Raw genomic sequence first — 42,726 nt, 5'->3', positions numbered from 1 at the left:
GGCGGCGGCCGCCCGCCCGCCCCCCCCCGCCGCCGCCCCCCCCCCCCCACCCCCCCCCCACCCCCCCCCCCCCCCCCCCCCCCCCCCCCCCCCCCCCCCCCCCCCCCCCCCCGGCCGCCCCCCCCCCCCAGGCCTTCGCGGGCCTCGTTCAGGCACGACAGCGGGCCCCGCAGGGACGACACCTCGGGCAGGACGGCGTCCGCCGGCAGCCGGACGCCGTCCAGCACCAGCTCGGAGGTAATCGAGGCCCGCAGCGACAGCTTCTTGCGGATCTCGGGCGCGCTGAACCCCGGCGTGCCGGCCGGGACGAGGAAGCCGCGGACGCCCTCGTCGGTGCGGGCCCACACCACGGCCACGTCCGCGATCGAGCCGTTGGTGATCCACATCTTGCGGCCGTCGAGGATCCAGTCGCCGCCGTCGCGGCGCGCGCGGGTGCGCATCGCGCCCGGGTCGGAGCCCGCGTCCGGCTCGGTCAGGCCGAAGCAGCCGACGGTCTCCCCCGTCGCCATCCCCGGCAGCCACCGCCGCTTCTGCTCCTCCGAGCCCCAGCGCCAGATCGCGAACATCGCGAGCGACCCCTGGACGGACACCATGCTGCGCACCCCGCTGTCGCCCGCCTCCAGCTCCATGCAGGCCAGGCCGTAGGCGGTCGCGCTGGTGCCCGCGCAGCCGTACCCCTCCAGGTGCATGCCGAGGACGCCCAGCGCCCCCAGCTCGCGCGGCAGTCCGCGCGGGATGGACGCCTCCTCGAACCAGTCGCCGGCGTGCGGGACGACCCGGTCCTCGACGAAGCCGCGGACGGTGTCGCGGATGTCGCGCTCCTCGTCCGACAGCAGGCCGTCGATGTCCAGGAAGTCCAGGGGGCGGAGCTCCACCGCCCGGTCGGACGCGCTGGTCATGGCCGTCACATCCCCTCGCGACGCAGAATCTTCGAAAATCGAAGAACCGATGGTCGCACAGATCCGGGCGCCCCGCCAAAAGAGCCCGCCGCCCGGACGCGGGCGGCGGGCACACGCGGGCTCCTACTTGCGGCGCGCCACGTCGTAGGCGGCGCAGCCGATCAGTTCGAGGGACACCTGGAGCCGCTCCAGGCTGATGTTGTCGGCGATCGTGTCCTCGGGGGTGTGGTAGATCGGCTCCAGCTGGCTCGGCGCCTCGCCGCCGCGCCAGCTGAAGTTGCCCGCCGGGATGCCGCGCTCGTGGAACGCCTCGTGGTCGCTGGAGCCGCGCGCGGTCGGCCCCTCGGTCTGGCCCGCGTACCCGAGGCGGCGCGCGGCGGCGTTCACCGCGGCCGTGGTGGTGTTGTCGGCGCCGTCCACCGACAGCAGCCAGTACGTGCCCGCCGGCGGATGGCTGGTGGCGACCATGTCGTTCTGGAAGCAGCCGGTGATCCGCCCGGCCTCCGCCTCGTCGAGCTCCTTCACGTAGTGCCGGGCGCCGACCAGGCCGCTCTCCTCCGCGCCCCACAGGCAGATCCGCACGGCCTGCTGGGTGGGCAGCCGCTTCAGGACGCGCGCCAGCTCCAGGCACAGCGCGGTGCCGCTGCCGTCGTCGTTGGCGCCGGGCGAGCCGGGGACGCTGTCGTAGTGCGCGCTGACGATGACGGCCTTGCCCCGGGGGTTGGGCAGCGTGGCCCGTCGCTCCGCCAGGACGTTGTACGAGGTGAGCCCGGCGTGATGGGCGACCTCGAACGACAGGCTCCGGGCACCGGCCCGGATCCGCTCGCCGTGGTACCCGGCCAGCCCCAGCACGGGGATCGCGACCGGCTCCTTGAGGTTCGGGACGAAGGCGCTGGGCTTGCGCTCCGGGTAGGTGGTCGAGCGCGCGTTGACGATGAGCACCGCCGCGGCGCCCGCGTCCGCCGCCGCCTTGGCCTGCCCGGTCTCCTGGCCGGTGACGCGGTCGAACAGCACGAGCTTGCCGCGCACGTCCCCGGTGACCTCGGTGGCCGGGCCGACGTCCACCACCGTCCCGGCGGCGGGGGCGACGGCGCCCTGCGGGGAGGCGCTGCACTGCCAGAGCCGCTCGCCCTCGGCGCGGATCTCCGCCAGGTACTTGTCGGCGACCGGGAAGGGCTGCAGCTCGACCGCGTACCCCAGGTCGCGCAGCTGCCCGGCGATGTAGTGGGCGGCGCGGTGCTCGGAGCGGGTGCCGGCGATGCGCCAGCCGATCTCGTCGCTGAGCACCCGCAGGTGCCGCAGCGCCCGGCGCGCGTCGACGCGGGCGACCACGGCTCGGTCGCCGGCGGTGAGGGAGGGCGGCCGGGCGGCACCGGGCCGCTGCCGGGTCGCGGCGGCGGCGGTGCCGGGCAGCAGGCCGACCGTCGCGAACCCGGTGAGGGCGGCGGCTCCGGCCAGCAGATCACGGCGTTTGACCTCGGACATGTGGCGTCTCCTCAGGGAGCTCGGGCGCCGCCCCCGCCCGGTCCGGATCGCGAACCGGACAGACGCGGCACGACAAGGACCTTTCACCCCCGTTCGGGCGAACCTACGAAAAAGCCTCTCCGTTAACAAGAATGGCGAGATAACCCGCAACCGGAACGTGATCAGCCACCGTGCGGCCGATCACCCTGTCACCATTCCCCGGAACGGCCAAGTGATCACGTCGCCGAAAAAGAGATCCCGGCCCCATGCCTCGGCACCGCACCCCGGCACCGTCGCCCGCGAAGACGCCGCGCGGCCGAATTCCAACCCGTCGGGCACACCGGCATCGACCGGCCGGAGGGGCCGGTGCGCGCCGGTGCGCCGCCCGTTCGCGGGCGGTCGTCAGTGCGCCGCCTCGTACTGGGCGATGACGGTGGCGGGGATGCGCCCGCGCTCGTTGATCTCGATGCCCTGCTCCTTCGCCCACTGCCGGATCTCGGCGCCGCGCTCCCGGGCCTGGCCTGCGCGCGCCGGAGCGGCGCCCCGGGTGCCCTTGAGCCGGCGGCCGCTCTCCATGTAGCTGTGCAGCGTGCTGCGGAGCTTGCGGGCGTTGTCCTCGCTGAGGTCGATCTCGTACGTCCTGCCGTCGATGGCGAACGACACCGTCTCGGCGGCCTCGCCGCCGTCGAGGTCGTCCGTCATGATGATGCGAACCTTCTGTGCCACGTGCGTTCCCCGTCTTGTCGTGTTATTCGGTGCCCCCGACCGTAGCCGATTCGGGCCCTCGGCGATCCGCCGGGGAAAGGCGCGCGCCGCCCGGCCCGGACGCGGTCACAGGTAGCCGAACAGGCGGCCCGCCACGCGGCGCATCTGGATCTCCTCGGAGCCCTCGGTGATGCGGTAGCGGCGGTGGTGGCGGTAGATGTGCTCGAACGGCTCGTGGCGCGTGTAGCCGATGCCGCCGTGCACCTGCATCGCGCGGTCCGCCGCCTCGCAGACCAGCCGGTTGCCCCGGTAGTTGCACATCGACACCAGGTGCCCGATGGTCACCGCGGGCTCGCCGGCGGCGTGCACCTCGTCCAGCCGCTGGGCGGTCTTGTGGATCAGGGTCCGCACCATCTCGGCCTCCGTGTGCAGCTCCACGAGCGGCCACTGGATGGCCTGGCGGGACGCGAGGGGCCGGCCGAAGGTGGTGCGCTCGCGCGCGTAGGCGACGGAGCGGTCGATGCAGAACTGGGCCGCGCCCACGCCGCTGGCGGCCTGGCGGATGCGGTTCTCGTGGACGAACGTCTGCGCGACCGCGAGCCCCTGCCCCTCCTCGCCGAGGATGGACGCCGCGGGCACGCGGACGTCGTCCAGCGTCACCTCGGCGTGGTCGGTGGGCATGTTGAGCGTCCACCAGTAGTAGGGGACGTCGAAGCCGGGGGCGTCGAGCGGCACGATGAAGGCGGTGATGCCCTCGGCCTGCCCGGGTTCGCCGGACGTGCGGGCGAAGACGACGTCGTGGGTCGTCGACGCGCCGAGCGTGTTGAACCGCTTGGTGCCGTTGATGACCCAGTCGCCGCCGTCGCGGACGGCGCGCGTCGACATCCAGGTGGCGTCGCTGCCGTGCTCGGGTTCGGTGAGCGCGAACGCCAGGCCGTTCTCGCCCCGGACGGACGGCTCCACGAACTGCTCCCGCTGCTCGGGCGTCCCGAACCGGTGCAGCAGTTCGACGAAGACGAGGTTGCCGACGACGGAGTGCTCGGTCTGCAGGTCGTTGTGGAGGCCCAGCCCGCGGTGCGCCAGATGCTCGCGGATCACCGCCATCTCCAGGTTGCTGCCCCCGTGCCCGCCCAGTTCGGCCGGGAGGCTGTACCGGTAGAAGCCGGCGGCGTCGGCGCGCCGCTTCGCCTCGGCGAGGAGCTCCTCCCACTCGGGGCGGGCGACGCCGCCGCGCTCGAAGTCGGTCCGGGCCCACTCCCTGCGGTGGTCGAAGAAGCGGCGGTTGTCGTCCGCCTCCTCCAGCGGGACGATCTCGCGCTCGATGAAGGCGTCCAGGGCGTCCAGCAGGTCGCGGGTCTGCTCGGGGATCTCGAAGTCCATGCGGGTCTCCTGTCTCACGCACGTCCGAGGAGGATGTCACGGGCGATCGCGGCCAGCTCCCGCGGCCGCCGTTCGAGCGCCTCCAGCGGCTCGGCGGGGGCGTCCATCGCGCCGCCGCGGTACCGGTCGTGGACGCCGTGGCCGATGCAGCCGAGCCGCCACAGCGCGAACGCCTCGAAGAACGGCAGGTCCGACACGTCGCGGCCGGTCGTCTCGGCGTAGCACCGCGCCAGGGCGTCGCGGTCGAGGAAGCCGGGGAGCCGGGACGGGCCCCAGCCGACCGTGTCGCCGGTGTGCCACCAGGCGGTGAGCCAGCCGAGGTCGGCCAGGACGTCGCCGGTGGTGCACAGCTCCCAGTCGAGGACGGCGGCGACCGTCCCGTCCGGGCGGACGATCATGTTGCCGGGGCGGAAGTCGCCGTGCGCGACGCCCGTCCAGCGCTGCGGGGGCGTCCGGGCCGCCAGCAGGCCGCGCACCTCGGCGAGGTCGCGGGCGGCGGGGTCGTCGCCGCCGGTGCGGGCGGCGACCCGTTCCACCTGCGCCGTCCACCGGCGGAGCTGGCGGGGCACGTAGGGCTCCGCACCCGGACGGACGGTGAGGCCCGCGTCCGCCGGGGCCACCTCGTGGATCGCCGCGAGGACCTCAGCGCACTGCCGCGAGAACCGGTCCCGGGCTTCGGGCGGCAGCCCGGCGGCGGCCGCGTCGGAGTCGAGGACGGTCCCGTCGACGAAGTCCATGACGTAGAAGGGGGCGCCGGTGACGGCCGGGTCCGCGCAGAGCCCGCGGGTGCGCGGCACCGGCACGGCGCTGCGGCCGAGCGCGGTGACGATGCGCCACTCCCGCTCCATGTCGTGGGCCGTCGGCAGGAGGTCGCCCGTCGGGGGCCTGCGCAGCGCGAACGCGCGCCCGTCCGGGGCGTCCACCCGGTAGGTGAGGTTGGAGCGGCCGCCCGCGATCAGCGTGAACGCGAGCGGGCCGGGGACGCCGAGCGCCTCGCCGAACCATCCGGTGAGCGCGCCGGCGTCGATCCCGGGCAGTGCGCCGGTGCCCACGGATCAGACGCCGCGGCTCGGCGCCGGGTCGGCGGCGAGGCCGGCGGCCCGCAGCGCCGCCCGCTTGGCGGCCTCGACGTCGTAGTGCTTGCGGGTGACGATGCGCTGCGCGTACAGGCCGCCGCCCGCCTGGACGTTGGTGACCTGCCGCCATCCGCCGTAGGAGTCGGCGGTCAGGTCGCGGATCGCGTGGAAGAGCCGGGTGCGGTACTCGCCGTCCACGTCCGACCGGGTCGACATGTACTTGCGCGCCAGCGGCCCCACCTCGGGGTTCTGCAGGTCCGCGATGGACGGCGCGGTGACGACCGCGGCGCCGGCGATGTCGTGCAGGTGCCGCACCATGGCGGTGTACTCGGTGGCCCCGGTGTACTTGCCCGCGTTGGTGTACAGCTCGTTGGGGAAGACGGCGCCGAACTCGCCCGCCTCCGCGTGGGTCAGCGCGGCCTCCAGGCAGGCCCGCACCACGGTCGCGTGGATGATCATCTCGGCGATCTTCTCGCGGACGTGCCCGACCCGCTGCAGGCCGTTCGCCTCGGCGATCAGCTGCGCGAACCCGACCAGCACGTCGGCGCCGTCCGCCATGGACGTGAGGCCGCCGAGCCGCTCCCACAGCCCGAGGGAGTGGGCGAAGACGGCCGCGCTCGCCACCTCGCCGTCGAGGAACACGCGCTCGTGGGGGACGAACACGTCGTCGAAGATGACGAAGCCCTCCGGGAAGTGCTCCCCGCCCGACATCGGGAACGACCGCGCGTCGGCGTGCCGGGGCGCGTACGTCGTGTTGATGATCTTCACTCCGGGGGCGTTGACGGGGATCACCGCCGCGAACGCGTAGTCCTCCTCGCCCGGCTTCATCGCCTTGGTCGGGATCGTCATCAGCTCGTGGCCGAACGACGCCGCGGTGATGTGCAGCTTGGCGCCGCGGATGACGACGCCGTCGGGCGAGCGGCCGACCACGCGGACGTAGGCGTCCGGGTCGTCCTGCCGGGCCGGCGGGAGCGAGCGGTCGCCCTTGGCGTCGGTGATGCACTGCGTGACGCGGATGTCGCGGGCCTGCGCGTCGTCCACGTAGGCGCGGATGCGTTCGACGTACTGCGGGCTGCTCCGCGCCAGCCGTCCCGCCGCCGTCGTCAGCGTCATCAGCGAGGTGTAGTTGACGTGCGCCATCATGCCCGCGCTGTGGACGAGCCCGACCTTCTCGCGCAGCTGGTCCACGGTGGCCGGGATGCCGCTGAGGGGGCTGACGCCGTCCACGGCCTTGAGCGCCAGCCAGTCGTAGCCGTCCGCGATGTTCCGCACGACGGTGCCGAGGATCGGGTGGCCGGGGAGGTCGGTGACCTTCGCTCCCTCGAAGTAGGTGCTGCGGCCGTCGTCGAGACTGGCCTTGTACTGGTCGCCGGTGAGCATGCTCGGGCCGTTCCTCTCGTTCTGGTCGCGGGTCAGGTGGCGGTCTGGGCGCGGCCCCGGTCGACGATCGCCTCGCGGCGCTCCTCGACGGACGCGGGGGTGAAGCCGCGGGCCAGCCAGTCGCGGGACGTCCGGCCCTCGATGCCGTAGCCGTCCGCGATCTCGGCCAGTTCGATGCGCCGGTAGGAGTCGAGCAGGGTCCGCACGGCGTCGCGGTCGTTGCCGGCGATCGTCCGGGCGACGCGGTGCGCCGCGGGGAGGAGGTCTCCGTGCGCGACTACCTCCGTGACGAGGCCGGCGCGGAGGGCCTCGGCGGCGGGGACGAAGTCGCCGGTCAGGCTCATGCGGCGGGCCATCTGCCGGCCGACGAGCCGGGGCAGCAGCACCGACAGCCCCCAGCCCGGCAGCACGCCGACGCGGGCGTGGGTGTCGGCGAACCGGGCCCGTTCGGAGGCGATGAGGATGTCGCAGTTCAGCGCCAGCTCCAGGCCGCCGGTGACCGCGACGCCGTTGACGGCGCCGATCACCGGCTTCGACGGCACCGGCCACGGGTACGGGGACGGCTCCTCGTCGTCCTCCTGGCCGAGCTGGAGGTTCTCCCCCGAACTGCCGAGCTCCTTGAGGTCCAGGCCCGCGCAGAAGGCGGGGTCGGACCCGGTGAGGACGACGGCGTGCACCTCGTCGTCGTCCTCAAGGGCTCGCATGGTGTCGCGCAGCGCGGTGATGAGCGCCGCGCTGAGGGCGTTGCGCGCCTCGGGCCGGTTGAGCGTCACCGTGGCGACGCCGTCGGCGCGGTCGAGGAGGAGGATCTCGCTCATCAGCGCCCCTGCCACACCGGGGGACGCTTCTCCGCGAAGGCGGTGGCGCCCTCGCGCGCGTCGGCGGACCCCGCCACGGGCCGGGCGATCCTGTCCTGCTCGATCCAGGACTCCTCCTCGCCCCAGCCGGCCGACTCGACGATGATCCGCTTGCTGGCGGCGAGCGCGAGCGGGCCGTTCGCGGCGACCTCCCGGGCCAGCCCGAGGGCCGCGCCGAGCGCCTCGCCGTCGTCCACGAGCCGGTTGACCAGGCCCAGCTCGCTCATCCGCGCCGCGCTCATGTGGTCGCCGAGCAGCGCCAGCTCCATCGCCACGTGGTAGGGGACGCGGCGCGGCAGGCGCAGGAGCCCGCCCCCGGCCGCGACGAGGCTCCGCTTCACCTCGGGGATGCCGAACGTCGCGCCGCGGGCGGCGACGACGAGGTCGCAGGCCAGCACGATCTCGAAGCCGCCCGCGAGCGCGTAGCCCTCGACGGCGGCGATGAGCGGCTTGCGCGGCGGCCGCTGGACGAGCCCGGCGAAGCCGCGCCCCGCCACCACGGGGTGCTCGCCCCGGACGAACGCCTTGAGGTCCATCCCCGCGCAGAAGGTGCCGCCGGCGCCGGTGATGACGCCGGCCTGGAGCGCCGGGTCGGAGTCGAGCCGGTCGGCGGCCCCGGCGACGGCGCGCGCGACGTTCTCGTTGACGGCGTTGCGGGCGCCGGGGCGGTCGATGGTGATGACGAGGACGCCGCCGTCGGCCTCCACGCGCACCTCGGCGGCGGGCTGTGCTTCGGTGGTCATGGTGCTCCCTGGTCGTGGACGGGTCAGGACGCGGCGTCGAGGACGGACGCGGCCAGCCGCTCGGCCGCGGCGGCGCGGCCGCCGAGCAGTGTGGCGTCGCCGACGGCGCGCTTGTAGTAGAGGTGCGCGGAGTGCTCCCAGGTGAAGCCGATGCCGCCGTGCACCTGGACGGTGTTCTTGACCACCGCCTGATAGTCGGCGGCCGTCCGCACGGTGGCCAGGTCGACGGCGATCCGCGGGTCGTCGAGGCCCGGGTCGTCCAGCGTCCAGGCCGCGTGGTAGGCCGCCGACCGGGACTGCTCCACCGCGACGTGCATGTCCGCGCACCGGTGCTTGACGGCCTGGAAGGACCCGATCGGCCGCCCGAACTGGAGCCGGGTGGACGCGTACTCGACGCTCATCGCCAGCAGCCGGGCGCTGGCGCCGACGGCCTCGGCCGCGAGGACGACCGCGCCGACGTCGCGGGCCGCCGCGACGGCGTCGAGCGCCGGCGCCCCGGCGTCCCCGAGGGGGCGTGCGGGCGTCCCGTCGAACCGCACCCGGCCGAGGCGGCGCGTCTGGTCGAGCGTGGTCAGCGGCTCCACGGACAGCCCCCGCGCTCCCGCGTCGACGAGGAACAGCGCCGGGTCGCCGTCTGCCTCGGCCACGACCACGAAGAGGTCGGCAGCGACGGCGTCGAGGACGTGCGAGACGGTGCCGCTGAGTACGGGGGCTTCCCGTCCACCGGTGGCGGTGATGCCGGTCCAGGCGGGTGCCCAGGCGCCCCGCGCGTCGGTGGCCACCAGGCTCGCGACGGTCTCGCCGGAGACGATCCCGGAGACGAGGCCGGGCGCCTCCGGGTCGCCCGAGCGCGCCAGCGCGGTCGCGGCGAGCGCGACGCAGCCGAGCAGCGGCACCCCGGCGAGGACGCGGCCCAGCTCCTCGGCGACGATGGCGAGCGCGACCGTCCCGCCGCCGTCACCGCCCGCCTCGACGGGCAGGGCGAGCCCCAGCACGCCGAGGTCGCGGCCCAGGACCCGCCACGCCTCGCGGTCGAACCCCGCAGCCGTCTGCAGCTGCGCGCGGACGGCTTCATCGGTCCAGGTGCGCTCCGCCATGGACCGGGTCAGGTCGCGCAGCGCCCGCTGCTCCTCGGTGAACGCGAACTCCATCACAGCTCCCTCCCGCCCGGCGCGGTGCCCGCCGCCTCAGCCACGGGGCACCTCCCGCCACGGCTTGCCGGTGTCGGCGCGCAGGTCGCCGGGGAGGCCCAGCAGCCGCTCGCCGATGACGTTGCGCAGCACCTCGGACGTGCCGCCCTCGATGGTGTTGGCGCGCGAGCGCAGGAACTTGCGCGCGAGGTCCTCCCCGTCCGTCCCGTCCCGCTGCTCGCCGGACGGGGCCGCGTCATAGCCGCTGTAGAGCGCAGCCTCGGGCCCGAGCATGTCCATGCAGAACTCGTAGACGTCCTGGTTCAGCTCGGCTCCGGTGAGCTTCCCGATCGAACCCTCCGCGCCGGCGGGCCGGTCCCCCTGCTCCACCCGCTGCCGGTCGCCGGTCAGCCGCGCGGCGTCCGCGCGGGCGAACAGCTCCAGCAGCCGGGCGCGCAGGACGGGGGTCCGCAGGTCCGCCCGCTCCCGCCACAGCCGCACCGCCGAGCCGATCGAGCCGGTGCCGCGGATGCTGGAGCCGCCGCCGATCGCGTTGCGCTCGTTCATCAGGGTCGTCATGGCGACGCGCCAGCCCTCGCCGACCTCGCCGAGCCGGTGGGAGTCGGGGATGCGGGCGTCGCGCAGGTGGACCTCGTTGAACTCGGCCTCCCCGGTCATCTGCCGCAGCGGCCGGACCTCGACGCCCGGGTCCTCCATGTCCAGGACGAAGTACGTCAGCCCCCGGTGCTTGGGCCGGCCGGGGTCCGTCCGGGCGAGCAGCAGCGCCCACTTGGCCTTGTGGGCGTTGCTGGTCCACACCTTCTGCCCGTTGACGACCCATTCGCCGCCGTCCCGGACGGCCCGGGTCGCGAGCCCCGCGAGGTCGGAGCCCGCGCCGGGCTCGGAGAACAGCTGGCACCAGATCTCGTCGCAGACGTAGAGCGGGCGGAGGAGGCGCTCCTTCAGCTCCCAGCTCGCGTGGGCCATCACCGTCGGGCCCGCCATGCCGTAGCCCATGGGGTTGAGGTCGAACGGCACCGGTCCGCCGGCGCTCTGCAGGACGGCGTCCACCGCCGCCTGGAGGCCCGGCTCCACGCCGAGCCCTCCGAGCCCCTCGGGGAACTGGACCCACGCGAGGCCCGCGTCGAAGCAGGCTTCGAGGAACTCCCGCCGCGGGGTGGAGCCGGGCGGGGTGCGGTCGAGCACGGCCCGCGCGGCGTCGAGGACGCGCCGGCGTTCGGGCGAGTCCTCGTCGGCCCGCGCGTCGCCGGGGGCGGTGGTGGTCATTCCGGCCTCCTCGGGCGGTCAGCGGTCATGGAACAGGGGCGGGCGGCGGGCCAGGAAGGCGGCGGCCGCCTCGCCGTGGTCCGCGGTGAAGGAGGTCAGGATCTGGGTCCGGTTCTCCAGGTCGATGCCGGCCTGGAGGCTGCCGATCTCCAGCTGGCTCCACATGACCTCCTTGGTCATGCGGACCCCCATCGGGCTGTTGGCGCAGATGGCGCGGGCGGTCTCCAGCGCCGAGCCGAGCAGGTCCCCGTCCGGGACGACCCGGGTCACCAGCCCGATGCGGTCGGCCTCCGGGGCGTCGATGAGACGGCCGGTGAGCATCAGCTCGAACGCGCGGGACGCCCCGATCAGCCGCGGCAGCATCCAGCTCACGCCGATGTCGCATCCCGACAGACCGATCCGCACGAACGCGACGTTGAAGCGGGCCGACTCCCCGGCGATGCGGACGTCCGAGGCGAGCGCGAGCGCCAGCCCGCCGCCCGCCGCGGGCCCGTTGACGGCCGCGATCACGGGCTGCGGCATCGCCCGCAGCTTCGGCACCAGCGCCGCGATGTGCCGCTGGAGCCGGAGCCTCTGCTGGGGCGAGTCCGGCCGCTCGCGGGTGTTCTGGGTCGCGAGGTCGTAGGCGGTGAGGTCGAGGCCCGCGCAGAACCCGCGGCCCGCCCCGGTGAGGACGAGGACCCTGGTCGCGGGGTCGGCGGCGACCTCGTCGAGCGTCCGGTGGAGGTCGTCCAGCAGTTCCGCCGAGAGCGCGTTGAGCCGCTCGGGACGGGACAGGGTGAGCAGGGCGATGCCCGGCTCGGGAGTGCTCAGCTCCAGCGTGGTCATGACTGCTCCTGGATGCCGGGAGGGATGGGAGGGTTCCGCACGGTGTCAGCCGCCGCGCTGCCGCTCGTTGAACGGGACGTCCTTCTCGGGGTCGGGGTCCTTGGGCAGCCCCAGGACCCGCTCGGCGATGATGTTGCGCTGGATCTCCGACGTCCCGCCCGCGATGCTCGTCTGCTTCATCGCGAGGAACTCGTAGGACGCGGCGGAGTTCGGCGTCCCCCGCTCCCACGCCAGCGCGGACAGCGGCTCGACCTCGGCCGCCAGCGTGCCCGCCGTCTCCTCGATGTGGGCGTGGACGAGCTTGCGGATCGACCCCTCGGCGCCGACCGCGTCCCGGCCGGACTCGGCGTACGACCGGATGGTGGTCATCTGCAGGACGCGCTCCTCGACCGCGAGGCGGAGCAGCTCGTCGCGCAGCACCGGGTCGGCGAGGGCCCCGTTGTCCCGGGCCCGGCGGAGCAGGACGTCGGCGCGCCCCTCCCCCACGGCGGGCGGCCCGGTGAGCCCGTTGCGCTCCTGCATCAGCGTGGTGATCGCGACGGCCCAGCCGCCGTTGACCTCGCCGAGGAGTGCGTCGGCGGGCAGCCGCACGTCGGTGAGGAAGACCTCGTTGAACTCGGCGTCGCCGGTCATCTGCTTCAGCGGCCGGGCGTCGACCCCGGGCGTGCGCATGTCGACGAGGAAGTAGCTGATGCCGCGGTGCTTCGGCAGCGCGGGATCGGTGCGGGCCATCAGCAGTCCGTAGTCGGAGACGTGGGCGAACGAGCTCCACACCTTCTGGCCGTTCACCAGCCAGCCGCCGTCGTCCTGCCGCTCGGCCCGGGTCGCTAGCCCGGCGAGGTCGGAGCCCGCGCCGGGTTCGCTGAACAGCTGGCACCAGCGGTGCTCGCCGCGCGCCAGCGGGCCGAGGAAGCGCTCCTTCTGCGCCCGCGTCCCGTGGACGATGATCGTCGGCCCGGCGAGCGCCAGCCCGACGAAGTCGTCCATGCCGCGCCCGGCCCGGTACCGCAGGACCGCGGCGGCGACGGCGCCCGCCGCCCGCGCCGACAGCCCGAGCCCGCCCCACTCGCGGGGCCACGCGGGCGTGGACAGCCCCGCCGCGCCCAGCGCGGAGAACCACGCGGGCCCGCGCACCGGGTCGGCGAGGAACGCCTCGACGGCGGGCCAGTCGGCGTCCAGCGCGGCCTTCAGGACGTCGGCGGGCAGGTGCTCGCGCAGCCAGGCGTCCGCGGCCTCGAAGGCCCGGACCTCGGTGGCGTCCTCCGGCAGTTCGATCATCGGGCCGCTCCTTCCAGCTCCGGCGGCAGGTCGGTGAGGAGGTGGGGCAGCAGGGCGGCGCGCGCCTCGGCCGCCCCGCCGAGCAGGGTCGCGTCGAGGCGGGCCCGCCGCAGGAACAGGTGCGCGTCGTGCTCCCAGGTGAAGCCGATGCCGCCGTGCATCTGGATCGTGTCCTTGGCGGTCTGCAGGAAGGCGCCGGAGCAGTAGGACCGGGCGACGAGGGCGCCGAACTCCTGCTCGGCCGAGCCCGGCTCCCGCCACGCCGCCCAGAACGCGGCGGACCGCGCCATCTCGTGCCGCACCGCCATGTCGGCGAGCCGATGCTTCACGCCCTGGAAGGCGCCGACCGGGCGGCCGAACTGCCGGCGCGTCGCCGCGTACTCGGCGGTGCGGCGGACCAGCTCGCCGGCGGCGCCCGCCTGCTCGGCCGCGAGCAGGATCGCGGCCGTCCGCCGCATCCGCTCACCGACCGCCCATCCGCCGCCCGGCTCCCCGACCGGCCGCGCCGGGGTCCCGCGCAGTTCGAGGGACGCCGCCGGACGGGTGCCGTCGAGCACCTGGCGGGGTGTCCGGACGAGGCCCGCCGCCCCGGCCTCGACCGCGTACCACCCGAGGCCCGCGTCGGACCGCGCGAGCACGAGCACCACATCGGCGCCGGCGCCGTCGAGGACGAGTTCCTTGTCCCCGTCCAGCACGGGCCCGCCGCCGCCGTCGCGCGCGGAGGTCCGCACCGACTCCGGCGACCAGCGCCCGTCCGCCTCGACGACCGCGACGGCGGCGGTCAGCTCGCCCTCGGCCAGGCGCGGGAGCAGCTCGGCGGCGACGGGGTCGTCCGGCAGGGCCGCGAGCACGTTCGCCGCGAGCACCACCGTGGGCAGGAACGGGCCGCCGAACAGCACGGCGCCCATCTCCTCCATGACGATCGCGAGGTCCACGAGCGAGCCGCCGCTGCCGCCCGCGTCCTCGGAGAGCGCCAGCCCCTGCAGCCCGAGCTGGGCGGCGAGGGTCTCCCACGTGTCGGGATCGTGCCGTTCGCCCGCCTCGGCCAGCTCCCGCGCCCGCGAGAGCGGCGCCTTGTCCGCCAGCACCCGGCGCACCGCGGCGCGCAGGTCGCCCTGCTCCGGCGTCCAGGAGAACTCCATGCGACTACCTCCCTGTGCCGGCCCGCTCAGCGGGGGCTCATCCTGATGGCGCCGTCCAGCCGGATCGTCTCGCCGTTGAGCATCGGGTTCTCGATGATGTGCTCGACCATCGCGGCGTACTCGGCGGGGGCGCCGAGCCGGGACGGGTGCGGCACCTGCCGGCCCAGGGACGCGCGCACCTCCTCGCTGAGCGCGCCCAGCATCGGGGTCTCGAAGATGCCGGGCGCGATCGTCATCATCCGGATCTGCAGGGACGCGAGGTCCCGCGCGATCGGCAGCGTCATCCCGACGACGCCGCCCTTGGACGCCGAGTAGGCCGCCTGCCCGATCTGCCCCTCGTAGGCGGCCACCGACGCGGTCGCGACCGCGACGCCCCGCTCCCCGTCGACCGGGTCCTGCTCGGCCATGCGCGCGGCGGCGAGGCGGATCAGGTTGAAGGTGCCGACGAGGTTCACCCCCACGGTCCAGGAGAAGTCGTCGAGGGGCATCGGCCCGTCGCGGCCGACCGTGCGGCCCGCCCGTCCCGAGCCGGCGCAGCTCACCGCGACGCGCAGCGGGCCGAGGCGGGACGCCGCGTCCACGGCGGCCGCCACGTCGTCCTCCGAGCGGACGTCGCCGGCGGCGAAGACGGCCCGTCCGCCCAGCTCCGCGGCCGCCTTCTCGCCCGCCGAGGCCGGCAGGTCGAGCAGGACGACGGAGGCGCCCCGCTCCAGCAGGCGGCGCGCGGTCGCCAGCCCGAGCCCGGACGCTCCGCCCGACACAAGGGCCGCCGTGCCTTCGATCCTCATCTGGTCACTCCTGTACGTCCGTCCCGCATGGCGCGGGTGGTCGGGGGGCAGCGGGGTCAGCGGCCGCGGAAGACGGGGGGCCGCTTCTCGAAGAAGGCGCGGCCCGCCTCCGCGGCGTCCTCCATCGCGAGGTTCACCGCCTGCGCGTGGGCCTCGGCTTCGAGCGCGCCTTCGAGGCTGCTCTCGAAGGCGTCGTTGAGCAGCCGCTTGGACTGGGCGAGCGCCATCGGCGGCCCCTCGGCGAGCTGCGCGGCGAGGCCGGCCACCGCGGCGTCGAGCCCGCCGGGCGGGACGACCTGCCGGACGATCCCGAGCCCGTGCAGGGCGGCGGCGTCGATCATGCCGCCGAGCAGCACCATCTCCTTGGCGCGGTGCAGCCCGACGAGGCGGGGCAGCAGCCAGGAGCCGCCGAAGTCCACCGACAGGCCGCGCTTGACGAAGATCTGGGCGAAGCGGGCCCGGTCGCTGGCGATGACGAAGTCCCCGGCGAGGGCGAGGTTCATGCCCGCTCCGACGGCGTACCCGTCGACCCGGCAGATGACCGGGATCCGCAGCCGGTGGACGGCGAGGCACGCCTCGTTGACCTCGTGCATGCCGGTGAGCGCGTGCCGTTCCGAGGGCGCGGACAGGTCGGCTCCGGCGCAGAAGTCGCCGCCCTCGCCGGTGATGACGAGCACCCGGGCGTCGCTGGCGGCGACACCGGCGGCGGCGTCCCGGAGCGCGGCCCAGCCCGCCTGGCCGATCGCGTTCTTGCGCCGGGGGTTGGAGATCGTGAGCGTCGCCACGCGGCCCTGATGCGACACCGCGAACGGCGGGGCCGCGGGGGCGGCCTCGTCAATGCTGGTCATGGGTCCAATCTCGCACAGTTCGAATGTGATGTCATTGTCATGTTGAGGCAGAAGAAGGAGTCCACCGGCGCAGCTCGCGCTTGAGGATCTTGCCGCTGGCGTTGACGGGCATCGCGTCGAGCACGACGAACTCCCGGGGCACCTTGTAGCTCGCCAGGCGGGCCCTGCAGTGCGCCAGCAGCTCCTCCTCCGCCGGCCGGCGCCCGGTCGCGGCGGTGACGAACGCGCGCACGACCTCGCCCCAGTGCTCGTCCGGGACGCCGACGACCGCCGCCTGCGCCACCGCCGGGTGCTCGGCCAGCACCGACTCGATCTCGACCGGGTAGACGTTCTCGCCGCCCCGGATGATCATGTCCGTGCCGCGCCCGTGCAGGTAGAGGTAGCCCTCCTCGTCCAGGTGGCCCATGTCGCCGGCGCGGAACCAGCCGCCCTCGAAGGCGCGCTCGGTCTCCGCGGGCATGTCCAGGTAGCCCACCATCATCTGGTCGCTGCGCGTGGCCACCTCACCGACCTCGCCCCGCGGCACGTCGCGCATGTCGGCGTCCACGATCCGCAGGGCGACCCCGATGGACGGGCGGCCGCACGAGCGGAGCAGTTCGGGACGTTCGGCGAGGGCCCGCCGGTGGTCCTCCGGCGTCAGCGTCGTCTGCAGGCCGGCTTCGGTGCCCGCGCCGAACGCCTGGAGGAAGTCGCAGTCGAAGACGTCCATGGCGCGGCGCAGCAGCGCCGGGGAGATCGGCGCCGCGCCGTAGGTGATGAGGCGCAGCCGCTCGTAGGAGTGGTCGGCGGCGCCCTCCAGCTGGAGGATGCTGCTGATCATCGTGGGGACGAGGAAGGCCGCGGTGACCCGGTCCCGGGCCAGGAAGTCCAGCACGGTGCGCGGCTCGAACTGCGGGAGCAGCAGCGACGTGAAGCCGGCCGCCACCCCCATGAACAGCCCGCACACCCCGGAGATGTGGAAGGTGGGAGCGGCCGTGTAGCGGACGTCGTCAGAGCGCGACAGGTACTCGACCATGCCGGAGTAGGTGATGGCCTTCAGCATCCGCTGCGGCTGCAGTACGCCCTTCGGCAGCCCGGTCGTCCCCGAGGTGAAGGCGAGCGCGATCAGGTCGTCGTCGGTGCTCGCCACCGGCGGTTCCACGTCCTCGCCCGCGCTCACCAGCCGCTCGTAGGGCGAGGGGCCCGCGGCCTCCGGCGCGTCCAGCTCGATGACGAGCCGCAGGGACGGGTGCTCGTCGGCGACCCCGTCCAGCAGCTCGCGGTAGCGAACGTCGTGGAACAGCGCGACCGGCGCCGACCGCCGCAGCAGGACGTCGGCCTCCGATCGCCGCAGCCGGTAGTTGAGCGGGACGTAGACCGCGCCGAGCTTCATGCAGGCGAGCACGATCTCCATGTAGCGGTGCGAGTCGAGCGCGAAGACCGCGAGCCGGTCGCCGCGCCGGACGCCCTCGGCGCGCAGGGCGGAGGCGAGCCGGTTGACCCGCGCGTTCGTCAGCGCGAACGAGTGCGCGGAGCCGTCGGGGAACAGGAAGCAGGCCCGGTCGGGATGCCGCCGGGCGCTCAGCGGGAGGAACTCGCCGACCGTGATGCCGAGCCCGGTGATCCCGAGCCCGGTGACACCGGTCCCCGTGCTGCCGAGCCGTCCCGCCATCGTCCCGTCCTCCGGATTGAGACTGATGTCAATATCGACCTGTCTACCGGCACCGCCCGGCCATGTCAACGGTCGGCCGGGAATCCCCTGACAGGCCGTGTAGCTCCGCGTTGCCGCGCCTGGAAGCATTGACACGTGCTCCGGCGATGGTTTAGACACTGGATGACTCCGACGTCATGTACGGCACGAGGTTCGAACCTCCCGGCAATCGCAGGAGTGGCCATGCACCCCAGGATCCGCGTCGGTGACTACCTCCGCCTCAGCGCGCAGCGCCATCCGGACGTCCCGTGCTTCGTGTTCGGTGACGGCACTGAGCAGACCTTCGCCGAGACCAACACGCGCGTGAACCGGCTCGCGGACGCCATGGCCCGGCGGGGCGTCGCCAAGGGCGACAAGGTCGCGATCGTCGCCACCGACTGCGGCGGGTACGCCGAACTGCTGCTGGCCTGCATGAAGCTGGGCGCCGTCTACGTCCCCCTTAACAACCGGCTCGCGGACTCCGAGCTGCTCACCCTCCTGCGCTGGGCCAAGCCGTCGATGCTCTTCGTCACGAGCCGCTACCTCGACTCCGGGCGCGCCCTGCTGCCGAAGGTCGAGAGCCTGCGGCAGCTGATCGACTTCGACCAGGCGGAGGGCCCGGAGGGCTACGAGGCGCTGCTCGCGACGGGCGCCGACGTAGAGCCGGACGTGGACGTGCGGGACGAGGACGTCATCGGCCTGGCGTTCACCTCGGGCACGACGGGGCTGCCCAAGGGCGTCCTCCAGTCGCAGCGGATGCTGAAGTCGCTCATCGTCAACATGTCGATCGACTACGAGATCGTGCCGGGCGAGTTCCGCTCCACCGCGTCGCCGACCTTCCACATCGCCGGGCAGGGCATGATCCTCATGCACGTGTGGCGCGGCTTCCCGACGCTGATCCTGCCCCAGTTCGACCCGGCCGAGGTGCTGCGCTGGATGCGGTCCGGCCGGCTCACCGGCGTGTTCCTCGTCCCGACGATGATCAGTTCGGTGCTGGAGCGGCCCGAGGCCGCCGCGGGCGACTACCCCGGCCTGCGGTCCATCATCTACGGCGGCGCCCCGATCTCGCCGACCCTGCTGCGGCAGGCCATCGAGACGTTCGGCTGCGACCTCATCAACGCGTTCGGGGCCGCGACGGAGGGCGGCCTGCAGACCGTCCTCGGCTCCGCGGACCACCGGCGCGCGATGGCCGGCGACACGCACCTGCTCGGCTCGATCGGCAAGCCCGCCTTCGGGGTGGAGCTGCGCATCGTCGGCGCGGACGGCGCGGACGTGCCGCGCGGCGAGATCGGCGAGATCATCACCCGCTCGGACGCGGTGATGAACGGCTACCTGGAGATGCCGGACGAGACCGCCCGCGCGATCCGCGACGGCTGGTTCTGGGGCGGCGACCTGGCCCGGATGGACGACGAGGGGTACCTCTACCTCGCCGGGCGCAGCAAGGACATGATCATCCGCGGCGGCGAGAACATCTACCCCGTCGAGATCGAGACGGTGATCTCCGGGCATCCCGGCGTCGCGCAGGTCGCGGTCGTCGGCCGCCCGGACGAGCACTGGGGCGAGGTCGTGGTCGCCTACCTCACCGCCGAGCGGGAGATCGACCTGGAGGCGCTGCGCCGCCGCTGCCGCGACCGGCTGGCCGCCTACAAGGTCCCGGTGGAGTTCGTCGTGGTCGCGGAGATGCCGCTCAACGCCAGCGGCAAGATCCTCAAGCGGACGCTCCGGGAGGCGCCGCCCGCCGCCATCGACCGTCCGGCCGCGCAGGCCGCCGCCCGCTGACCGGGCGGGCCGCCGGGCCTGCTCCGGCCCCGTGTGCTAGCTCGGCCTGGTGCTCTGCCAGTCGTAGATGCCGGCGCCGCGCAGCCACACCGTGGTCAGCGCGTGCAGCAGCTTCTCCTCGTCGAACTCCTTGCCGAGGTTCAGCCAGACGTGGCAGATCTGGTCGACCATCGAGCCGATCAGCTCCGCGGTGAGCTCGGGGTCGAGGGAGGTGTCGGCGAGGCCCTCGTTCTGGTGGTGCTCGATGATCCGCGCCATGCGGTCGACGTGCGCCTCGCGGACCTGGAGCCGGATCCGCTTCATCTCGGGGGTGAACGTGCCCACCTGCTCGATGAGCGCGACGATCTTGGCGTTGCGCCGGTAGGAGTCGACGAACCGCTTCATCGCGGCGTAGGTGCGCTCGTAGGACGCGGGCGACTGCGGGCGGCTCGACCCCAGCTCGATGATCATGTCGCCGGCGACCCGGGTGGCGACGGCCTGGAAGACCGCGTCCTTGGAGTCGAAGTAGGTGTAGAAGGTGCCCTGGGCGACCTTCGCCTCGGCGGCGATGTCGGCGACGCGGGCGTCGAGGAACCCCTTCTCCTCGAAGACCCGGCGGGCCGCGTCGAGGAGCGCGGCGCGGCGCGCGTGGCCGCGTCCCGTCAGCGGGCCGGTCTGGCGCCGCTCCTGCTGCTCCGGACTCGTGGCGACGCCGAGCCTGCCACCGCGCGTCTTGGCCATGCCCATCACTCCCGATCACTGGTCTGCCGCCCCGTGCGCGCCCCACCTGAGCATCCCACCTTCGCGGCCGGGCCATCAAAGGTTCGGAGGCGCGGCGCTCGGCGGGGGGCGCTGAAGGACGGTATCTCACCCTCGTAAGGTTCGCATGTTACTTGACAGTGACGTCATGAACAAAATGACTCCGCGGCACCGGCGAGCTGTGCCGGTGCCGCGGAGCGGGGGCCGAGCGGCCCCCGTCAGCTGACCGCCTCCGGCTCCAGGTCGATGTAGCCCTGGCCGTCGATCGGCTTGAGCGAGCCGTCCTTCTGCACCTCGAAGAAGATGCCCTGGTCGCTGCACGCGCCGGGGCGTCCCGGCCACTGCTTCCCGTCGCAGGTGACCTTGGGGCCGAGGTAGGTCTGGAAGTCCTTGACCTGCTGCATCGCCGTGGAGACCGACTTGTTGGTGATCTCGCCCTTGACGCCCTGCACCACCTTGGCCAGGTTGATGAGCCCGGCGAAGGAGTACAGCGACCGCGCCGACTGCTCCTTCTCGTAGTCGACCGCCTCCATCGCCTCCTCGAACTCGTCCAGCTGCTTCTGGACCTCGGCCGGCGCGTGCTCGCGGGAGGCCGGGACCCACAGCCGCGGCTGGACGATCGCGCCCGCCGCCTCCTCGCCCAGCTCGTCGATGAACTGCGAGCACGACCCGGCGAAGACCGTGCCGTCGTAGCCGGACTGGCGGAGCGCCCGGATCAGCCCGGTGCAGCCGTCCTCCGGCAGCGCGATGACGCCGGCGACGTCGGGCTTGGACGACATCTCGGTGGCCGCCACCACCTGGAAGTTGATGTTGTCGACCTTGACGTAGACGCCGTCCACGGCGATGCCGAGCTTCTGCCCCATCGGCTTGACCAGGTCGTCGACGTACCCGTGCGAGGACGGCGCGTCGGTCACGGCGAGCGACGCCTTCTTCTTCCCGAGCCGGCTGAGGATCTTCACCATCCCGAGCGCGCTCGTCTCCAGCGGGCCGGAGAAGTAGAAGGCCGCCGGGTACTGCGCGCCCTCGGCCACCGCCTGCCCGGCGAGCGTGCCGACGATCGGGATGCCGGCGGACTTCAGGATCGGCGTCATCGCGCCCATGCTCGTGCCGTCGTAGGCGTCGAAGACCACCGGGACGTCGGCGGCGACGAAGTCGTTCGCGCACTTCACGCCGGTCTCCGGGGTGCCGTCGCCGGAGCAGATGTCCAGCTTGACGGGGCGGCCGCCGATGCCGCCGAGCTTGTTGTTGATGTACCACTCGGCGGCCTTGGCGCCGTAGGTGTTCTGCGGGTAGGCCACCGGGCCGGTGTCGAGCGACTGGACGCCGAGGACGACCGGCTCCCCCGTCAGGCCGCCGTCGGAGCTCGAGGCCTTCGTGTCCCCGCCGCAGGCGGCCAGGGCGAGGGCCGTGGTCACCGCCACCGCGGCCGCGATCGTCTTCTTCATTCCCACTACCAGCCTCTCGCCGGCGGCGGCCCGCGGCCGCCTCGCTCCACTGTGTTCCACATCATATGAATGTTGACGTCAATGTCAATCATTCATATGGCCATTTGCTCGGGAATTTCGGCTGCTCAGCGGCGGTACCGGGACACCCGCCGGCCCGCCGGATCGGTCAGGAGGTGAGCCGCTCCACCAGGTCGCTCTTGCGGACCTTGCCCGTCGGGTTGCGGGGGAGCTCCGGCAGGACGTGGTACTCCACCGGCACCTTGTAGCCCGCCAGCCGCGCGCGGCACATCGCGTCCAGCGCCTCGACCGAGGGCGGCTCCCGCCGGTACTCCACGAACGCCACCACGACCTCGCCCCACGTCTCGTCGGGGCGGCCGACCACGGCCGCGTCCGCGACCTCGGGGACGTCGGTGAGCACCAGCTCGATCTCCGAGACATAGATGTTCTCGCCGCCGCGGACGATCATGTCGCGGCTGCGGCCGCCCAGGTAGAGGTAGCCGTCCTCGTCCACCCACCCCCGGTCACCGCCCCAGAACCACCCGTCGTGCAGCGCCTCCCGGGTCTGCTCGGGCAGGCCGAGGTACCCGGCCATCACACACTCGGTCCGCGCCGCGATGTTGCCGACCACGCCGGGCGGCACCTCGGCGCCGTCGTCGTCCAGGATGCGCATGTCGACGTACAGCACCGGCTGGCCGACCGAGGACAGCAGGTGCTCCTCCCCCGCCAGCGCGCGCCGGTGGTCGCCGGGGCGCAGCAGGGTCTGGACGCCGGACTCCGTGCCGGCGCCGAACAGGTTCCAGAAGTCGCACGCGGGATACCGCTCCAGCGCCCGCCTCAGCAGGCTCGGCGGCATCGGCGCCGAGCCGTAGAGCATGGTGTCGAGCCGCTCCCGCCCGGTCGGGCCGGCGTCGGCGTCGAGCACCGCCTGGATCATCGTCGGGACGAGGAAGCAGCCGGTCAGCAGCCCGTCCCCGATCGCCCGCGCCGTCACCGCCGGGTCGAACTGCGGCTCGATGAGGGACGTGCAGCCGACCGCCACCTGCTCGAAGACGAGCGCCCAGCCGGCGATGTGGAACAGCGGGGAGGCCGTGTACCGCACGTCGCGCGGCCTGGCGAAGACCTCCCAGCCGAGGCTCAGCATCCGCTTGAGCATGCCGTGGGTCTGCATGACCCCCTTCGGCAGGCCCGTGGTGCCGCTGGTGAACATGATCCCGAGGAGGTCGTCGTCGGCGAGCCGCACGTCGGGCTCGATCTCGCGCCCGGCGGCGACCAGCGACTCGACGTCGTCGTCCAGGCAGCCGTCCAGCGACAGCAGCGCGCATTCGCGGGGCAGCCCGGGGGCGACCTTCCGCGCCGTCTCCAGGTAGCGCCCGCCCACGAAGAACAGCTCGGGCTCCGCCTGGCCCAGGATGTTCTCGATCTCGAACTGCGCCAGGCGGAAGTTCACCGGGACGTACGTCGCGCCGAGCTTGAAGCAGGCCAGCAAGACCTCGGCGTAGGCGAACGAGTCGGTGTCCAGCAGCGCGATCCGGGTGCCCTTCCGGACGCCTCGCGCGGCCAGCGCGTCGCAGATGCGGTTGACGCGGGCGTTCACCTCCGCGAACGTGCGCTGGTCCCCGCCGGTGGAGAGCCAGCACGGGACGTCACGGAAGCGCCGCGCGGACTCGGTGATGATCCTGCCGATGGGCCATGAGACATCCAGGTCCACTTCTACTCCTTACGCGGGTCCGCCGGAACGGGCGCCAGCAGCCGGTCGATCGCCCGGCGCAGCAGCCGGCCGAACGGCGCACCCTGGTCGATCATCACGTGGTGGTAGGCGTTCGGGACGTCGTACTGGTGGACGGGCCGGCCGAGCAGCGCGGCCAGCACCGCGGCGGCGTCCGGCGGGACGAGCCGGCTCAGCTCGCCGCGCACCACCGCCGTCGGGCACCGGACGTCCGCGAGCGGCGCGGTCAGCCGGCCGGCGTCCAGCGCGCCGAAGATCGCCGGGTCGGCCTTCCACGTCCAGCCGCCGGTGACCGGCCGCACCGACCGCTCGGCGACGTAGGTCAGGACGCGGACGTCGGGCACCGGCTGGGGCGGCATCAGCCGGTACCGGCCGAGGGCCTCCTCGACCGTCGCGAACACCGGGGCGCCGCGCCCCGCGGACGGCCGGGGCGGGGACTCGCGGGGCTCGGCGACGACGCAGTCCACGAGGACCATCGCGCGGACGGCGTCCGGGCGGGCCGCCGCCGCGCCGCTCGTGACGAGCCCGCCGATGCTGTGGCCCACGAGGACCGCCGCGCCGCCGCACACCTCGTCGACGACGCCGAGGACCTCGCGCGACCAGGTGCCGAGGTCGTAGGCGCTCCGCCGGCCGCTGTTCCCGTGGCCGGACAGGTCAACGGCGACCACGTCGTACCCGTCGGCGAGCCAGCGGACGGTGTGGTGCCACCACGCGGTGTGCGCGGAGGTGCCGTGCACCAGCACCACGGACGGGGCGCCGGGCCGCGGCCACCGCTCCCAGGCGATCGCCGCGCCGCCGACGGCGACCGCGCCGCGCTGCTCGGGGCCGAGCCCCGCGGGCTCCGTCATCGCGCCGCCCTCATGACGGCAGCACGGCGCCCGCGCCGTGCTCTCCCACGTGCTCGCCGGCGTACTCGTCGGCGCCGAAGTACGCCGCCTCGACGTCGGCGCGCCGGTCCAGCAGCGACCTCGCGGAGCCCTCCAGCACGACCCGGCTGTGGTTGAGGATGATGCCGCGGTCCGCGACGGACAGGGCCAGCTCGATGTGCTGCTCGACGAGCACCAGCCCGATCCCCTCCTCCCCGGCCAGGTCCCGGATCGACGGCAGCATCTCCTGGACGATCTTCGGCGCCAGGCCGAGGCTCATCTCGTCGATCATGAGCACCTTCGGCCGGGCGAGGATCGCCTTGGCGATGGTGAGCATCTGCTGCTCGCCGCCGGACAGCAGCCCGGCGCGGCGCCCCTGCAGCCCGCGGAGCGCGGGGAACCGGTCCAGCACCTGCTCCTCGCGCTCGCGATCCTGCCGCCGGTGCGCCAGCCGGAAGTGCTCGCGGACGCTGAGCCCGAAGAACACCCCCCGGTCGTCGGGCACGAGCACGACGCCGCGCCTGGCCAGCCGGTGGGTCCGCTTGGGCTCGACCTTCTCGCCGAGCGCACGCACCTCGCCCGCCATCGGCGGGACGAGCCCGACGATCGACAGCAGCGCCGTGGTCTTGCCCGCGCCGTTCGGGCCGAGCAGCGCCACCACCTCGCCGGGCGCCACGTCGAAGGTGAGGTCGCGGACCGCCTGGACGCCGCCGTACCCGGCGGTGAGGTTCCGGACGCTGAGCACGGGATCAGGCATCTGCTTCCTCCATCGGGGAGCCGAGGTAGGCGGTCGCGACCGCCGCGTCCACCCGGGCCTCCGCCGGCGTGCCGGTGAAGATCACCTTGCCGAACTCCATGACGTAGACGACGTCGCACACGTTCAGCACGAGCGACATGTCGTGGTCGATGAGCAGCACGCCGGGGCCGGACGCCGCGATCTCGCGGACCCGGCGGCCGAACGCGACGCTCTCGTTGCTGTCCAGCCCGGCGGCCGGCTCGTCCAGCAGGAGCAGGTCGCACCGCCCGGCGAGGGCGCGGGCGACGCCCACCAGCTTCTGCTGGCCGAGGGTCAGGTCGCGGGCGAGCACGGAGCGGACGCCGTCGAGCCCGACGGTCTCCAGCGCGCGGTCGACCGAGCGGCCGACGCTCGTCCGGCCGAAGACGTCGCGCAGCAGCGTGCCGAAGCCGACCGTCCGCGCCGAGACGAGGAGGTTCTCCTCGACGGTGAGGTTGCCGAACAGCTCGGCCGACTGCCAGGTGCGGGCGAGGCCCGCGGCCTTGCGGCGGTGCGGCGGCATCCCGGCGAGGCTCCGCCCGTCCAGGGTGATCTCGCCCTCGGCGGGGGTGAAGCCGGTGACGGCGTCGACGAAGGTCGTCTTGCCGGCGCCGTTCGGCCCGATGAGGCCGACGACGGAGCCGGGCGGGACCCGAAGGTCGATGCCGTCGTTGGCGACGACGCCGCCGTAGCGGACGGTCAGGGCGCGGGTCCGCAGCCCCTGCGCGCGATCAGGCATGACGGCCGACCTCCTCCCGGACACCGCCGGCCGGCGGGCCCTCGACCACGGGCGTCCCGGGCGCGCTCGGCGCCGGGCGGCCCGCCAGCTTCCGGCGGACCCACGCGATCTGCTCCTCGGTCTTTCCGGCGATGCCCGCCGGGTTGAGGATCGCGGTGAGGATCAGCGCGATCCCGCTGATCAGCGCGTAGTAGTCGCCCATGTCGAACCACCGGTGCATGGCGGTGTAGACGAGCCCCAGCGGGCCGATCATGCCGGCGACGATCGCGCCGCCGAACGAGGTGATGCCGCCGAGGTAGGCCATGGCGAGGATCTGCAGCCCCACGAACACCGAGAACGACTCGGCGGAGAGCTGGCCCTGGCTGTAGCCGAGCAGGCAGCCGGCGACGCCCGCGATGAACGCCGACAGGCCGAAGCCCATCAGCTTCGTGCGCCGCACGTCGATCCCGGCCGAGGCGGCGGCGCGCTCGTTGGCCCGGACGGCCAGGAACGCCCGCCCGGTGTCGCCCCGGGCGATCCGGACGAACAGCAGGATCACCAGCGCGACGATCACCAGCACCAGCAGCGAGAACTCGACCCGGGCGAGGTCGCGTCCCTCCCGCACGGCGAAGCTCACGCCGAGCAGCTCCGGGTCGGCGATCGGGTTCCCGGTCGGGGGCGTCAGGCTGTAGTTGCCGAACACGAACCGCTCGATGGCGAGCGCCGCCGCGATCGTCACGATGGCGAGCTGGACGCCGCGGATCCGGAACGCCGGCAGCGACACGGCCATGCCGAGGCACGCGGCGGCCAGCGCGCACAGCACGATGGCCAGCGGGAACGGCATGTTCCAGGCGTCGGTCAGCTTGGCCAGGGCGAAGCCCGCGGCGCCGGCGAACGCCGACTGCGCGAGCGAGATCTGCCCGAGGTACCCGGTGATCAGCACGTAGGACAGCGCGAGCAGCGTGATGATCAGCGAGCTGGTGAGGGCGAAGCGGTAGGTGTCGTCGAAGGCGAAGAGCAGGCCCGCGGCGGCGCCCAGCAGGAGCAGCGCGGGAACGGGGCGGATGCGGGGCACCGCCACGTCCGGCAGGCGCACCGACTGCAGCGACCCCCGGGCCGGCATCCGCCGTCCGAGCACGAAAAGGATGACCATGATGACGGCGAACGGGACGACCTGGTCCAGGCCCGATTTCGCCCACTCCGGCCACCAGCTCTTGGTGGCGATGAGGCTCAGCTCGGACTGGAAGACGCCGAGCGCGATCCCGCCCGCGCCGACGAGCGCGATGGACTCCAGCCGGGCGATCAGCAGCACCGCGAGCGCCGGCACGATCATCACGGTGTAGTTCGCCGGGCTCAGCCCGGTGAGCGTGCCGGCCAGCAGCACCCCGACCGTGCTGACGAGCGCGCCGAGCACCATCGCGACGAGCGCGAGGCGGTTCGGGTCGAGGCCCATCAGCACGGCCCCGCGCTCGTTCTCCGACGCGGCCCGGGTGGCGGCGCCGGCGTGGCTGAACCGCAGGTAGGCCCAGACCCCGGCGGCCAGCACCAGCATGATCGCCGCCATCACCAGCTCGCGCACCGACAGGGACGCGCCGAGCAGCTCGATCTCCTCGCGCGGGATCAGCGACTCGACCTTGACGTTGTTCGGCCCGAACCGGATCACCGCCAGCGCCTGCAGGCCGATCATGAGCCCGATCGAGACCACCACCTGGGCGAGCACCGGCGCGTTCCGCACCGGCCGGAACACCAGGTAGTGGACGAGGACGCCGAGGACCGCCGCGCACAGCAGCCCGATGAGCAGCGCCGGCAGGATCCCCACCTCGTCGCCGAGCTGGACGCTGCCCACCGGCAGGACCAGCAGCCCGTCGTCGACGAGCGTGGCGAAGACGTAGGCGCCCCACATCGCCATCGCGCCCTGCGCGAAGTTGATGATGCCGGTCGCGCGGTACACCAGCAGCAGGCCGGTCGCCAGCCCGATGTAGACAGCCGCGAGCCCGAGGCCGAGCACCGCGAACTCCAGATACGTGGTCACCCGCGTCTCCTCGCATCCGCCATGGTTCGTGTCCGTCCCGTCGTGGGGGGTGCGGGGGTCATCCGCCGGCCAGGCCCGCCGCCTTGAAGGCGAGGTGCTTGGCGCGGTCCATGTCGTAGTGGCGCCGGGTGACCAGCCGCTGCGCGAACAGCCCGCCGCCGGACTGGATGTTGGTCACGTGGTGCCAGCCGCCGTAGGCGTCGGCGGTCGTGTCGCGGATCGCGTGGAAGAGCCTGGTGCGGTACTCGCCCCCCACGTCCTTCCCGGTCGACATGTACTTCTCCAGGAAGGGGCGGAGCGTCCCGTTGTCGAAGTCCGCCATCGAGGGCGCGGTCAGGACGGCGCCTCCGGCGATGTCGTGCAGGTGGCGCACCATGCGGCTGAACTGCGTCGCGCCCTGGTACTTGGTGACGTTGGTGTACATGTCGTCGGGGTAGTAGTACCCCTCGGGCGTCGCGTGCGCGTGCAGGAGCGCCGCCTCCAGGCCGGCCCGCAGCAGGGTGGCGTGGATGATCATCTCGTCGATCTTCTCCCGGACGTGGGAGATCCGGTGGGTGCCGTTCGCCTCGGCGATCAGCTGCGCGAGGCCCACCAGCTCGTCGGCCTGCTCGACCATGAAGGCGGTGCCGCCGAGCCGCTCCCACAGCCCGAGCGAGTGCGCGAACACCGCCGCGTGCTCCACCGGCCCGTCGAGGAAGACGTGCTCGTTGGGGACGAAGACGTCGTCGAAGATGCACATGCTGTCCGGCACGCTCTTCTTCGAGCTGACCGGGAAGTCCCGGTCGTCGCCGCCGCTCGGGTGGTAGGTGGTGTTGGTGATGTGCACGCCCGGCGCGTTCACGGGGATCGCGCAGGCGATCGCGTAGTCCTCCTCGCCCGGCTTCATGGTCTTGGTGGGCATGACCATCAGGTGGTGGCCGAGGGCGGCGGCGCTGATGTGCAGCTTGGCGCCGCGCACCACGACCCCGTCGGGGGTGCGGCGGACGACGCGGACGTAGGCGTCGGGGTCGTCCTGCTTCGCCGGCGCCTGGCTGCGGTTCCCCTTGGCGTCGGTGATGCATTCGGTGATGCGGATGTCACCTTCGAGTGCCTTCTTGATGTAGGCGTTGATCCGCGGGATGTACTCGGGCGCGGCCGACTCGATGCGGGAGGAGGCGACGATCAGCGTCATGACCGACTGGTAGGTCACGTTGAGGAGCAGGTCCATCTCCAGCAGCTCGGGAATCTTGTCCCGCAGCTCGGCGGCACTGCGCGGCGCGGTGATGACCGGGTTCCGGGCGCCCGGCTCGGCGGAGTAGTACTTGTCGTATCCCTCGGCGGCCACTTCCATCGGAACCGCCAGGGCGGGTTCGGTGGCGAAATCCTCGATGAGCCGCCCCTCGAAGTAGACCTTCCGGCCGTCCTTGAGCGAGTCCTTGTACTGCTGCCCCGTCATCATGCTGGGGGTCCTCCTCCTGTGCGAGGCAACGCCGCCCGCGCGGCGCTCGTGCGGTGCCGGGCCGCCCCGGCCGAACGTCTGTCAGCCGCTTGAACATGACGTCGTCGTCATATAGCGGACCTTGTCACGGCCCTTCCCCGTGTGTCAAGGGTCACATTTCCGTCGGACCGGAACCGCGCGCCCCGGGGGCGCGGGCATGCCGGAGCGCGCCGCGACCGGCGCCGATCGCTGCCTCCGGGCGGTGCTTCCGGGCGGTGCCTCCGCCGGGTCACTCCCAGGTGCGCAGCTCCCGCTTGAGGATCTTGCCGCTGGCGTTGACCGGCAGCGCCGGGACGAACCGGAACTCCGCCGGCACCTTGTACTTGGCCAGCCGCTCGGCGCAGTGGGCGGCGAGGTCCTCGGCCGTCACCCGCGCGCCCTCGCGCGGCTGCACCCACGCCCGGACGATCTCGCTCCAGTGCTCGTCGGCGACCCCGACGACCGCGCTCTGCACGACGTCGGGATGCTCGGCGAGCACGGACTCGATCTCGATCGGGTAGATGTTCTCGCCGCCCCGCACGATCATGTCCTTCTTGCGGCCGTGCAGGTAGAGGTAGCCGTTCTCGTCGACGTAGCCCATGTCGCCGGCCCGGAACCAGCCGCCGCGGGTGGCGCGCTCGGTCTCCTCGGGCATGCCGAGGTAGCCGTCGAACAGCATGTCGCTGCGAGTGGCGATCTCCCCCACCTCCCCGGGCGGCACGTCGCGCAGGTCGTCGTCGACGATCCGCAGCGCGACGCCGTAGGCGGGCTTGCCGATCGAGCCGAGCAGCTCGGGCCGCCCGTCCAGGGCGCGGCGGTGGTCCTCGGGCCCGAGCAGCGCCTGGAGGCCCGCCTCGGTGCCGGCGCCGAAGGCGTTGAGGAAGTCGCACCTGAAGGTGTCCATCGCCCGGCGCAGCAGGGACGGCGACATGGCGGCGGCGCCGTAGTACATCAGCCGCAGCCGCTCGTAGTCGTGGTCGTGGACGTCGTCGAGCTGCAGGATCGTGCTGATCATCGTCGGCACGAGGAACACGCCGGTCAGCGTGTCGGCGGCCAGGTGGTCGAGCGTCACCCGCGGGTCGAACTGCGGGACGATCAGCGAGGTGAAGCCGTAGGCGACCCCCGCGAGCAGCTGGCAGATCCCGGTGATGTGGAAGGCCGGCGCGGCCGTGTAGCGGACCTCCTCCGGCAGCATGCGGAACTCGATGATCTGCTCGGTGACGATCGCCTTCATCATCCGCTGCGACTGGAGCACGCCCTTGGGCAGGCCCGTCGTGCCCGAGGTGAACGCGAGGCCGATGACGTCGCGGTCGGACGCCACGACCGGCGGCTCGGCCTCGGTCCCGGTCGCGATGAAGTCCTCGTAGTCGGAGGACGCCTCGCCGGGGCGCTCGTCCAGCGCGAGCATGAGCTTGATCCCGTGCTGCTCGTCGAGCCCGTCGAGCAGCGCCGCGTACCGCACGTCGTAGAAGAGGGCCACCGGCTTCGCCCGGTCGACCAGGACGTCCACCTCCGGTCTGCGGAGCCGGTAGTTGAGCGGGACGTAGACCGCGCCGAGCTTCGTCGCGGCGAGCACGATCTCGACGAAGCGGTGCGAGTCCAGCGCGAAGATCGCCAGCCGGTCGCCGCGGCCGACGCCGTTGCCGCGCAGCGCCGACACCAGCCGGTTCACCCGGGCGTTCGTCTGCGCGAAGGTGTGCTGGCCGCCGTCGGCGAACAGGAAGCTCGCCCGGTCGGGGTGGTTGCGGGCGGTGAGCGCGATGCCCTCGCCGAGGCTGATCTCCATGCCCGCGCTCACAGCCGCTCGATGATGGTCGCGTTGGCCATGCCGCCGCCCTCGCACATCGTCTGCAGGCCGTAGCGCCCGCCGGTGCGCTCCAGCTCGCACAGCAGCGTCGCCAGCAGCCGGGTGCCCGACGAGCCGAGCGCGTGGCCGAGCGCGATCGCGCCGCCGTTCGGGTTGACCTTCGCCATGTCGAAGCCGGTCTCCTTCTGCCATGCCAGGACGACGGACGCGAACGCCTCGTTGATCTCGACGATGTCGATGTCGTCGGCGGCGAGGCCGGAGCGTTCCAGCACCTTGCGGGTGGCGGGGATCGGCGCGGTGAGCATGGCGATCGGGTCGTCGCCGACCACGGCGAACGAGTGGAAGCGGGCGCGCGGCGTGAGGCCGAGCCGGACCGCCGCCTCCTCCGACATGATCAGCACCGCCGAGGCGCCGTCGGTGATCTGCGAGCTGTTCGCGGCGGTCACCTTGCCGTCGGGCAGGAACGCGGGCTTGAGCGCGGCGAGCTTCTCCGCCGTCGACTCCCGGATGCCCTCGTCGGAGGTCAGGTCGGTGCCCGTGCGGGTCACCTCCCGGGTCTCGGGGTTCCAGGTCCGGGCCTCGACGGGCAGCAGCTCGCGGTCGAAGCGCCCGGCGTCGCGTGCCGCGGCGGCGAGCTGCTGGCTGCGCAGGCCGAAGGCGTCGAGGTCCGCGCGGGTGAGCCCCCACCGGTCGGCGATGAGCTCGGCGCTCAGCCCCTGGTGGACGAGCCCTTTCCGGCCGTGGGTCTCGACATGGGCGTAGCGGGCCATGGCGAGCGGCCCGAACGGGTCGCCGCCGACGCCGGACGCGCCCATCGGCGTCCGCGTCATGACCTCGACCCCCGCGGCGACGACGATGTCGTAGGCGCCGGCGAGCACGCCCTGGGCGGCGAAGTGCGCGGCCTGCTGGCTCGACCCGCACTGCCGGTCGATCGTGGTCGCGGGAACGCTCTCGGGCCACCCGGCGGCGAGCACCGCCGAGCGGCCGATGTTGACGCTCTGGTCGCCCACCTGGCCGACGCATCCCATGATGACGTCGTCGACGCGGGCGGGGTCGAGGCCGTTGCGCCTCGCCAGCGCCCGCAGGACGGTGCCGGCCAGGTCGGCGGCGTGCCATCCGCCCAGGGAACCGTTGCGCCTGCCGCCCGGCGTGCGGACGGCGTCGACGATGACCGCGGATCCGACCATGCCACTCCCTACTTTGAAGTTGACGTCGGCCTCAGGCTAGATACACGGCTCGGAAGGTGTCAACGGTCACACCGTCTGGATGAACTTGACGTCGTCCTCGGCCCGGCTCCGGCACGGCGGGACTGTCCCCCGTGCGAGCTACCGGCGATTGTCAACCGCGCGGTGATGATCTAGCAGGGGCCGAATCCCTAGCGTTCTCAATGTCGAAAGCGACACCCGATCCGCGAAATTCCATTCGCGGCGAAATCGGCCACGCAAAATCACCGCCGGACCATTTTCCGGTATTCGACTTTCCCTTGGAGGACGTCATGATCCGCGCTTTCACGAAGACCGCCGCGATCGCGGTTTGCTGCGCCGTCGCCGCCGCCGGGCTCACCGGCTGCGACGGCGTCCCCGACTCGGACGCCTTCCCGTTCGACTCCCCCGCACCGCGCAAGACCGCCGACGCGTTCACCGGCACCAAGAAGATCAAGGTCGGCGGCCGTGCGGTGAACGTGTCCTGCGCGGGCGCCCCGGCGAAGGACGCGCCGGTGATCGTCCTGATGGCGGGGCTCGGCGACGGGCTCGGCAAGACGGCCGCCCTCCAGAAGACCCTGAGCAAGGAGAACCGGGTCTGCTCCTACGACCGGCTCGGCGCGGGCGCGAGCGACCGGCCGGAGGGCCCGCAGATCTTCGCCGACACCGGGAAGGTGCTGACCGGCGTCCTCGACCGGGTCGCCGGCGACGGCCGGGTGGTCCTCGCCGGGCACTCGCTGGGCGGGATGATCGCCGCCAGGTACGCCCCCGGCCACAAGGACCGCATCAAGGGGCTCGTCCTGATGGACGCCACGTCGCCGACCTCCGTCGCCGACATCAAGGGCGCGATCCCCGAGTCCGCCACCGGCCCGGCGGCGCAGCTGCGCGCGCAGACCCTCGCGGTGGACGCGGGGCAGAACCCCGAGCGGCTCGTCATCACCGATGAGAAGGTCCGCTCCGCCGGGAACATCCCGGCCGAGGTGATCCGGCACGGGAAGCAGTACCTCGCGGCCGTCCCCGAGTACGGGCCGGCCCTGGAGCGCGGGTGGACGGCCGGCCAGCGCACGTGGCTCGGGGTCTCCGCGCGTGCCAGGCTGAGCACCGCCGCCGGCAGCGAGCACTACATCTACGTCGACCGGCCCGACATCGCCGTCACGGCGATCCAGCGGGTCACCGCGCAGGCCGCGACGGCGGCCTGACCCGTGCGGGATCATGGGCCCATGCCGCCCAGCGAGGTTTCCGAGCGCGAGGCCGAGGTGCTGGCCGCCGTCGGCCGGCACCTGACGAACACCCAGATCGCGAGCAGGCTGCACATCTCGGTGCGGACGGTCGAGAGCCACGTCTCGTCGCTGCTCCGCAAGTACGGGGTGGCCAACCGGCGTGAGCTGGCGATCCTCGCCGCCGAGCGGCAGGAGGACGCGGCCGGCGGCACGGCGCGCTCCGTCGCCGGGCTGCCCGCCGCCCGCACCTCCTTCATCGGGCGCGGCGAGGAGCTTGCGGAGATAGAGGCCGCCTCCGGCCAGGCCCGGCTGGTGACACTGCTCGGCCCCGGCGGGGTCGGCAAGTCGCGGCTCGCGGCGGTGGCGGCGGCCGGGTCCGGCCAGGCCGGCGCGTTCGTCGACCTGGTGCCCGTGCGGGACGGCTTCGTCGAGCACGCCGTGGCGGCGGCGCTGGACGTCACCGAGAGCCCGCGGGCCGAACTGCACACGGTAATCGCCGGGCGCCTCGGCCGCAGCCGCACGCTGATCGTGCTCGACAACTGCGAGCACCTGCTGGACGCGGTCGCGGGCTTCGCCGACCGGATCCTCGCGGCCTGCCCCGGCACCCGGATCCTCGCGACCAGCCGCGAGCGGCTCGGCGTCCCCGGCGAGCGGATCGTCCGGGTGGGGCCGCTGCCGCTGGCCTCGCACGCCGAGGCACTGTTCACCGACCGCGCCCGCGCCGCCGACCCCGATTTCGCCGCCGGCCCGGCGGCGGTCGCGGAGATCTGCGCCCGCCTCGACGGCATGCCGCTCGCGATCGAGCTGGCGGCGGCGCGCAGCGCGGCGTTGGGCGCGGACGGCGTGCTGGCCGCCCTGGACGACCGGCTCCGCCTCCTCGCGGGCGGGCGCGGCGCCGACGCCCGGCACCGCTCGCTGCGCGCCGTCCTCACCTGGAGCCACGACCTCCTCGACGCGGAGGAGCGCGCCCTGTTCCGGCGGCTGGCGGTGTTCGCGGGCGCCTTCGACCTGGCCGCGGTGCTCGCCGTCGCCCCGGGGACGGGCGCGGGCGCGGCGGCCGACGTGCTGGGCCGGCTCGTCGACAAGAGCCTGGCCGGCAGGGCGGGCCCGGCGCGCTGGCGGCTGCTGGAGACGGTCCGCGCGTTCGCCGCCGAGCAACTCGCCCTCAGCGGTGAGGAGGCGGACGCACGGAGCCTGCACCTGGCATGGTCGTCCGGCGTCGCCGCCGAGCTGGCCGCCCGGGACGGGGACATCCGGGCGGAGTTCGACACCGCCGCCGACGACCTGCGCGCCGCGCTGGCCGCCGCTCCCGCCGATGCCGGGGCGGTCGCGCACGGGCTGGCGCGATCGCTCGGCCGGCTCGCCTACCGGCGCCGGTTCCCGCGCGAGGCGCACGGGCACTTCCTGGACGCGGCCGAGCGCGCGGGGTCGCCCGGCGAGGCGTCCGCGGACCTCAAGAGCGCGGCCGACTGCACGCACGTCATGCCCACCGGCGGGCACCGCCACTACGAGCTGCTGTGCACGGCCGCCGACCGCGCCCGCGACGCGGGCGACGGGGACGCCGAGGCCGTCCTGCTGGCGACGGCGGTCGTCACCACGGCGCGCAATCCCGGCTGGTACGCGGTCCCGCAGGCGGAGCTGAGGCGGCTGGCGGAACGCGCGGAGGCCGCCGGCGACCAGGACGATCCGGTCGTCGCGGCCTGGCTCGCCGCCGCCCGCGCATGGACGGCGCCCGGCGAGCCCTACAGCGCCGACCCCGCCCTGGCGGAACAGGCCGTCGCGCTGGCCCGCGCGGCAGGCGACCCGGTACTGGTCAGCGCCGCCCTCGACGCGCTCGTCAGCGCCGCGCTGCGGGCCGGGCGGCTGCGCGAGGCGCACCGCGTCGCCCGCGACCGGCTGGACCTGCTGGCCGGACTCCCGCTCGCCGACCCGCGCTGCTCCGCGGAGGTCGTCGACATCGTGCACGTGGCGGTGAACTGCGCCTTCGCCGCCGGGGACCTGCCCGCCGCGCTCGCCGCCGCCCGGCCCGCGCTGGCCGACGACCTGCTCGGCGACCAGTACTACCTCTCGACCAACAACCTCATCCTGCCGCTGGCGCTGAGCGGCGCGTTCGGCGAGGCGCTGCGGCACGCGGACGGCGCCTGGGAGAGCTGGCTGCGGGCGGGACGGCCGGAGAGCGGCATGATGCAGCCGGTCGCCGTCGGGCCCGCGCTCGTCCACGGCCTGCGCGGCGACCGCGAGCGGCACGCGATGTGGCGGGCCCGCACGTCCGGGGAGGCGACCGGGCAGGTGTTCGACCACGCGACGCTCGCCGGTTTCGCGGACGCCCTCGTCGCCGTCCACACCGGGCGCCTCGACACCGCCGCCGGCCTGGTCGGCGCGCTGTTCTCGGACGCGACCAACCCGCTCTACGCCGGGTACGCCCACGCGGTCGGCGCCGAACTCGCCGTCCTGGCGGGCCTGCCGGACGCGGCGGCCCGGATCGACGCCGCCGAGCCCGCCGCCGCCGAGAACGCGTGGGGCGCCGCGTGCCTCGCCCGCGCGCGGGGACGGCTGCACGGCGATCCCGCCGAACTGGCCGCCGCCGTCGAGGGCTGGGAACGCATTGACGCCCGGTTCGAGCGGGCGTCCACGCTGCTGCTCCTGCCCGGCCGCGAGGACGAGGGCCGCGCCGAACTGGCCGAGCTGCTGGAACGCCGATAGCGCACCCCCGGTCGGGAGGTGCGCCATCGGCCGTGCAGGTCAGGCGGTGAAGAACTCGCCCACCGCCGTACCGATCGACTCCGGGTCGACCTGGCCGTGCGCCTGCCCTTCCAGCCACTCCAGACGGGCGTCCGGGAGCAGCCCCGCCAAAGCCTGCGCGGCGTCGCGCATCCGCTCGGTGCTGGCCGAACCCGCCAGCACCAGCGTCGGAACCGCCACCGTGGACAGCCGCTCCGGGACCGGACCCGCACCGACGACCGCCGCCTCATAGGCGAGCGTGTGCGCGACGTCCTCGATCTGCGGCCAGAACGGCTGGGCCTTCATGCCCGCCACCGCCTCGGGCGGCATCTCGGCACCGGCGGTGAGGAACAGCTCGACGGCGTCCCCGCGCCGCCCCTGCTCGACCAGCGCGCCCAGGTCCTTCGCGGACGGCAGCGAGCCGCCCGGCGCCGTGACGTACGGCGGCTCGAACACCGCGAGCCTGCTGATGGGCGCGCCCGCTGCCGCCGCCTCCAGCGCCAGCGCGCCGCCGGACGACCCGCCGAACACCATCGCCGTGCCGCCGGCCGCCTCGATCAGCGCGGTCAGGTCCTCGATCTCCCGCCGGACGTCGTACGGGTCGGTGTCGCCGCTGTCGCCCCGGCCGCGCCGGTCGTAGGTGTAGACCGTGTGCGTCGCGGCCAGCGCCCCGGCGATCCCGGTCATGATCGGGTCGCTGCGGGTGGAGAACGCGCCCTGGACGAGGACGGCCGCCGGTCCCGCGCCGACGCGGTCGTAGGCGATGGACGTGCCGTCCGCCGAGGTCGCCGTGCGGTGCCGGGGCCGGTAGGTGAGCAGCACGATCCCGTCGCCGCCCACCGGCCGGGACTCCACCAGCCGCAGCTCCGCGGCTTCGGCTCCGTCGCCGAAGAGCCGCTGCCCGCCGCCCAGCAGGACCGGGTGGACCAGCAGCCGGTACTCGTCCACCAGCCCGCGCTCGGCCAGCGCCTGGACGAGCCGGGCGCTCCCGTTGACCAGGATGTCCTCGCCGGGCTGCCGCTTCAGGGCGGCGACGTCGTCGAGCGTGATGACGGTCGTGTTGTCCCACTCCGGGTCGTCGAGCGTGCTGGAGACGACGTACTTGGGCATCCCGTTCATCCTGTCCGCGAACTCGCCGGTCTGCCGCGGCCACGCCTGCGCGAAGCCCTCGTAGGTCGTCCGGCACAGCAGGAGGGCGCCGGCGGAGCGGACCTCGTCCGCCTTGAGGGCGTCGCCCTCCTCGCCGCGGTCGAACCGGAAGGCCCAGCCCAGCTCGCCGGGCCTCTCGATGACGCCGTCCAGGGTCGTGAACTCGGAGACGATGATCTTCCTCATGGTCGTTCCCTTTCGGATGGGGTACGGATCGATGGACAGATGAGGTCAGGCGGTGCAGGTCAGGCGGGGCAGGTCAAGCGGTGCAGGTCCGCCGGGGGCGGGCGCCCGTCCCGGCGAGGAGGGGCAGCAGCATGAGCGCGGCCGTCAGGCCGAAGGCGGCCGGGTACCCGGTGCGGACGGCGAGGAGGCCGAAGCCGGTGGCGCCGAGCCCGATGCCGAGGTCGTAGGCGATGCTCCACAGGGCGCTGACCGTCCCGTAGTCGGAGGCGGGGACGCGGTCGAGCATCACGGCCATGCTGGCGTTGCCGGTGAGCCCGAACCCGACGCCGAACAGGACCATCCCGGCCGTCACCGCCACGGGGTTCGACACCGCGACCAGCAGCGCGATGCCGCTCGCCGCGATCACCAGCCCCGGCACGAGCTGCCGCGACGCCCCGTACCGGTCGCCGTCGCGCCCGGCCCACCAGCGGGTGGACGTGGCGGCGAGGCTGTGCGCGAGCAGCGCCCAGGCGGAGATCCCGCCGCCGGCCAGCGGAAGGAACGTCGCGGTGATGCCGGTCGCGACGGTGGTCGCGGCGAAGACCAGCGCGGGCGCCCGCAGGTCGCGGCGGCGGGCGGCGGAGGCGATGCCGAGCGGCCGCTCGTCCGGGCCGGGCCGCCGCCGTCCGGGCAGGTCCCGGACCGCCGCGAGCCCGGCCAGCGCGGACACCCCGGCGAGCGCGAACACCGTCGCGTAGCCGGCCCGCTCGCCCAGCCACAGCCCGAGCGGCAGCGCCGCGACGGCCGGCGTCCCGCAGGCGACGCCGTAGACGCCGAGGCCCTCGCCGCGCCGCTCGGCCGGGACGATCGAGGCCACCAGCGCCCCGCCCAGCACCACCGCCACCGCGAACCCGGCGCCCCGGACCAGGCACGCCGCCAGGACCATCGCCATCGACCCGGCCGCCACCAGCACGAGCGCCGGCGCCCCGAGCAGGACGAGCCCGGTCCCGAAGACCGCCCGGTACCCGAAGCGGGCCGTCAGGCGCGGGACGGCGAACTCGGCGGCCACCGTCGCGAGCATCATCACGCCGGTGGTCAGCCCGGCCCCCACGCCGCCGGCCCCGATCGCGTCCGCGTAGCGCGGCAGCGCCGAGAACAGCAGGTAGAAGCTGGTGGACGAGCCCACCCCGGCGACGAGCACCAGCACGAACGCCCTGCTCATCAGCCGGGGCCGGGCTGCGGCGCCCGGCGCGGCGTACATCGTGGTGGCGGTCATCGGGTCCTCCTCGGCGGTCGTCCGACTGCCGAGAAGCGTCGCCGCCGGACCCACGGAGCGGCATCCGTGCCCATCACGGATCCACCACGGACGGCCCCGCAGACACGCCCGCGCCGGTGGCGTCCCCCCGAGGGACGCCACCGGCGCGGACGGTGCGGTTACTCGCAGATGGCCGTTACTTGCAGATCGCCGTGTCGACCAGCTTCGAGATCGTCGTCATCTTGTCCATCGCGTCCTTCAGGACCGGGACAGCCGCACCCGCTCCCGTTCGGCGACGGCCCGGACGACGCGCGGCCAGACCGGCGCCAGCACACGGCCGGCGCCCATCGCGTACAGCGGCGCGGCCAGCGGGAACGCCAGCAGGGCCGCGAACGCCAGCAGGGCCGTGGCCAGCCCCCAGACGAGCTGCTCGAGCGCGTCCAGCACGGCGCGGGCGTGCCGGACGGCGATCAGCCGCCGGGGCCGCCGGGCGCCGGCCGCCTTCGCGGTGTCCGCCAGAGTACGCACGCGGTGACAGTACGACACCCAAACGATCTTTGCGCCGGGGTCAGCCGGATCGTCTCGGTCAGTGGGACCCGCCGGGCTCGCACCGCGTGCCCGGAGCCGTCCGCTACGCGCCGGACGCGTGCGGTTGCAGCTGCTTGCGCGAGGTCACGTCGAGCTTGGCGAAGATCTTCCGCAGGTGCCACTCGACGGTGCGGGGGCTGATGAACATCCGCGCGCCGATCTCGGGGTTGGTCAGCCCCTCCCGGACCAGCCGGACGATCTGCGCCTCCTGCGCGGTGAGCTCGCGGCCGGTGTCGGCGGCGCGCCGGCGGACGTGCTCCCCGGTGGCCGACAGCTCCCGGGCGGCCCGCTCGGCGAAGGCGCCCATGCCCATGGCGGTGAACGCCTCGTGCGCGGTCCGCAGCTGCTCGCGGGCCGGCCGCCGGTGCCGCCGGCGGCGCAGCCATTCGCCGTAGAGCAGGTGGGCGCGGGCCAGCTCGCCGCGCAGCCGGGTCCGGCCGAGCCGGTCGATCGCCTCCAGGTAGTGCTCCTCGGCGGTGGTCCCGGTGCCGGCGAGCGCCTGCGAGCGCGCGTGGAGCCCGAGCGCCCAGTCGGTCCCGGCGGTCCGCGCGAGGGCGCCGAGCCGGCGCAGCGGCGCGGCGGCCCGCTGCGGCGCGCCGCCCCGGACGGCGGCCTCGACGCACTCGGGCAGCACCCATGTCTCGGTGGCGACGTCCGCCGGGCGGTCGCCCGCGCACCCGGCCACGGCGGCCAGCGCGTCCTGGTACCGGCCGAGGCCGTTGCAGAGCACGGCGGTGGCCCAGGCGCCGAGGACGGGCCCGTGCCCGTCGCCGCGGGAGGCGGCCTCGGCGGCGACGGCCCTGGCCAGCGCCGCCGTCCCGGCCTCGCGGCCCTGCCAGGCGGCCAGCATCAGCGCGCCGTAGGGCGACCGCGCGCTCCCGGTCGCCTCCGACACCGTCTCGGCCTCGGCGACCAGCGCCGCCGCGGCGTCCAGGTCGCCGCCGAGGACCTTCGCGGCGATCCGCGCGGTCAGCGCCAGCGGCAGCTCGCCGGCCCGGCCCGCTCCCCGGACGAGCCGGACGTACCGGTCGGTGAGCGCGTCCCAGGTCCCGTAGTCCCACAGCGTCGCGGCGGCCAGGCCGGCGAGCCAGCCCCACTGGAGGCCGTCCTCGTCCGGCAGGTCCGGGGCGCGGAAGGCGTCGGCCGCGGTCCGCAGCGCGGCCGCCCCCGCGGCGAGGCCGTCGGTGAGGCAGCGCGCCATCCCGTCCAGGAGCAGGTCGCCCGGGCGCGGGGGCTCCGGCGGGGGCGGCGCCGACCGCGCCGCCGCGGCCGCCGCCGCGGGACCGCCGCCCGCCGGGCCGCCGCCGAGGATCGCCGCGCCGATCGCCTCCAGATGGGCGTCGCGGGCGAGCGGCGCGTCCTGCGCCCGGAGCCGCCGGGCGGCCGTGAGCAGCAGCGGGGCCGCGGCGCCGGGGTCGGTGGTGACGGCGATCCGGGCGCGCAGCAGCTCGGCCCGGCCGCGCCGGCCCCGGTCGAGCGTGCCCGCCTCGGCGATGGACAGCATCCGCGACGCGGCGCGCGCCGCCCCGGCCTGGTGCGCCGCCCGCGCCGCGGCCAGAGCGCGGTCCCGGCGCCGGGCCGGGTCAGGAGTCAGCTCGACGGCGCGGGTCAGGAACGCCGCCGCCGCGGCCGCGCCGCCGCGTGCGCGGGCCCGGCCGACCGCGTCCTCCAGCCCGGCCGCGAGGTCCTCGGCGGGAGTGACGGCGGCCTGCGCGGCGTGCCAGGCGCGCCGGTCGGGGTCGGCGCCGGGGTCGGTGACCTCGGCCAGCACACCGTGCGCGCGGCTGCGCTCCTGCGGCGACGCCGTCCAGTAGGCGGCCGAGCGCACCAGCGGGTGCCGGAACCGGACCCGGTCGCCGATGTGGCACAGCCCGGCCGCCACCGCCGGGGTCACCGCCTCGATGGCGATGCCGAGCCGGTCGGCGGCGCGCCACAGCGGCACCGGGTCGCCGCCCGGCTCCGCCGCCGCCACCAGCAGCAGCATCCGCGTGCCGGGCGCGAGCCGCGCCACCCGCCGCCGGTAGATGTCCTGGATCCGGCCGTCGGCGGCGCCGGGTCCGGGCGGGCCGAACCCGCCCGCGAACTCCGCCGCCGACGCCTCGCCCGCCATCTCCAGCAGCGCCAGCGGGTTGCCGCCCGTCTCCTCGGCGATCCGCTCCAGCACCTGCGCGTCCCAGGGGCCCGGCACGGCCGCCGACAGCAGCGCCCGCGCGTCCTGGACGGCCAGCCCGGCGACCACCAGCTCCGGCAGCCCCGTCAGCGCGGGCGCCGAGCAGGGCACGCGGTTCGCGAGGACGATCGCCACCGCGTCGTTCCGCAGCCGCCGGGCGGCGAACGCCAGCACCTCCAGCGACGCCGGGTCGAGCCATTGGGCGTCGTCCACGAGGCACAGCAGCGGCTTGTCCCGCGACGTCTCCGCCAGCAGCCCGAGCACGGCCAGCCCGACGAGGAAGTGGTCGGGCTCGGGGCCGGCGCTCATGCCGAACACGGTCCGCAGCGCGTCGCGCTGCGGCGCGGGCAGGCCGGCGAGCCGGCCGGCCATCGGCGCGCACAGCCGGTGCAGCCCGGCGAACGCGAGCTTCATCTCCGCCTGGACGCCGGCGACGCGCGAGACCTCGAACCCGCGGGCCCGCGCGGCCAGGTGGTTCAGCAGCGCCGTCTTGCCCACGCCGGGCTCGCCGGCCAGCACCAGGGTCCGGCTCTCGCCGCCGCGGGCGGCGTCGAGCACCTCGGCGAGCCGCTCGCGCTCCTCCCGGCGCCCCTGCAGCACCTGGCGGGAGCCGCCGTCACCCCAGCTGACCTGCACGTCCGAGGCGACCGCGGGGAGGTCCGCCCGCACGCGGACGAGCCCCCGCCATCCCGTCCGCGGCTCCGGTGGCGACTCGGCCTCAGGCCATTCGTCCACCGTCATCCGGCTCATGCTGTCCACAAGGCTGCACCTCCGCCATCCCCACTCCGGCCGCCCCGCCTGGACGGGGCATCACGTCACATCGACCGGATAGGGCGGGCACCCGTGACACATCCGCGACGATCACCGGCCGCCGCGCCCGCCCCCGGGCCGGACGCCGTCCAGGGTTCCTCCCAGTCGTCCACCCGGGTGCCGCCCGGCCCCCGTCCCGGCGACCGTTGATGTTCGCCCACACGTGAACGGCCCTGGAGCAACGATGACGAAGCACTGGTCCGAGTCGGCGTCGTGCCGGTCGCTCGACCCCGAACTGTTCTTCCCGGTGTCCCGCGAGGCGGTGTACACGGCGCAGATCGCCCCGATCCGCCGGCTGTGCGCCGCGTGCCCCGTCGCCGGGCCTTGCCTGGAATGGGCCCTGGCCACCGGGGAGCCGCACGGCATCTGGGCCGGGACGACGCCGAGCGAGCGGCGCCGCATCCGCGCCGCCCGCGGGGCCGACCACCCAGAGGAGCACACCGGCCCCGCCGGATCCCTGCGGCCGAGTGGATCGATGCCGGCGGCTCACGAGGGGGATGAGCAGCGGCCGACTGCGCGCTCGGCCTAGCCCTCCGACCGCATCGCGGCCGGGCGGGCGTGGTGCCGGCCGATGGGCAGCATCAGCGGCCGTCCGGACACCGGGTCCTCGATGATGCGGCTGTCCAGGTC

At 74.2% G+C, this 42,726-nt stretch carries 35 protein-coding genes (1 of these 35 only partly in view); 4 read left to right on the top strand and 31 right to left on the bottom strand.

Annotated features, from left to right (window positions below; genetic code table 11):
- From ACGFI1_RS27865 to ACGFI1_RS27790, 16 genes are all read right to left on the bottom strand, one after another.
- Positions 1-899 (bottom strand): acyl-CoA dehydrogenase family protein (locus ACGFI1_RS27865; RefSeq protein WP_392789325.1); only part of this gene is annotated, 899 nt, incomplete at its 3' end.
- Positions 900-1,022: 123 nt separating this feature from the next.
- A complete protein-coding gene (locus ACGFI1_RS27860; RefSeq protein WP_392789322.1) occupies positions 1,023-2,384 on the bottom strand; it encodes a M20/M25/M40 family metallo-hydrolase in 1,362 nt (453 codons plus the stop codon).
- Positions 2,385-2,765: 381 nt separating this feature from the next.
- Positions 2,766-3,089: a histone-like nucleoid-structuring protein Lsr2 gene (locus ACGFI1_RS27855; protein ID WP_138637862.1), complete on the bottom strand. Its 324-nt coding sequence runs from the start codon at positions 3,087-3,089 to the stop codon at positions 2,766-2,768.
- Between the two features lie 105 nt (positions 3,090-3,194).
- Positions 3,195-4,448 (bottom strand): acyl-CoA dehydrogenase family protein, encoded by a 1,254-nt coding sequence (locus ACGFI1_RS27850; protein WP_392733496.1) that lies wholly within the window; start codon positions 4,446-4,448, stop codon positions 3,195-3,197.
- 14 nt (positions 4,449-4,462) lie between these two features.
- Positions 4,463-5,500: a phosphotransferase family protein gene (locus ACGFI1_RS27845; RefSeq protein ID WP_392789320.1), complete on the bottom strand. Its 1,038-nt coding sequence runs from the start codon at positions 5,498-5,500 to the stop codon at positions 4,463-4,465.
- Between the two features lie 3 nt (positions 5,501-5,503).
- Entirely contained in the window at positions 5,504-6,904 is a 1,401-nt protein-coding gene (locus ACGFI1_RS27840) for a 4-hydroxyphenylacetate 3-hydroxylase N-terminal domain-containing protein (protein WP_392789317.1), read from the bottom strand.
- A gap of 32 nt (positions 6,905-6,936) precedes the next feature.
- On the bottom strand, positions 6,937-7,722 hold the full coding sequence (locus ACGFI1_RS27835; protein WP_392789314.1) for an enoyl-CoA hydratase: 786 nt from the start codon (positions 7,720-7,722) through the stop codon (positions 6,937-6,939).
- A complete protein-coding gene (locus ACGFI1_RS27830) occupies positions 7,722-8,504 on the bottom strand; it encodes a crotonase/enoyl-CoA hydratase family protein (protein WP_392789311.1) in 783 nt (260 codons plus the stop codon). The genes ACGFI1_RS27835 and ACGFI1_RS27830 overlap by 1 nt, the downstream gene beginning before the upstream one ends.
- 23 nt (positions 8,505-8,527) lie before the next feature.
- Complete coding sequence (locus tag ACGFI1_RS27825; RefSeq protein ID WP_392789309.1) at positions 8,528-9,655, bottom strand: acyl-CoA dehydrogenase family protein; 1,128 nt, start codon at positions 9,653-9,655, stop codon at positions 8,528-8,530.
- 36 nt (positions 9,656-9,691) lie between these two features.
- Entirely contained in the window at positions 9,692-10,921 is a 1,230-nt protein-coding gene (locus ACGFI1_RS27820) for an acyl-CoA dehydrogenase family protein (RefSeq protein WP_392789307.1), read from the bottom strand.
- Between the two features lie 18 nt (positions 10,922-10,939).
- On the bottom strand, positions 10,940-11,749 hold the full coding sequence (locus tag ACGFI1_RS27815) for an enoyl-CoA hydratase/isomerase family protein (RefSeq protein ID WP_392789305.1): 810 nt from the start codon (positions 11,747-11,749) through the stop codon (positions 10,940-10,942).
- Positions 11,750-11,794: 45 nt separating this feature from the next.
- Positions 11,795-13,027 carry an acyl-CoA dehydrogenase family protein gene (locus ACGFI1_RS27810; RefSeq protein WP_392789302.1) on the bottom strand — a complete coding sequence of 411 codons (1,233 nt, stop codon included), beginning with the start codon at positions 13,025-13,027 and terminating at the stop codon, positions 11,795-11,797.
- Positions 13,024-14,169, bottom strand: coding sequence for an acyl-CoA dehydrogenase family protein (locus ACGFI1_RS27805; RefSeq protein ID WP_392789300.1), 1,146 nt, complete (start codon positions 14,167-14,169; stop codon positions 13,024-13,026). The genes ACGFI1_RS27810 and ACGFI1_RS27805 overlap by 4 nt, the downstream gene beginning before the upstream one ends.
- Positions 14,170-14,195: 26 nt before the next feature.
- Positions 14,196-14,957, bottom strand: coding sequence for an SDR family NAD(P)-dependent oxidoreductase (locus tag ACGFI1_RS27800; RefSeq protein WP_387075542.1), 762 nt, complete (start codon positions 14,955-14,957; stop codon positions 14,196-14,198).
- A 56-nt stretch (positions 14,958-15,013) separates the two neighbouring features.
- A complete protein-coding gene (locus tag ACGFI1_RS27795) occupies positions 15,014-15,805 on the bottom strand; it encodes an enoyl-CoA hydratase/isomerase family protein (RefSeq protein WP_392789298.1) in 792 nt (263 codons plus the stop codon).
- Positions 15,806-15,842: 37 nt separating this feature from the next.
- Positions 15,843-17,456 carry a class I adenylate-forming enzyme family protein gene (locus ACGFI1_RS27790; RefSeq protein WP_392789296.1) on the bottom strand — a complete coding sequence of 538 codons (1,614 nt, stop codon included), beginning with the start codon at positions 17,454-17,456 and terminating at the stop codon, positions 15,843-15,845.
- A 222-nt stretch (positions 17,457-17,678) separates the two neighbouring features.
- Between ACGFI1_RS27790 and ACGFI1_RS27785 the strand changes: the two genes are divergently transcribed.
- On the top strand, positions 17,679-19,253 hold the full coding sequence (locus ACGFI1_RS27785; RefSeq protein WP_392789294.1) for a class I adenylate-forming enzyme family protein: 1,575 nt from the start codon (positions 17,679-17,681) through the stop codon (positions 19,251-19,253).
- Positions 19,254-19,289: 36 nt separating this feature from the next.
- On the opposite strand, the gene ACGFI1_RS27780 is transcribed toward ACGFI1_RS27785, so the two are convergent.
- The 10 genes from ACGFI1_RS27780 to ACGFI1_RS27735 all read right to left on the bottom strand — a co-directional run bounded on the left by ACGFI1_RS27780 (position 19,290) and on the right by ACGFI1_RS27735 (position 32,003).
- Complete coding sequence (locus ACGFI1_RS27780; protein ID WP_392789292.1) at positions 19,290-19,973, bottom strand: TetR/AcrR family transcriptional regulator; 684 nt, start codon at positions 19,971-19,973, stop codon at positions 19,290-19,292.
- Positions 19,974-20,209: 236 nt separating this feature from the next.
- On the bottom strand, positions 20,210-21,436 hold the full coding sequence (locus ACGFI1_RS27775) for an ABC transporter substrate-binding protein (protein ID WP_392789290.1): 1,227 nt from the start codon (positions 21,434-21,436) through the stop codon (positions 20,210-20,212).
- A 166-nt stretch (positions 21,437-21,602) separates the two neighbouring features.
- Entirely contained in the window at positions 21,603-23,144 is a 1,542-nt protein-coding gene (locus ACGFI1_RS27770; protein ID WP_392789288.1) for a class I adenylate-forming enzyme family protein, read from the bottom strand.
- A gap of 2 nt (positions 23,145-23,146) precedes the next feature.
- Positions 23,147-24,010 carry an alpha/beta fold hydrolase gene (locus ACGFI1_RS27765; protein WP_392789285.1) on the bottom strand — a complete coding sequence of 288 codons (864 nt, stop codon included), beginning with the start codon at positions 24,008-24,010 and terminating at the stop codon, positions 23,147-23,149.
- Between the two features lie 10 nt (positions 24,011-24,020).
- Positions 24,021-24,785 carry an ABC transporter ATP-binding protein gene (locus ACGFI1_RS27760; protein ID WP_392789283.1) on the bottom strand — a complete coding sequence of 255 codons (765 nt, stop codon included), beginning with the start codon at positions 24,783-24,785 and terminating at the stop codon, positions 24,021-24,023.
- Positions 24,778-25,542 carry an ABC transporter ATP-binding protein gene (locus tag ACGFI1_RS27755; protein ID WP_392789280.1) on the bottom strand — a complete coding sequence of 255 codons (765 nt, stop codon included), beginning with the start codon at positions 25,540-25,542 and terminating at the stop codon, positions 24,778-24,780. Before ACGFI1_RS27755 ends, ACGFI1_RS27760 begins: the two co-directional genes overlap by 8 nt.
- Entirely contained in the window at positions 25,535-27,553 is a 2,019-nt protein-coding gene (locus tag ACGFI1_RS27750) for an ABC transporter permease (RefSeq protein WP_392789277.1), read from the bottom strand. The genes ACGFI1_RS27755 and ACGFI1_RS27750 overlap by 8 nt, the downstream gene beginning before the upstream one ends.
- Positions 27,554-27,611: 58 nt before the next feature.
- Entirely contained in the window at positions 27,612-28,991 is a 1,380-nt protein-coding gene (locus ACGFI1_RS27745; RefSeq protein WP_392789275.1) for a 4-hydroxyphenylacetate 3-hydroxylase N-terminal domain-containing protein, read from the bottom strand.
- 268 nt (positions 28,992-29,259) lie between these two features.
- Positions 29,260-30,807 carry a class I adenylate-forming enzyme family protein gene (locus ACGFI1_RS27740; protein WP_392789273.1) on the bottom strand — a complete coding sequence of 516 codons (1,548 nt, stop codon included), beginning with the start codon at positions 30,805-30,807 and terminating at the stop codon, positions 29,260-29,262.
- Positions 30,804-32,003, bottom strand: coding sequence for a thiolase family protein (locus ACGFI1_RS27735; protein WP_386874014.1), 1,200 nt, complete (start codon positions 32,001-32,003; stop codon positions 30,804-30,806). Before ACGFI1_RS27735 ends, ACGFI1_RS27740 begins: the two co-directional genes overlap by 4 nt.
- A 308-nt stretch (positions 32,004-32,311) precedes the next feature.
- On the opposite strand from ACGFI1_RS27735, the gene ACGFI1_RS27730 reads away from it, so the two are divergent.
- Positions 32,312-33,217: an alpha/beta fold hydrolase gene (locus tag ACGFI1_RS27730; RefSeq protein WP_392789270.1), complete on the top strand. Its 906-nt coding sequence runs from the start codon at positions 32,312-32,314 to the stop codon at positions 33,215-33,217.
- 21 nt (positions 33,218-33,238) lie between these two features.
- On the top strand, positions 33,239-35,941 hold the full coding sequence (locus ACGFI1_RS27725) for an ATP-binding protein (RefSeq protein WP_392789268.1): 2,703 nt from the start codon (positions 33,239-33,241) through the stop codon (positions 35,939-35,941).
- 39 nt (positions 35,942-35,980) lie between these two features.
- Here the strand turns inward: ACGFI1_RS27725 and ACGFI1_RS27720 are convergent, their stop codons facing one another.
- The 4 genes from ACGFI1_RS27720 to ACGFI1_RS27705 all read right to left on the bottom strand — a co-directional run bounded on the left by ACGFI1_RS27720 (position 35,981) and on the right by ACGFI1_RS27705 (position 42,027).
- Positions 35,981-37,294 carry an alpha/beta fold hydrolase gene (locus tag ACGFI1_RS27720; protein WP_392789266.1) on the bottom strand — a complete coding sequence of 438 codons (1,314 nt, stop codon included), beginning with the start codon at positions 37,292-37,294 and terminating at the stop codon, positions 35,981-35,983.
- 73 nt (positions 37,295-37,367) lie between these two features.
- Positions 37,368-38,549: an MFS transporter gene (locus ACGFI1_RS27715; protein ID WP_392789264.1), complete on the bottom strand. Its 1,182-nt coding sequence runs from the start codon at positions 38,547-38,549 to the stop codon at positions 37,368-37,370.
- 237 nt (positions 38,550-38,786) lie between these two features.
- Positions 38,787-39,056: a hypothetical protein gene (locus tag ACGFI1_RS27710; RefSeq protein WP_392789262.1), complete on the bottom strand. Its 270-nt coding sequence runs from the start codon at positions 39,054-39,056 to the stop codon at positions 38,787-38,789.
- 103 nt (positions 39,057-39,159) lie between these two features.
- Positions 39,160-42,027, bottom strand: coding sequence for a helix-turn-helix transcriptional regulator (locus ACGFI1_RS27705; RefSeq protein ID WP_392789261.1), 2,868 nt, complete (start codon positions 42,025-42,027; stop codon positions 39,160-39,162).
- 253 nt (positions 42,028-42,280) lie between these two features.
- On the opposite strand from ACGFI1_RS27705, the gene ACGFI1_RS27700 reads away from it, so the two are divergent.
- Positions 42,281-42,625 carry a WhiB family transcriptional regulator gene (locus ACGFI1_RS27700; RefSeq protein WP_392789260.1) on the top strand — a complete coding sequence of 115 codons (345 nt, stop codon included), beginning with the start codon at positions 42,281-42,283 and terminating at the stop codon, positions 42,623-42,625.
- Here the strand turns inward: ACGFI1_RS27700 and ACGFI1_RS27695 are convergent.
- Positions 42,622-42,726: the end of an ABC transporter ATP-binding protein gene (locus tag ACGFI1_RS27695; protein ID WP_392789258.1), read on the bottom strand. It continues 720 nt past the right edge of the window; only the last 105 of its 825 coding nucleotides appear in the window; its start codon lies off the right edge, out of view — the gene reads right to left on this strand; the stop codon is at positions 42,622-42,624. The two genes, ACGFI1_RS27700 and ACGFI1_RS27695, sit on opposite strands and share 4 nt — an antisense overlap.

Source organism: Actinomadura geliboluensis, assembly GCF_043197915.1.
Lineage (GTDB): Bacteria > Actinomycetota > Actinomycetes > Streptosporangiales > Streptosporangiaceae > Spirillospora > Spirillospora geliboluensis.
Note: the sequence above shows the minus strand (reverse complement) of the source record. Positions and strands in the feature narration are given on the sequence as shown.

What these genes read in the sequence shown, in the direction of transcription:
- ACGFI1_RS27805 (WP_392789300.1), bottom strand. Translation starts at nt 14,169, where the DNA reads ATGGAGTTCTCCTGGACGCCGGAGCAGGGCGACCTGCGCGCCGCGGTG.
- ACGFI1_RS27785 (WP_392789294.1), top strand. Translation starts at nt 17,679, where the DNA reads ATGCACCCCAGGATCCGCGTCGGTGACTACCTCCGCCTCAGCGCGCAG.
- ACGFI1_RS27825 (WP_392789309.1), bottom strand. Translation starts at nt 9,655, where the DNA reads ATGGAGTTCGCGTTCACCGAGGAGCAGCGGGCGCTGCGCGACCTGACC.
- ACGFI1_RS27795 (WP_392789298.1), bottom strand. Translation starts at nt 15,805, where the DNA reads ATGACCAGCATTGACGAGGCCGCCCCCGCGGCCCCGCCGTTCGCGGTG.
- ACGFI1_RS27700 (WP_392789260.1), top strand. Translation starts at nt 42,281, where the DNA reads ATGACGAAGCACTGGTCCGAGTCGGCGTCGTGCCGGTCGCTCGACCCC.
- ACGFI1_RS27745 (WP_392789275.1), bottom strand. Translation starts at nt 28,991, where the DNA reads ATGATGACGGGGCAGCAGTACAAGGACTCGCTCAAGGACGGCCGGAAG.
- ACGFI1_RS27830 (WP_392789311.1), bottom strand. Translation starts at nt 8,504, where the DNA reads ATGACCACCGAAGCACAGCCCGCCGCCGAGGTGCGCGTGGAGGCCGAC.
- ACGFI1_RS27720 (WP_392789266.1), bottom strand. Translation starts at nt 37,294, where the DNA reads ATGAGGAAGATCATCGTCTCCGAGTTCACGACCCTGGACGGCGTCATC.
- ACGFI1_RS27840 (WP_392789317.1), bottom strand. Translation starts at nt 6,904, where the DNA reads ATGCTCACCGGCGACCAGTACAAGGCCAGTCTCGACGACGGCCGCAGC.
- ACGFI1_RS27800 (WP_387075542.1), bottom strand. Translation starts at nt 14,957, where the DNA reads ATGAGGATCGAAGGCACGGCGGCCCTTGTGTCGGGCGGAGCGTCCGGG.
- ACGFI1_RS27835 (WP_392789314.1), bottom strand. Translation starts at nt 7,722, where the DNA reads ATGAGCGAGATCCTCCTCCTCGACCGCGCCGACGGCGTCGCCACGGTG.
- ACGFI1_RS27705 (WP_392789261.1), bottom strand. Translation starts at nt 42,027, where the DNA reads ATGACGGTGGACGAATGGCCTGAGGCCGAGTCGCCACCGGAGCCGCGG.
- ACGFI1_RS27850 (WP_392733496.1), bottom strand. Translation starts at nt 4,448, where the DNA reads ATGGACTTCGAGATCCCCGAGCAGACCCGCGACCTGCTGGACGCCCTG.
- ACGFI1_RS27760 (WP_392789283.1), bottom strand. Translation starts at nt 24,785, where the DNA reads ATGCCTGATCCCGTGCTCAGCGTCCGGAACCTCACCGCCGGGTACGGC.
- ACGFI1_RS27725 (WP_392789268.1), top strand. Translation starts at nt 33,239, where the DNA reads ATGCCGCCCAGCGAGGTTTCCGAGCGCGAGGCCGAGGTGCTGGCCGCC.
- ACGFI1_RS27715 (WP_392789264.1), bottom strand. Translation starts at nt 38,549, where the DNA reads ATGACCGCCACCACGATGTACGCCGCGCCGGGCGCCGCAGCCCGGCCC.
- ACGFI1_RS27765 (WP_392789285.1), bottom strand. Translation starts at nt 24,010, where the DNA reads ATGACGGAGCCCGCGGGGCTCGGCCCCGAGCAGCGCGGCGCGGTCGCC.
- ACGFI1_RS27780 (WP_392789292.1), bottom strand. Translation starts at nt 19,973, where the DNA reads ATGGCCAAGACGCGCGGTGGCAGGCTCGGCGTCGCCACGAGTCCGGAG.
- ACGFI1_RS27755 (WP_392789280.1), bottom strand. Translation starts at nt 25,542, where the DNA reads ATGCCTGATCGCGCGCAGGGGCTGCGGACCCGCGCCCTGACCGTCCGC.
- ACGFI1_RS27735 (WP_386874014.1), bottom strand. Translation starts at nt 32,003, where the DNA reads ATGGTCGGATCCGCGGTCATCGTCGACGCCGTCCGCACGCCGGGCGGC.
- ACGFI1_RS27820 (WP_392789307.1), bottom strand. Translation starts at nt 10,921, where the DNA reads ATGACCACCACCGCCCCCGGCGACGCGCGGGCCGACGAGGACTCGCCC.
- ACGFI1_RS27775 (WP_392789290.1), bottom strand. Translation starts at nt 21,436, where the DNA reads ATGAAGAAGACGATCGCGGCCGCGGTGGCGGTGACCACGGCCCTCGCC.
- ACGFI1_RS27815 (WP_392789305.1), bottom strand. Translation starts at nt 11,749, where the DNA reads ATGACCACGCTGGAGCTGAGCACTCCCGAGCCGGGCATCGCCCTGCTC.
- ACGFI1_RS27790 (WP_392789296.1), bottom strand. Translation starts at nt 17,456, where the DNA reads ATGGCGGGACGGCTCGGCAGCACGGGGACCGGTGTCACCGGGCTCGGG.
- ACGFI1_RS27730 (WP_392789270.1), top strand. Translation starts at nt 32,312, where the DNA reads ATGATCCGCGCTTTCACGAAGACCGCCGCGATCGCGGTTTGCTGCGCC.
- ACGFI1_RS27860 (WP_392789322.1), bottom strand. Translation starts at nt 2,384, where the DNA reads ATGTCCGAGGTCAAACGCCGTGATCTGCTGGCCGGAGCCGCCGCCCTC.
- ACGFI1_RS27810 (WP_392789302.1), bottom strand. Translation starts at nt 13,027, where the DNA reads ATGATCGAACTGCCGGAGGACGCCACCGAGGTCCGGGCCTTCGAGGCC.